The 49,568-nt window shown below is 39.7% G+C and carries 43 protein-coding genes and 8 tRNA genes; 21 read left to right on the top strand and 30 right to left on the bottom strand.

Going from position 1 to position 49,568, the window contains the following annotated elements; all coding sequences use genetic code 11:
* Nucleotides 1-419 precede the first annotated feature (419 nt).
* Nucleotides 420-1,835, top strand: coding sequence for a sodium:alanine symporter family protein (locus tag H5126_RS19370; protein WP_039488519.1), 1,416 nt, complete (start codon nucleotides 420-422; stop codon nucleotides 1,833-1,835).
* A 163-nt stretch (nucleotides 1,836-1,998) separates the two neighbouring features.
* The gene (locus H5126_RS19365; protein WP_182696262.1) at nucleotides 1,999-3,597 is read left to right on the top strand and encodes a BCCT family transporter; all 1,599 of its coding nucleotides are present in this window, start codon (nucleotides 1,999-2,001) and stop codon (nucleotides 3,595-3,597) included.
* 427 nt (nucleotides 3,598-4,024) lie between these two features.
* Here the strand turns inward: H5126_RS19365 and H5126_RS19360 are convergent.
* From H5126_RS19360 to H5126_RS19305, 12 genes are all read right to left on the bottom strand, one after another.
* Nucleotides 4,025-4,111 (bottom strand) — tRNA-Leu (locus tag H5126_RS19360).
* A gap of 38 nt (nucleotides 4,112-4,149) precedes the next feature.
* Nucleotides 4,150-4,223: transfer RNA gene (locus H5126_RS19355), tRNA-Cys, on the bottom strand.
* Nucleotides 4,224-4,242: 19 nt separating this feature from the next.
* Nucleotides 4,243-4,318 (bottom strand) — tRNA-Gly (locus H5126_RS19350).
* 49 nt (nucleotides 4,319-4,367) lie between these two features.
* Nucleotides 4,368-4,454: transfer RNA gene (locus H5126_RS19345), tRNA-Leu, on the bottom strand.
* A gap of 39 nt (nucleotides 4,455-4,493) precedes the next feature.
* Nucleotides 4,494-4,569 (bottom strand) — tRNA-Gly (locus tag H5126_RS19340).
* A 64-nt stretch (nucleotides 4,570-4,633) separates the two neighbouring features.
* Nucleotides 4,634-4,720: transfer RNA gene (locus H5126_RS19335), tRNA-Leu, on the bottom strand.
* A 37-nt stretch (nucleotides 4,721-4,757) separates the two neighbouring features.
* Nucleotides 4,758-4,831: transfer RNA gene (locus H5126_RS19330), tRNA-Cys, on the bottom strand.
* 31 nt (nucleotides 4,832-4,862) lie between these two features.
* Nucleotides 4,863-4,938, bottom strand: a tRNA-Gly gene (locus tag H5126_RS19325).
* A gap of 212 nt (nucleotides 4,939-5,150) precedes the next feature.
* Nucleotides 5,151-5,696 (bottom strand): CDP-diacylglycerol--glycerol-3-phosphate 3-phosphatidyltransferase, encoded by a 546-nt coding sequence (pgsA, locus tag H5126_RS19320; RefSeq protein ID WP_032827134.1) that lies wholly within the window; start codon nucleotides 5,694-5,696, stop codon nucleotides 5,151-5,153.
* Between the two features lie 42 nt (nucleotides 5,697-5,738).
* Entirely contained in the window at nucleotides 5,739-7,562 is a 1,824-nt protein-coding gene (gene uvrC, locus H5126_RS19315; RefSeq protein ID WP_039488521.1) for an excinuclease ABC subunit UvrC, read from the bottom strand.
* A gap of 9 nt (nucleotides 7,563-7,571) precedes the next feature.
* Nucleotides 7,572-8,222, bottom strand: a complete 651-nt coding sequence (gene uvrY, locus H5126_RS19310) for a UvrY/SirA/GacA family response regulator transcription factor (protein ID WP_002963136.1) — start codon at nucleotides 8,220-8,222, stop codon at nucleotides 7,572-7,574.
* A 108-nt stretch (nucleotides 8,223-8,330) separates the two neighbouring features.
* Nucleotides 8,331-9,482 (bottom strand): dicarboxylate/amino acid:cation symporter, encoded by a 1,152-nt coding sequence (locus tag H5126_RS19305; RefSeq protein ID WP_182696260.1) that lies wholly within the window; start codon nucleotides 9,480-9,482, stop codon nucleotides 8,331-8,333.
* 360 nt (nucleotides 9,483-9,842) lie between these two features.
* On the opposite strand from H5126_RS19305, the gene cysK reads away from it, so the two are divergent.
* Both cysK and H5126_RS19295 read left to right on the top strand, forming a co-directional pair.
* Nucleotides 9,843-10,811: a cysteine synthase A gene (gene cysK / locus H5126_RS19300; RefSeq protein ID WP_024599813.1), complete on the top strand. Its 969-nt coding sequence runs from the start codon at nucleotides 9,843-9,845 to the stop codon at nucleotides 10,809-10,811.
* Between the two features lie 141 nt (nucleotides 10,812-10,952).
* Entirely contained in the window at nucleotides 10,953-11,387 is a 435-nt protein-coding gene (locus tag H5126_RS19295; protein WP_024599814.1) for a hypothetical protein, read from the top strand.
* A 341-nt stretch (nucleotides 11,388-11,728) separates the two neighbouring features.
* Here the strand turns inward: H5126_RS19295 and H5126_RS19290 are convergent, their stop codons facing one another.
* Nucleotides 11,729-14,005, bottom strand: a complete 2,277-nt coding sequence (locus H5126_RS19290) for an acyl-CoA dehydrogenase (protein ID WP_182720944.1) — start codon at nucleotides 14,003-14,005, stop codon at nucleotides 11,729-11,731.
* A gap of 167 nt (nucleotides 14,006-14,172) precedes the next feature.
* Between H5126_RS19290 and H5126_RS19285 the strand changes: the two genes are divergently transcribed.
* The gene (locus H5126_RS19285; RefSeq protein WP_182720943.1) at nucleotides 14,173-16,020 is read left to right on the top strand and encodes a M2 family metallopeptidase; all 1,848 of its coding nucleotides are present in this window, start codon (nucleotides 14,173-14,175) and stop codon (nucleotides 16,018-16,020) included.
* Nucleotides 16,021-16,086: 66 nt separating this feature from the next.
* Here the strand turns inward: H5126_RS19285 and H5126_RS19280 are convergent, their stop codons facing one another.
* The 8 genes from H5126_RS19280 to H5126_RS19245 all read right to left on the bottom strand — a co-directional run bounded on the left by H5126_RS19280 (nucleotide 16,087) and on the right by H5126_RS19245 (nucleotide 23,588).
* Nucleotides 16,087-16,890 carry a putative porin gene (locus H5126_RS19280; RefSeq protein WP_182712721.1) on the bottom strand — a complete coding sequence of 268 codons (804 nt, stop codon included), beginning with the start codon at nucleotides 16,888-16,890 and terminating at the stop codon, nucleotides 16,087-16,089.
* 664 nt (nucleotides 16,891-17,554) lie between these two features.
* Nucleotides 17,555-18,349 carry a putative porin gene (locus H5126_RS19275; protein WP_002962833.1) on the bottom strand — a complete coding sequence of 265 codons (795 nt, stop codon included), beginning with the start codon at nucleotides 18,347-18,349 and terminating at the stop codon, nucleotides 17,555-17,557.
* A 199-nt stretch (nucleotides 18,350-18,548) separates the two neighbouring features.
* Nucleotides 18,549-18,923 carry a PH domain-containing protein gene (locus tag H5126_RS19270; RefSeq protein WP_182720942.1) on the bottom strand — a complete coding sequence of 125 codons (375 nt, stop codon included), beginning with the start codon at nucleotides 18,921-18,923 and terminating at the stop codon, nucleotides 18,549-18,551.
* Nucleotides 18,923-19,831 (bottom strand): ABC transporter ATP-binding protein, encoded by a 909-nt coding sequence (locus tag H5126_RS19265; protein ID WP_007377980.1) that lies wholly within the window; start codon nucleotides 19,829-19,831, stop codon nucleotides 18,923-18,925. The genes H5126_RS19270 and H5126_RS19265 overlap by 1 nt, the downstream gene beginning before the upstream one ends.
* A complete protein-coding gene (locus tag H5126_RS19260) occupies nucleotides 19,828-20,655 on the bottom strand; it encodes an ABC transporter permease (protein ID WP_182720941.1) in 828 nt (275 codons plus the stop codon). The genes H5126_RS19265 and H5126_RS19260 overlap by 4 nt, the downstream gene beginning before the upstream one ends.
* Nucleotides 20,656-20,798: 143 nt before the next feature.
* Nucleotides 20,799-21,980: a cystathionine beta-lyase gene (locus H5126_RS19255; RefSeq protein ID WP_182720940.1), complete on the bottom strand. Its 1,182-nt coding sequence runs from the start codon at nucleotides 21,978-21,980 to the stop codon at nucleotides 20,799-20,801.
* A 9-nt stretch (nucleotides 21,981-21,989) separates the two neighbouring features.
* Nucleotides 21,990-22,910, bottom strand: a complete 921-nt coding sequence (gene nudC, locus H5126_RS19250; protein ID WP_002962842.1) for an NAD(+) diphosphatase — start codon at nucleotides 22,908-22,910, stop codon at nucleotides 21,990-21,992.
* A gap of 174 nt (nucleotides 22,911-23,084) precedes the next feature.
* Nucleotides 23,085-23,588, bottom strand: a complete 504-nt coding sequence (locus H5126_RS19245) for an NYN domain-containing protein (RefSeq protein ID WP_002962844.1) — start codon at nucleotides 23,586-23,588, stop codon at nucleotides 23,085-23,087.
* Between the two features lie 150 nt (nucleotides 23,589-23,738).
* Here H5126_RS19245 and H5126_RS19240 point away from each other — a divergent pair, with 150 nt between their 5' ends.
* On the top strand, nucleotides 23,739-24,362 hold the full coding sequence (locus H5126_RS19240) for a hypothetical protein (RefSeq protein ID WP_182720939.1): 624 nt from the start codon (nucleotides 23,739-23,741) through the stop codon (nucleotides 24,360-24,362).
* Nucleotides 24,362-25,117 (top strand): DUF3307 domain-containing protein, encoded by a 756-nt coding sequence (locus H5126_RS19235; RefSeq protein WP_182720938.1) that lies wholly within the window; start codon nucleotides 24,362-24,364, stop codon nucleotides 25,115-25,117. The genes H5126_RS19240 and H5126_RS19235 overlap by 1 nt, the downstream gene beginning before the upstream one ends.
* 124 nt (nucleotides 25,118-25,241) lie before the next feature.
* Here the strand turns inward: H5126_RS19235 and H5126_RS19230 are convergent, their stop codons facing one another.
* Both H5126_RS19230 and H5126_RS19225 read right to left on the bottom strand, forming a co-directional pair.
* On the bottom strand, nucleotides 25,242-26,636 hold the full coding sequence (locus H5126_RS19230; RefSeq protein WP_024595752.1) for a DEAD/DEAH box helicase: 1,395 nt from the start codon (nucleotides 26,634-26,636) through the stop codon (nucleotides 25,242-25,244).
* Nucleotides 26,637-26,836: 200 nt separating this feature from the next.
* A complete protein-coding gene (locus H5126_RS19225; RefSeq protein ID WP_008172584.1) occupies nucleotides 26,837-27,676 on the bottom strand; it encodes an isopenicillin N synthase family oxygenase in 840 nt (279 codons plus the stop codon).
* A 267-nt stretch (nucleotides 27,677-27,943) separates the two neighbouring features.
* On the opposite strand from H5126_RS19225, the gene H5126_RS19220 reads away from it, so the two are divergent.
* A complete protein-coding gene (locus H5126_RS19220) occupies nucleotides 27,944-29,146 on the top strand; it encodes a bifunctional alpha/beta hydrolase/OsmC family protein (RefSeq protein ID WP_033040721.1) in 1,203 nt (400 codons plus the stop codon).
* Between the two features lie 58 nt (nucleotides 29,147-29,204).
* On the opposite strand, the gene H5126_RS19215 is transcribed toward H5126_RS19220, so the two are convergent.
* Nucleotides 29,205-29,972, bottom strand: coding sequence for an alpha/beta hydrolase (locus H5126_RS19215; protein WP_182720937.1), 768 nt, complete (start codon nucleotides 29,970-29,972; stop codon nucleotides 29,205-29,207).
* 129 nt (nucleotides 29,973-30,101) lie between these two features.
* Between H5126_RS19215 and H5126_RS19210 the strand changes: the two genes are divergently transcribed.
* A complete protein-coding gene (locus H5126_RS19210) occupies nucleotides 30,102-30,425 on the top strand; it encodes a hypothetical protein (RefSeq protein WP_002959968.1) in 324 nt (107 codons plus the stop codon).
* A 71-nt stretch (nucleotides 30,426-30,496) separates the two neighbouring features.
* Here the strand turns inward: H5126_RS19210 and H5126_RS19205 are convergent, their stop codons facing one another.
* The 3 genes from H5126_RS19205 to aspS form a co-directional block, all read right to left on the bottom strand.
* A complete protein-coding gene (locus H5126_RS19205) occupies nucleotides 30,497-31,093 on the bottom strand; it encodes a pentapeptide repeat-containing protein (protein WP_182720936.1) in 597 nt (198 codons plus the stop codon).
* 14 nt (nucleotides 31,094-31,107) lie between these two features.
* Nucleotides 31,108-31,338, bottom strand: coding sequence for a hypothetical protein (locus tag H5126_RS19200; RefSeq protein ID WP_033028287.1), 231 nt, complete (start codon nucleotides 31,336-31,338; stop codon nucleotides 31,108-31,110).
* 119 nt (nucleotides 31,339-31,457) lie between these two features.
* Complete coding sequence (gene aspS, locus H5126_RS19195) at nucleotides 31,458-33,236, bottom strand: aspartate--tRNA ligase (protein WP_182675658.1); 1,779 nt, start codon at nucleotides 33,234-33,236, stop codon at nucleotides 31,458-31,460.
* A gap of 247 nt (nucleotides 33,237-33,483) precedes the next feature.
* Between aspS and H5126_RS19190 the strand changes: the two genes are divergently transcribed.
* The 6 genes from H5126_RS19190 (at nucleotide 33,484) to H5126_RS19165 (ending at nucleotide 40,020) form a co-directional block, all read left to right on the top strand.
* Nucleotides 33,484-34,332, top strand: coding sequence for a DUF72 domain-containing protein (locus H5126_RS19190; protein WP_182720935.1), 849 nt, complete (start codon nucleotides 33,484-33,486; stop codon nucleotides 34,330-34,332).
* A gap of 24 nt (nucleotides 34,333-34,356) precedes the next feature.
* On the top strand, nucleotides 34,357-34,857 hold the full coding sequence (locus tag H5126_RS19185) for a M48 family metallopeptidase (protein ID WP_165724193.1): 501 nt from the start codon (nucleotides 34,357-34,359) through the stop codon (nucleotides 34,855-34,857).
* A gap of 198 nt (nucleotides 34,858-35,055) precedes the next feature.
* Nucleotides 35,056-37,239 carry a YHYH protein gene (locus H5126_RS19180; RefSeq protein ID WP_182720934.1) on the top strand — a complete coding sequence of 728 codons (2,184 nt, stop codon included), beginning with the start codon at nucleotides 35,056-35,058 and terminating at the stop codon, nucleotides 37,237-37,239.
* Between the two features lie 12 nt (nucleotides 37,240-37,251).
* Nucleotides 37,252-37,758 (top strand): hypothetical protein, encoded by a 507-nt coding sequence (locus tag H5126_RS19175; RefSeq protein WP_182720933.1) that lies wholly within the window; start codon nucleotides 37,252-37,254, stop codon nucleotides 37,756-37,758.
* 221 nt (nucleotides 37,759-37,979) lie between these two features.
* A complete protein-coding gene (locus H5126_RS19170) occupies nucleotides 37,980-39,338 on the top strand; it encodes an ATP-binding protein (RefSeq protein ID WP_259413636.1) in 1,359 nt (452 codons plus the stop codon).
* 4 nt (nucleotides 39,339-39,342) lie between these two features.
* Nucleotides 39,343-40,020: a response regulator gene (locus H5126_RS19165; RefSeq protein WP_182712735.1), complete on the top strand. Its 678-nt coding sequence runs from the start codon at nucleotides 39,343-39,345 to the stop codon at nucleotides 40,018-40,020.
* A 152-nt stretch (nucleotides 40,021-40,172) separates the two neighbouring features.
* Here the strand turns inward: H5126_RS19165 and H5126_RS19160 are convergent, their stop codons facing one another.
* The gene (locus H5126_RS19160) at nucleotides 40,173-40,859 is read right to left on the bottom strand and encodes a DUF3334 family protein (protein ID WP_182696245.1); all 687 of its coding nucleotides are present in this window, start codon (nucleotides 40,857-40,859) and stop codon (nucleotides 40,173-40,175) included.
* Between the two features lie 116 nt (nucleotides 40,860-40,975).
* On the opposite strand from H5126_RS19160, the gene cmoA reads away from it, so the two are divergent.
* The 5 genes from cmoA to H5126_RS19135 all read left to right on the top strand — a co-directional run bounded on the left by cmoA (nucleotide 40,976) and on the right by H5126_RS19135 (nucleotide 45,324).
* Nucleotides 40,976-41,701: a carboxy-S-adenosyl-L-methionine synthase CmoA gene (gene cmoA / locus H5126_RS19155; protein ID WP_165735693.1), complete on the top strand. Its 726-nt coding sequence runs from the start codon at nucleotides 40,976-40,978 to the stop codon at nucleotides 41,699-41,701.
* Nucleotides 41,702-41,713: 12 nt separating this feature from the next.
* Complete coding sequence (cmoB, locus tag H5126_RS19150; protein WP_182720931.1) at nucleotides 41,714-42,682, top strand: tRNA 5-methoxyuridine(34)/uridine 5-oxyacetic acid(34) synthase CmoB; 969 nt, start codon at nucleotides 41,714-41,716, stop codon at nucleotides 42,680-42,682.
* Nucleotides 42,683-42,873: 191 nt separating this feature from the next.
* Nucleotides 42,874-43,926, top strand: coding sequence for a phosphoribosylformylglycinamidine cyclo-ligase (gene purM / locus H5126_RS19145; protein WP_002959993.1), 1,053 nt, complete (start codon nucleotides 42,874-42,876; stop codon nucleotides 43,924-43,926).
* On the top strand, nucleotides 43,926-44,573 hold the full coding sequence (gene purN, locus H5126_RS19140; protein WP_002959994.1) for a phosphoribosylglycinamide formyltransferase: 648 nt from the start codon (nucleotides 43,926-43,928) through the stop codon (nucleotides 44,571-44,573). The genes purM and purN overlap by 1 nt, the downstream gene beginning before the upstream one ends.
* A 16-nt stretch (nucleotides 44,574-44,589) precedes the next feature.
* Entirely contained in the window at nucleotides 44,590-45,324 is a 735-nt protein-coding gene (locus tag H5126_RS19135) for a DUF3108 domain-containing protein (RefSeq protein WP_182720945.1), read from the top strand.
* 48 nt (nucleotides 45,325-45,372) lie between these two features.
* On the opposite strand, the gene H5126_RS19130 is transcribed toward H5126_RS19135, so the two are convergent.
* Nucleotides 45,373-46,137 (bottom strand): class II glutamine amidotransferase, encoded by a 765-nt coding sequence (locus tag H5126_RS19130; protein WP_165724201.1) that lies wholly within the window; start codon nucleotides 46,135-46,137, stop codon nucleotides 45,373-45,375.
* Nucleotides 46,138-46,460: 323 nt separating this feature from the next.
* On the opposite strand from H5126_RS19130, the gene fadE reads away from it, so the two are divergent.
* Nucleotides 46,461-48,917, top strand: coding sequence for an acyl-CoA dehydrogenase FadE (fadE, locus tag H5126_RS19125; protein ID WP_002960075.1), 2,457 nt, complete (start codon nucleotides 46,461-46,463; stop codon nucleotides 48,915-48,917).
* A gap of 431 nt (nucleotides 48,918-49,348) precedes the next feature.
* Here the strand turns inward: fadE and H5126_RS19120 are convergent.
* The coding region (locus tag H5126_RS19120) for a hypothetical protein (protein WP_182758553.1) at nucleotides 49,349-49,568 on the bottom strand (220 nt) is incomplete at its 5' end.

The raw sequence follows: 49,568 nt of genomic DNA, 5'->3' as shown, positions 1-49,568 counted from the left end.
GAGTGCCCACACAGATGATTGCTTTATATTGTTAAAGAACGTTTTGAGTCGCTTTAGCGTCTCAAGGGATGCGAATAATACACCCTTTATTTTTCGAGTCAACACTTTGTTTTAAACTTTCTTTTTAGAAGATTTAAAACCGAAGTTTTATTTAACTCTCTGAGCATTTCGTGCCTCGCTATGCTTCGGCGTTTCCCGTTTCAGTGGGGTCGAATTATAGGGAGCGGCGGATTTTACGCAAGCGTTATTTGCATAAAATAGTAATTAAAATTAAGCCCCAAACAAGCACACACGATAAACACAAGTTACCCACAAAACCCTGTTGATAACTCTGTTTTTGAACTTTAAAACTAAACACTTTTATCCTGATGTGATAAGTTGCGGTCACTTTTTTTAACTCATGTATTTAGGCAGTATCCATGACAGACATAATAAATAGTATAAGTGCCCTTCTATGGGGGCAAGTTCTCGTCTACTTATTAATAGCAGCGGGCCTCTTCTTTACTTTTCGACTAGGCTTTATTCAATTTGTGCAATTCCCACATATGTTCAAAGTTATGTTTGGTTCTCGTAAATGTGCCGATAACGAAATTTCATCCTTTCAGGCTTTTTGTACTTCATTAGCAGCTCGTGTCGGTACTGGTAATATGGCAGGTGTTGCTGTTGCCTTATATCTAGGTGGCCCAGGTGCTATTTTCTGGATGTGGCTTATTGCATTAATAGGTATGGCTACAAGTTTTGCCGAGAGTACTTTAGCTCAGGCTTATAAAACAAAAGATGCAGATGGTAATTTTAGAGGTGGCCCTGCTTATTATATGCAAAACGGTTTAGGCAAACGTTGGATGGGAACTTTATTCTCGTTATGTTTAATTTTAGCCTTTGGTTTAGTATTTAACGCAGTACAGTCAAACTCTATTGCTGCAGCATTTGAAGTAGCGTTTGATGTACCTAAGTATATAGTAGGCATTTGCTTGGTTATTGGTTCTGGCATTATTATTTTTGGTGGCCTAAAAACAATTTCTCGCTTTGCTGAAATGGTTGTGCCATTTATGGCATTAGCTTACCTGCTGGTTGCTCTTTATGTATGCGCAATTAACTTTACTGCACTACCTGATGTGCTAGTGCTTATTATAAAAAGTGCTTTTGGCATTGAACAAGCTGGTGCTGGTGCTATTGGATACGGTGTCACACAAGCGATGATCCAAGGTATAAAGCGTGGTTTATTCTCAAACGAAGCTGGTATGGGTAGTGCAGCTAATGCCGCGGCTACTGCGACGCCTTACCCTCCTCACCCAGCATCACAAGGTTATGTGCAAATGTTAGGCGTATTTATTGATACTATTGTTATTTGTACAGCGACTGCTTCTCTTATTTTACTATCGCAGCAATTAGTACCTGAATCTGGTGTTATGGGGATTGAACTTACACAAGCAGCATTACAAGAACATGTCGGCGACTGGGGTACTTACTTTATTGCTATTGCCATATTGTTTTTTGCTTTTACTTCTATTGTGGCTAATTACTCTTACGCTGAAACAAATTTAATGTTTTTAGAGCACAACTCTAATAAAGGTATGTTTATCTTTAGACTTGTTGTTTTAGGTATGGTGATGTTTGGTGCTGTTGGTGAGCTTGGTTTAATTTGGACGCTGGCAGATATATCAATGGGTTTAATGGCCATTGTAAACGTTATAGCGCTATTTATGCTTTCAGGTGTTGTTGTATGGCTTTCAAAAGACTATAACGAACAACGCAAAAAGGGCTTAATACCCACCTTTGACAAAAGTAAGCATCCTAAACTTGCTAAAGAGGTTGACCCAGCGGCCTGGGAATAGAAAATAATCAGCGAGCTACGGCTCGCTTTTTTAGTTCTAAAATAACAAATACTACGCTTAATCATCTCATTGCTTATAAATAAAAGTTATATTAATTTTAAAACTATTTTATATTTAATTACGTAGGATATATGAATTAAGTTATCTATAAAAAGGAGATCCGATGGATGACATGACAAAAAAATACAGTATAGACACTACTGATTACCAAGTTGGGCAAGATAATGTACAAAAGTGGGGATTTGATATCCATAACCCAGTATTTGGTATAAGCGCCTTCTTAGTTGTTTTATTTGTAATACTTACCCTAGTTTTTGACCCTACCGTTACCCGTGATGCACTAACCTCGACTAAAGACGCAATAATTAATCAATTTGATAGTTACTTTATGTTACTAGCCAATGCCTTTGTGATCTTTTGCGTTATTTTAGCATTTTCTCCTTTAGGTAAAATTCGGTTGGGTGGCGTAAAAGCTCGTCCAGAACATGGTTACATGTCATGGCTTTCAATGCTCTTTGCAGCAGGAATGGGGATTGGCTTACTGTTTTGGGGAGTTGCTGAGCCAACTGCATATTATACTGGTTGGTATCATATGCCTATGGGCGTTGAGCCAAACTCACCGCAAGCACACTCTTTAGCTTTGGGTGCAACCATGTACCACTGGGGTTTACATGGATGGGCGATTTACGCTGTTGTTGGATTAAGCTTGGCTTTTTTTGCATTTAATAAAGGCCTTCCTTTATCTATACGTTCGGTTTTTTATCCATTATTTGGTGATCGCGCCTGGGGATGGCTCGGTCATATCATAGATATACTCGCTGTACTGTCTACTTTATTTGGTTTAGCTACATCGCTAGGCCTTGGCGCTCAACAAGCTACCAGCGGGATAAATTATCTGTTAGGCACTGATTACGGGACTGCTTTTCAAATATCTGTTATTGGTTTAGTAACGTGCATTGCAATTTTCTCAGTTATTAGAGGTATTGAGGGGGGTGTTAAAGTACTGAGCAATGTTAATTTAATTTGTGCATTTATTTTATTATTAGCCGTTATTGCCCTTACTTTCTCTGATGCAATTACTGCTATTTGGTTTACCCTTGGGGCGTACGTAGAGCACTTTGTACCTTTGAGCAATCCATTCAATAGACCCGATGAAGATTGGATGCACTCTTGGACTGTGTTTTATTGGGCATGGTGGATATCATGGTCGCCGTTTGTTGGGATGTTTATTGCCCGAGTTTCAAAGGGGCGTACTGTACGCGAGTTTTTACTCGTCGTCATTGGCCTACCCACGCTTCTTAGTTTGGTTTGGATGGGCGTATTCGGAAATATGGCAATTACACAAGTTATAGATAAAGTTGGCCCACTTGGACAAAATGGTTTAACTGATATCTCAGTGACTTTATTTCAAGTATACGAGCAGTTACCTCTTTCTAGTTTTATTTCTATTATTTCTATAGCACTCGTTTTGGTGTTTTTTATAACGTCGTCTGATTCAGGATCGCTTGTAATAGATGGTATAACTGCGGGCGGTAAAATAGATGCACCAGTGCCACAACGTATATTTTGGGCTACAGTCGAAGGCGTGATTGCAGCAGTATTGCTCTGGGTTGGTGGCTCGCAAGCATTGCAAGCGCTTCAGTCGGGCGTAGTTACTACAGCTTTGCCGTTTTCAATAGTACTTATTTTAATGTGTGTTGCGCTTATTCAAGGCTTGTTGAGCGAGTATCCAATTTACAAAGCTCAGAGTAAACTGCAATAACAATTTATCCTTTATAAGCGATCCTCAAGGGTCGCTTATAAAATCTTCGCAATTGGTATAACTAAGTGCTTAACGCATTCCTTATAATCCTACCTTAAATTTATTTTAGACACCGCACTTCTATTACATTCATTAATGCCACCCCTCGTTAAAACTTAGGTGCAGGAGTAATTGCCAAAAAAATTAAATAACCAGCGTTCTGATTTTTTGCTCTGTTATAAACAGGTGCTCTTATACCAATTCGCTTAATTAAGTGATCTATTTTGAGGATGGTGAAACTCTAAGATATTAAAAGGAAATAGATTTTAAAGGTAAGTAGGTATTAAAAATAAGATTAGAGAATTTAAGTAAGAATAATTTTTGAATTTTTTAAAATTAGAAGCAATTTAGAATTTAAGTGAATTTTATCTGAGGATTTTAGTAAAGATGGTGCCCGAGGCCGGACTTGAACCGGCACGACTTGTTAGTCGAGGGATTTTAAATCCCTTGTGTCTACCAATTCCACCACTCGGGCATCGAGTTTGCTAATTAAAGCGTGTGGAGTAAATTATATGGAGGCGGAACCCGGAGTCGAACCGGGGTAAACGGATTTGCAATCCGGTGCATGGCCACTCTGCCATTCCGCCTAAATGTTTCCAAATAATTTGGAGCGGTACACGAGGCTCGAACTCGTGACCTCGACCTTGGCAAGGTCGCGCTCTACCAACTGAGCTAGTACCGCAAAATACTATTTTATCAACTTTAAATTATCTTGGTTAAACAATTTAAAGTGGTGCCCGAGGCCGGACTTGAACCGGCACGACTTGTTAGTCGAGGGATTTTAAATCCCTTGTGTCTACCAATTCCACCACTCGGGCATCGAGTTTGCTACTTAAAGCAAGTGGATAAAACTAATATGGAGCGGTACACGAGGCTCGAACTCGTGACCTCGACCTTGGCAAGGTCGCGCTCTACCAACTGAGCTAGTACCGCATCATATTAATTCTAAATTAACCATTTTATAAATTACACTTGGTAATGCAATTAAACCACAAAGTGGTGCCCGAGGCCGGACTTGAACCGGCACGACTTGTTAGTCGAGGGATTTTAAATCCCTTGTGTCTACCAATTCCACCACTCGGGCATCGAGTTTGCTAATTAAAGCGTGTGGAGTGTTGAAATGGAGGCGGAACCCGGAGTCGAACCGAGGTAGACGGATTTGCAATCCGGTGCATGGCCACTCTGCCATTCCGCCCCAGTACGGGGTATTAACCTTAAGATAAACTTGGAGCGGTACACGAGGCTCGAACTCGTGACCTCGACCTTGGCAAGGTCGCGCTCTACCAACTGAGCTAGTACCGCATTTTATTTATCAGTTATTTGAATTAGCACATGATGATTTATGTGAACATTCAGGTAACTGATTAATTACCGTTTCGTTTATCTCGGGGGCTATGCCCTCTCAACACGGACGCATTCTACAGAGATTATTAAACGCGTCAATACAAAAAATGCTAGTTTTGAACTGTTTGCTTGTTTTTTATCTAAAACGGTGCGTTATTATACATTTAGAGTTAATTTTTAGTCAATTCACCCCATGCTGCACGTAAATATTGCATCATAGAACTCAAGGTTAAAAAGGTCGCAATGTACAGTAGTCCAAAACTTAAATAGTTCATCCATGTATCATATTGCCAAATCAAACCGATAATGGCTAACATTTGTGCAGCCGTCTTAATTTTACCCATGTTTGATACAGCGACATTACCACGCTTACCCTGCTCTGCCATCCATTCACGAAGTGCAGATATTATAATTTCACGGCTTATTATAATAAGAGCAGGTATAGTCATGTACATTGACTGGTACTGATCAGATAACGCTACAAGTGCGGCACATACCATTACTTTATCAGCAACAGGATCTAAAAAAGCACCAAAAGGGGTTGATTGCTCAAGCTTTCTTGCTAAATAACCGTCTAGTATATCGGTGATTGATGCAAGCCAAAAAATAAAGGCGGCAGCAAAAAAAGCCCAGCTATAAGGCAAATAAAATATCACCAAAAAAACGGGGATAAGAAAAAGTCTAAATGTTGTGAGTGTGTTTGGAATATTCCACATAACTACTTGGATATGTCTTTTTTGCTATATTCGCATGTAGGGCTAGCCCTTGTCATGCAAATGGTTAAATATCTTCTCAGCCATGTCAGGGCTGATCCCAGGAACTTTCTTTAACTGTTCTATATTAGCAGCTTTTACTCCCTGCATGCCCCCTAAATATTTTAATAATGTTTGCCGACGCTTAGAGCCGACTCCATTTATTTCTTCTAGTAGTGATTGCGTACGTTGTTTTTGTCGTTTATTACGATGCCCTGCAATTGCAAAACGATGAGATTCATCACGTATATGCTGTATTAAATGTAGCGCAGGTGCATCTGAATCCATAGGAATGGTTTTTCGACCACCGTCAATCAATAGTGTTTCAAGGCCAGGCTTACGGCTAGTACCTTTAGCAACACCTACTAACAAAGGCATTTTTGTATGTGGCCAGTTAGAAAAGTACTGCTCCGCGCGCCCCAGTTGCCCCTTACCACCATCAATAAAGATAACGTCTGGAATTTTGTCTTCATCTACTAATTTGTTGTAACGCTTATTAAGTGCAAACTCCATTGCAGCATAATCATCACCACCGGTTATACCCGTTACATTATAGCGCCTATATTCTTTCGTATTTGGGCCTTGTGAGTCAAATACAACACAACTTGCAACAGTGTTCTCCCCCATGGTGTGGCTTATATCAAAACACTCCATTCGGGTAATATCATCAAGTCGCAATGTTGCTTTTAATTGTGCATAACGTTTATTAATAGAGTCTTGGGTACTTTGCTTAACTGCAATACTGTTTAATGCATTTTTATTAGCCAGTTGTAAGTATTGAGCACGCTCACCACGGGTAACTACTTTAAGTGTTACCTTGCGCTCACTTATTTGTGTGAGTGCTTCACCGAGTGCCCCGCTCTCTTCTATTTCAAACGGTAATATGATTTCTTTTGCAATACGCCCTGTTGCTCCTGGCGCTAAATAGTACTGTCCTAAAAATGAAGTTAATATTTCTTGTTCACTCGAATCTTTAGGTACTTTTGGAAAATACGTTTTACTACCCAATACTTTGTGATCGCGGATCATTAATAAATGAATACCATTTAAACCATTTAAATGAGCAAAACCAACTACGTCCATTTCAGCAAAATTACCTGATATAGACTGTTGCTCCTGCATTTTACGAAGTAGCATTATTTGGTCGCGAACTTTTGCCGCCAGTTCAAAATTTAATTGTAGGCTGGCTGCTTCCATTTTTTTTATTAAATCAGCAATAACTTCGTGAGATTTACCCGTTAAAAACTTACGGACATAGTCAACTTGCTCGCTGTAATCATCATCCGTAACTTTATTCACACACGGAGCTGAACAACGCTTAAGCTGATATTGCAGACACGGGCGACTTCTTGCGCGGTAATAAGCATCTTCACATTGACGAACAGGAAATATTTTTTGCATTAAGCGCAAGCTTTCAGATACCGCTCCCGCACTCGGAAAAGGCCCAAAGTACTCACCTTTAATTTTACGACTGCCACGATGAAACGCTAAACGAGGGTGTTTATGGCTAGTTAATAAAATATAGGGATACGACTTATCGTCGCGTAATAATATGTTGTAGCGAGGCTGGTATTTTTTTATTAGATTATTTTCAAGCAGCAGCGCTTCTGTTTCAGTATTAGTGAGTGTGACTTCGATGTCACAAATATTACTCACTAAAACGCGTGTTTTGCTATCGGTAATGTTACTTCTAAAGTAACTGCTCACACGCTTTTTTAAATGCTTAGCTTTACCAACATAAATAACTTGGTTGTCACTATCAAGCATGCGGTATACACCCGGCTCACTTGATAGCGTTTTGAGAAAATGTACGTGATCAAATTCAGACATAAATTATAGTTAGTACGAAACGTCTATATCAATCATTTTATGACGAATTGCTAAATGGGTAAGCTCAACATCACCACCTACATTTAGCTTTTCAAACATACGGTAGCGATAGCTATTTACTGTTTTTGAACTTAGGTTTAAACGCTCAGCTATATTTTGTGCTTTTTCACCTTTAGTGATCATAAGCATAATTTGCAGTTCGCGTTCAGATAAGCTCTGAAAAGGATTTTCGTCTGTGCGACCTGTCACTTGCGCAAGTGCTATTTGCTGTGCAATTTCAGGGGCAATATAACGCTGACCGGCATGAACACAACGAATGGCACGCACCATTTCGTCAGAGCCAGCACCTTTAGTTAAAAAGCCATGAGCACCAATTTGCATTACTTTACTCGGAAACGGGTCTTCACAGTTAACGGTAAGCACAATAATTTTTACATCAGGGCAGTAACGACAAATCTTTTTAGTCGCTTCTAATCCGCCCATGCCTGGCATATTCATATCCATTAATACTATGTTTGGCGCATGCTGACGACAAAACTGTACAGCCTCTTCGCCAGTTTTAGCTTCACCAATTACTTTAAACCCTCGTACATCATCAAGAATACGCTTTATTCCTGTTCGTACAAGTTCATGGTCATCAACTAAAAGTACATTAATCAATGGAACATCCTCACTTACCTAACAACATGCAATTTAATTAAATTAATTTGCCACAGTAACATACATAAAGCGAAACAATAACTAATATTATTGCCTCGCCCTAATAGTTTAAGATGACGATTTTTCGCTAAATCTGTCAACCCATAACGCAATGATACCATCACCCGTTACATTACACGCAGTACCAAAGCTATCTTGTGCCAAATAAAGTGCAATCATTAATGCAACCGCGCCTTCATTAAACCCAAGCATGCTTGTTAATAGACCAAGCGCCGACATAACTGCGCCACCTGGAGCACCTGGTGCTGCAATCATTACTACACCTAACATCATAATAAACGGTAGCATACCCATTAATGAAGGGACTTCCATGCTTGGCGATAAAAACATAACAGCCATTGCACAGGTTACTATAGTGATAGTTGAGCCAGATAAGTGAATAGTCGCGCAAAGTGGTACGGTAAAGTTTGCTACATCTTCTTTAACGTTATTTGCTTTACTTGATTGAAGCGATACTGGAATCGTTGCTGCACTTGACATAGTACCTAACGCTGTAAAGTAAGCTGGTAGCATATTTTTAACTAATTCGATTGGATTACGTTTCAATAGTACACCTGTCGCTATATATAAAACGCTTAACCATAACCAGTGCATAACAAGCGCTGCAATTAGTACTACGCCAAATGTTCGCAGTGTATCTACCACAGTACCCGCTACCGTCATTTCGGCAAATACACCTGCAATGTAAAATGGTAAAGCAGGGATAATTACTTTTGATAATAATCCGTCAATCACATCACGGCCCTGATCAGACACCTTTTTAAGCGTATCAAGCTCTAATTGGCTCATGCCTATACCAAATACAAAAGCAGTTACTAATGCGGTCATTACCCCCATCAAAGGTGGAATTTCTAAATCAATAAAGCTGCCAATTTCTGTAGCAACTTCTGCCTCGAATGTAATACCACCGCTTAAAAAAGGGATAACAGCACTTACTAATAAAAATGCAAGCGTACCTGCAATAATTGTAGAGCTATAAGCAAACCCGACTGTTTTACCAAGTAAGTGACCAGACCCTTTTGGTAGGCCTGCAATACCTGATGCAATAAAAAATAATATAATAAGTGGAATGGTAAAGGAGATAATTTGACCAATCAGCTCTTTTACTGTGAATAAAAGTTCAACACCAGTTATAGGTACATATAGTCCAACTAGGATACCGGCCACAATACCGGCAATTAATTTTAAGATTAATTTCATTGTGATTGCTTAATTGAATTTAGATACGTGTTTTTATCATGTTTTAGACGCATTGTGTGATAAAACTATTCAAGTTACATTTATATGCACAAATAACGAACAAATACAGCTTAATCTAGAGCTCTTTTGAACATTTTTTGACTAAACGAGTTTTTACTCTTTAAATCTCAAATTAAGCCCGCACCTACAATAACTAAAGCACCGTTAATAATTAATTTTTATTTCGACTGGTTATAAGCCCAATAAATATATGTTATAGCCAAACTTTACTTTAGTTTTTTTAAACTCACAGTAAAGTGTATGTATAGTTAGTAGCAAAGGCTATTAGCACGTTGATCAGATTGTATCCAAAGGAACATTATGTCTACTATTTTTGAAGATAACTCACTAACTATTGGTAATACGCCGCTAGTAAAACTTAATCGTGTTACGGGTGGGAATGTATACGCTAAAGTTGAATCTCGTAATCCAAGCTTTAGTATCAAATGCCGTATTGGTGCATCAATGATTTGGGAAGCTGAAAAGTCAGGTCAGCTTGTTGAAGGTAAAGAACTTATTGAGCCAACATCAGGTAACACTGGTATTGCACTTGCATTTGTTGCAGCTGCTCGTGGTTACAAGTTAACACTTACTATGCCAAACACTATGAGCCTTGAACGTCGCAAGCTATTAAAAGCACTAGGTGCAAACCTAGTACTTACCGACGGTGCTAAAGGTATGAATGGCGCAATTGAAAAAGCAAAAGAAATTCAAGCAACCGCACCTGATAAATATATTTTATTACAACAATTCGAAAACCCTGCAAATCCTAAAATTCACTTTGAAACAACAGGCCCAGAAATTTACGATGCACTTGACGGCAAAGTAGACTTTTTTGTAGCCGGTGTAGGTACGGGTGGTACTATTACAGGTGTTAGCCGTTACCTTAAAACAGAAAAAGGTCTAAACGTTAAATCTATTGCTGTTGAACCAACTAACTCTCCAGTCATTAGCCAAACGCTTGCCGGTGAAGAAATTAAACCAGGCCCTCATAAAATCCAAGGCATTGGTGCAGGCTTTATCCCTGGTAACTTAGATATGGACTTAATTGATGCAGCTGAGCTTGTATCTAACGAAGATGCAATTGCAATGGCGCATCAGTTAATGAAAAAAGAAGGTATTTTAGTCGGTATTTCGTCAGGTGCAGCGGTTGTTGCAGCTAAGCGAATTGCTGAAAAACCTGAAAACGCAGATAAAAATATTGTTGTTATCCTACCTAGTGCAACTGAGCGTTACTTATCAAGCCCAATGTTTGATGAAGAGTTTAGTGAGCAAGAGCTAGTGCAATAAGTAATTCTAAAATTTTAAAAGGATGCTTTAGGCATCCTTTTTTATTATTTATTATCCAATTTTCTATTTATTGCCCGCCATACCTTTACATCTTCATAGATAAACCACACACTTTAAAAAAACTAATTAATAATAGTTAATATGAAAAAAATCACGAGTTTATTAAGTTTGGTTCTCTGTTTATTTTTATCAGCCTGCGGTGACGATACCAAAACACTTGGCGACACTCCTGGCGACACAGCAACCGCTTATTTTGATGCGCTTTATAACCAGCAAGACCTTCAAAAAGCCAGCACCATGGCAACACCCAACCTTACACGCATAATGAAATCCTACGGTACTGCTAAACAGTTTTCCCGTAACTTAGTAAATATGCAATACGATGAAGTAACCATTGAAGTTGATATGACCAATATGAGCGTCCGTGAGCAATACGGTGATAATGCCAAAATAAACCTTATTTTTACCGGCTATTTAAATGGTGATAAAATTGACGAAATGCGCAGCGTAAAAATGCTTCGTAAAAAGGGGAAATGGTACATAGATAAAATTGTTGCCGACCCTTACGCTCGTTAAAAGAAATGAATTACACATAAAAAGGCCTTACATTTGTAAGGCCTTTTTCGCTTTAGCAGGGCGTGTTGATCTTTGTGGATTGGAATTTGTTCAATCTAGGGGCGATTTAATCGCGGCGCGAGGTTTGTAACCTAGTGGGCTAAGTAAAAACCGAGCAACAAAGAGTTAATCGTCCCTAGAAAGAACCCAAAGGGCAGCGCATGTTTGGCATTTATGCTGCGTTATCGCCTATTTATGGGGAATAACCACACTACATAGGCTCTGCCTTGCCTAAAAACCAAACAGCCTGCTGCAAATTCAACCACGAAAGGTCAACACGCCCTAGTATTTAAAGTAGTGCGCTACAGCTCACCTGGTTGAAAATTATCAACTGCAATGGCTTTCTTTCGTAACTTATTAGCGTGATGCATTGCATCAGCATCCGTTTGCTCTAACAACTTATTTTCAAGCGCATAATTTATAGCACCTTCAATATCAAGCGTTGCAGGCACACTGCCCTTACGCTGCCATTGTTTTAAGTCTTTAAACTGCGCTTGCATATCATGCATAGCTAAAAATGCGCTTTCCATGACCCCTGTACCTGCATTTTCATCTACATAACATAAATGCGTTAAGCGGTTTCTAAATACACCAGGTTGAGTCATACGCTCGCAAATACTTTGTGCTATTTCATCACTTGGTCTGTGGTAATGGTTTCCAAGCGGGAACACGATACGTTTAAGGATAAAATTAACAACCGGGTTTGAAAAGTTTTTAAAGAAGCCATTAAACGCTTGGCCAATTTCAAATAATGAGTTCTCAATTGCATATTTTACAAATGGTAAATCCGCTTGTTGGCGCCCTTCATCTTCATAACGTTTTAAAACAGTTGATGCTAAGTACAAATGACTTAATACATCACCCAAACGCGCTGATATCATTTCTTTACGTTTAAGCTCACCGCCAAGCATTAACATTGCAACGTCTGTACAAATAGCTAAGCCTCGGCTCATTCTACTCAGTTGTTTATAATAAATAGCCGTTTCACCACCTACAGGCGCTTTCGCAAAGTAGCTACGTGTTAAGCCATGCACAAATGCCATGCCTGCGTTACTTGCTGCAAATAATATATGGTTCATTAATAAACCATCAAATTGTTCAAGTGCTGCGTCGTCATTTTCCATTGCAGCGGCTTCCATTTCTTTTAAAACAAATGGATGACAGCGTGTTGCACCTTGCCCAAATATCATTAAATTACGCGTTAGAATATTCGCGCCTTCTACTGTAATTGATACTGGAATCCCCATATAGCCATGCGCCAAATAGTTATTAGGCCCTACTTGAATTCCTTTACCTGAATGAATATCCATTGCATCATTCATTACTGTACGACCCATTTCAGTCATATGGTATTTAGCAATCGCTGTTACAACCGATGGACTTAATTTTAAATCAATCGCACCTACGGTCATTAATCTGCACGACTCAAGTGTGTAAGTTAAACCACCAATACGCGCAAGTGCCTCTTGCACGCCTTCAAATTGCCCTATAGATACACCAAACTGCTGGCGTACCATGGCATATGCCGATGTCATTTTTGAAGCTAAATGCCCAGTTGCTGCACTTAATGCTGGTAGTGATATTCCACGCCCTGCACTTAAACACTCAACAAGCATTCTCCAGCCACGCCCTGCACACTCTTGACCACCAATGATCCAGTCCAGTGGTATAAATACATCTTTACCGTAAGTGGTACCATTCATAAAGGCCATATTAAGCGGATAATGACGCTCACCCGTTTCAACACCCGGATGATCGGTTGGTATAAGCGCACACGTTATACCTAGCTCTTTTTTATCACCAAATAAAGCGTCTGGATCATACATTTTAAATGCTAAGCCGAGTACAGTAGCCACTGGTGCAAGCGTAATGTAACGTTTTGACCAATTTAAACGCAGGCCCATTACTTGCTCGCCATTGTGCTCACCCATACACACAACGCCTGAATCAGGAATGCTGCCAGCATCAGAGCCCGCCTCTGGCCCCGTTAATGCAAAACAAGGAACATCTGTACCATTAGCTAAACTTGGCAGCCAACGATCTTGCTGCTCTTTAGTGCCATAGTGAAGAAGTAACTCGCCCGGACCTAAGCTATTAGGCACCATAACAGTGACTGCGGCTGTTAAGCTTTTAGTCGAAATTTTTGACACTATCGTCGAATTAGCAATTGCTGAGAACTCACGACCGCCAAATTTTTCAGGAATGATCAGTGCAAAAAAACCTTCTGTTTTTAGGTAATCCCACACTTCTTTTGGTAAGTCTTTGTCTTTTTGTACAATTTGATAATCATCAAGCATCGCCAATAAGGTTTCTACTTGGTTAGCCATAAATGCGTTTTCTTTATCGCTAAGCTCTGGTTTTGGAAAGTGGTGCAGTTTTTGCCAGTCTGGGTTACCACTAAATAACTCACCATCCCACCAAACATCACCTGCTTCCATTGCCTCTCGCTCTGTTTGCGATAATGGCGGAAGCACCTTTTTGAACATTTTAAACGTAGGACGACTAATCAAGTTTAGGCGAATATCTTTAACCGCAAAAATAACCACCACCACGACCAGCAATATTATAAATATTAACATGCGCACATTCCTTACACATTGAATGAAAATAGTAACTTAATTATGACCCATCTTAATTTAAATACAATCATTGCACGACGAGTCGTGAGCCTTAACGCATTCATTTTATTGTTTTAAACATCACTGCTATTATCAACGTTTTAATAACAATAAATTAAAGGAATAGCATGACCCCCTTTCGATTTAAACTAAGTATGAGCGCCTTAATGGTAGCAAGTACTCTTGCTTTAACGGCCTGCGATGCGCAAGTATCTATCGACACTACCGATTCACCACACACTAAAAAAGCTGTAACAGCTAAAGATGCAAATACATTTATAACAAACACAGAAAAAGAACTAAGTGCACTTTATTTAGAATCGAGCCGTGCAGAGTGGATTTACGCAAACTTTATTACTCACGATACATCTGCTCTATCGGCTGAAGTTAACCGTAAAATGACCGAAACAGTCGTGCGTTTAGCAAATGAAGCTGCAAAATACGACGAACTAGAGCTTGATTACGATGCTCGCCGTAAGCTTGATAAACTAAAACTAGCACTTACACTTCCAGCCCCACAAGACGCTGATAAAACAGCGAAGCTTTCACAAATTGTCGCAGAGCTTGGCGGGCTATATGGTAAAGGTAAATACTGTAAAGAAGATGGCAGCTGTTTAAGCCTTGGCGACATGACCTCAAAAATGGCCACCAGCCGAGATTACAACGAACTACTTGATTTATGGCAAGGCTGGCGTGAAATATCAAAACCCATGCGCCCACTTTACGAGCAACAAGTAGCACTTACCAACGAAGGTGCAAAGGAGCTTGGTTATGCCGATACGGGCGCTATGTGGCGCAGTAAATACGATATGCCTGCTGATGACTTTACCACTGAGCTTGACCGTATTTGGGGCCAAGTTAAACCACTTTATAACTCGCTACATTGCCATGTTCGCGCAAAGTTAGGTGAAAAGTACGGCACCGACAAAGTACCTCAAGATCAGCCAATACCAGCGCACTTACTCGGTAATATGTGGGCGCAAGCATGGGGTAACATTTACGATGTTGTTGCACCAGAAAATGCCGATCCGGGTTACGATGTAACCGAGTTATTAGCTCAAAATAATTACGACGAGCTTAAAATGGTAATAGGGGCTGAAACCTTTTTTACCTCAATGGGATTTGAGCCACTGCCAGAGACCTTTTACGAGCGCTCGTTATTTGTAAAACCAAAAGACAGAGACGTGCAATGTCATGCATCTGCATGGAATATAGATAGCAAAGACGATTTACGTATTAAAATGTGTATTCAGCGCACGGGCGAAGAGTTCTCTGTTATTCACCATGAATTAGGTCATAACTTTTATCAACGCGCATATAACAAGCAGCCTTTATTTTATCAAGAAAGTGCAAACGATGGTTTTCATGAAGCCATTGGAGACACCATTGCCTTATCGGTTACACCGGGTTACTTAAAAGAAATCGGCTTACTTGAACAAGTACCTGACGAATCTAAAGATATCGGTTTGTTGATGAAAATGGCACTTGATAAAGTAGCCTTTGTACCGTTTAGCTTAATGGTTGATCAGTGGCGTTGGCAGGTATTTTCAGGGGAAGTAACCCCAGAAAATTACAATAAAGCATGGTGGGAACTACGTGAAAAATACCAAGGAGTGCAAGCGCCTATCGCACGTAGCGAAAACGACTTTGATCCGGGTGCTAAGTACCACGTTCCGGGTAATACGCCTTATACACGTTACTTTTTAGCGCATATTTTACAATTTGAGTTTCATCGCAGCTTATGTGAAATTGCCGGTAACGATAAAGCCATTCATCGCTGCTCTATTTATAATTCAAAAGAAGCAGGGGATAGGCTAAACGCTATGCTTGAAATGGGTTCATCTCGCCCTTGGCAAGAAGCGCTTGAAACTGTAACAGGTAAGCCGCAAATGGATGCAACAGCAATGCTCGATTACTTTGCACCATTACAAACATATTTAGATAAACAAAACGAAGGCCGCAACTGCGGCTGGTAAATAGCGCTGAATAAAAAGCCCGCTCAAATGAGCGGGCTTTTTATTCATATTCTAATTTTAGTTAAATTAGAACTGTAAGCTTACATTTGCAAAGTAAGCATCATAATCAGAATCATCCCAGTTATTGCCGTAACCTGCTTCTAAACCAACATTGTTGTTGAAGAAGTGTTGAGCACCAAGAGTGTAATCATCATTTTTATTAACTGTAACAAAAACCGATGTTGCTTTGCTGAAATAGTAGTTAGATGCTAATTCCCAGTTACTTGAACCACCATCAACATCTTCAAATTTACCTTCAACAGTCAAGTAGTTACCTTGCTGTAAATCAGCAAAGTACTTAGCTGCTACTGCACGGTAATCAAACTCATCATCTGCTGTTACTGTGAAACCGATATAATCAGTGCTATTTAATTCGTGGTTATATGCTAGGTCAAACACAAACTGATTCTCAGCATCTTCTACATCAACAAACGTTGCTTTTAATAAAAGGTTTGGATTAAAGAAGTAACCTGCAGAAAGTTCAATTACATCCGTGCTTGAGCCAAAATCACTATCGAAATTATTGTACTGTGCACCTAATACAAAATCTTCTACAAAATACTCACCGCCAATGCTAGTAACATCTGCAAAATCATTATCACTGTATGCACCATAAACATTTGTTTGCTTATTGATGTACTCAAATTGATCGTAAGGACCTAACGTCGCTTTTGGAGAAAAATAATAAGTTGAGTCAACACTTAGTGTGTCATCACCATCTACATCCACGTATCCTACATGGCTGATTGATTGGTAAGTATCTGCGGCTATTGCAGTGGTTGCAGCGCTTGATAATAAAATGCTCGAAATGATAACGGCTAATTTTTTCATTTTAAATTCCCTATAAATATTACTTTTATGCCTCAGCTGTCTAGCCAAAGTCGGGGCGCATCCTAACGCCAAAAAAATGAACAAAAACTGAATAAGAGGTTAGATTAAAGCCACTTAAAATGTAAGTAATTACGAGCGAATGTAAATAATAAGTATCAACAAAATCTGCGTAACAATAGTCTGTCATCATTTAAACTTTAAAAGTAACAAATAAGGTACAAGTTGCCGCCAAATTGAGCACAACTTAATTATTCGATAAACCTCATTAATATAACCTCCCCTCACTAAATTTTTCTAATTTCTCAAAATAATGACTATATTTAATTCACTATTTCTGTATTTATAATGAAAAATAGGTTTGTATCAGTGCATATTTTTATCTGTTTTTTCCCAATAACCATTGTTTACTAGCAAAAACAACTCCAATACTTACTATTTTATAGCTATTATCATCGACTGCATTTAATGACTTTAATAACAATTTAGCCATTCATGGCGACTCTATTTATAATTTAAAAGAAGTATTTAGATGAGCAAAATAAAGGGCGTAATTGCGACTGGTAATAATTTACAGTTAAAAACTCAAACGTTTAAAAACGACAAAGCCCGCTAAATTTAGCGGGCTTTTGATATTACTTTTGTATTAACTAAGTACGGGACTTAATTAAAACTGAAAACGCATGTTAGCAAAGTACGCATCGTTATCAGAATCATCAGCGTTGTTTTCGTAACCCACCTTTACACCAATATTTTTATTGATGAAGTGTTGAGCACCAAAGCTGTAAGTGTCTTGCTTGTTGTAGTTAGCAAATACAGATGTTGCTTTTGAGAAGTAATAGTTAGTTTCTGCTACCCATTGGTTTTCTGCGTCATCAATGCTTTCGTATTTACCTTCAAAAGTTAGGTAGTTACCTTGCTGTAAATCAATAAAGTATTTAGCAGCAACTGCACGGTAATCAAAATCGTCGTCTGACGTAAGTGTAACACCTACGTAATCTGTGCTATTTAGCATGTAGTTATAAGCTAAATCAAATAATGCGTAATCGTCGCCGTCTTTGTTTTCAACTAGTGTTACTTTTGCAAGTAAATCAGGGTTGAAAAAGTAACCACCCGTCAGTTTATAAAGCTCACTGTTAGAACCTGAATCTGGGTCTAAGTTTTCGTAAGATGCGCCAACAACAAATTCATTAATAAAGTATTCACCACCAACCGATGTTAAATCGCCAAAGTCGTCATCAGCGTAGCCACCATATACGTTAGTTTGTTTATTGATGTATTCAAACTGATCGTACGGACCTAAAGTTTTTTTAGGAGATAAGTAGTAAATAGAATCTACAGCAACAGTATCGTTGTTATCGCTATTTTTGTAGCTTAGGTTACTAATTGAATTATAGCTGTCTGCAGCAGCCGCAGTGCTAGATAATAAAATGCTCGAAATAATAACTGCTAATTTTTTCATTGTAAGACTTCCCTATGTACATTGCTTTTTATGCTCTAGCTGTATTGCTAAAGTCGAGGCACATGCTAACGTTAGGAAACTGAATGAAAACTTAACTAACCATTTGTATTTATTAAGTTAATTGTAAGGAAGTGTTGTAAACTGTAGAATTAAAGTAGTTGCAACATCTAGTCAACAACTACTTAAAACATGTACCTTATTAAAGCGCGTGTTGGCTAATAATTCGGTAAACATCGTTAATATTGTCGCCAGACTTAAACTCTTTACTAATTGGTGTTGGATCTGAGCCAACCCATATTTTTAGCTCGGCATCTAAGTCAAAATGGCCTGCACTTTCTTTACTAAACTTGGTAATTTTAGAGTAAGCAATACTCACCATTTCCATTTTAGAACCGGTCATACCTTGCTTATCAATTAAGATTAAGCGCTTATTAGTAAAAATAAACATATCACGTACTACTTTATATGCTTTTTCTACTTGCTCGCCGTCAATTAATATATTGGCGAGGATTTTTTCTAAATCAGAATCGTCAACTTCGCTTGCATTACCCATAAGTCCGCTAAGTAAACCCATTATACTTTCTCCTGTTTAAATATTTGATTCTCTAATGTATGACCATTAACTAACTGCCGGTACTGCCAGTGTTGTTGATGACAAAAATTCAGTAGTGCAATATCAAGTGGATCGCTCGTTGGCTGATACTCAACTACATATTCTTTATGTTGGCTCATATACACACGACTCACACCTGCAATTGCTTGAAGCTGTTGCTCAACATTTTGATAAGCCTCGCTTAGCATTAATGTATAAAAGTGTTTATCGGTATTATTAGTTTTTGTTTGATGCTCGCTTAGTACGCCTTTATCTAAATGAAGTACCTGTGAGCATAGCCGCTCAAGCTCAGTTAAATCGTGAGAGCTTAAAATAAATGTAGCCTGTTCACTTAATTCTGATACCAGCTCACGTACTTCTCTGGCATGAATCGGATCAAGCCCTGCAGTTGCTTCATCAAGCATTACAATTTGTGGTGCGCCAATAAGTGCTTGCGCTATCGTAACGCGCTTGCGCATACCGTGCGATAAATCCCCCGCACGCTGCTTTGCAATTTCTTTTAAGCCAACTAAATCAAGTACACGTAGCGCCTCAGTTTGACTTTGCTTAGCACCCATACCTTGCAGCTTGGCATAAAAGGCGAGTTGCTTATCTATATTAAAACGAGGGTCAAGTTGCGCGTCTTGCGGTAATGCACTTACTTTATTAAATAAAGCAGCACTACCAGGTTTATGCCCTAATATTTCAAGGCTGCCTTTACTTGGCGCAATATAGCCGCACAACAAACTAAATAAGGTAGTTTTACCCGCACCATTTGGCCCAACAAGTGCCACTGGCGCGCCTTTGTTAATTTCAAAGTCCACATTATTCAGCGCAAGTTTTGCACCATACGATTTACTCAAACCGCTAGCTGTAATTAATGGTCTCATAGTGAGCTCCTTGCAAAAATACGTTGAGCAACGCTTAGTAGTACCGCAGTTTGCACAAGGGGAATAGCCACAGCGCTCAATAATGGTAAATTTTGCCCCGCTAATAGCTCTATTTGCACACCCGGAAATAAATAATCAAGCAAGCCTAATGCGGGTATTTGCCATTGCAATATACCAACTAAAATACCGCCTGCTGCAAAATATAAAATTGCCAATACAATAGATAAACGCGATGAGCGAGCAAAGGTATTAATTAACGTCATTAGTGCTACAAATGGGCACAAAGTAATCACTAATATTAAAAATATAGAAAGCGCACGGGCAAAACCACCAGCCAGTAAACTTGGCTCTCTAAAACCCAATACCGCGAGTGTAGCCACAAGCGTTATACCCACTAAGCAGGCTAATACTCCTAGCTGCCCTAAAAAACGGCCAAACAGTATTTCAAAGCGAGTGGAGCGCAGTGATAAAAACCTTAGTGTGCCGCGCTCTCTATCGCCTACCGTTTGGTCGCTACAAATAAATAAACCAAAAACGGGAAAGCTATAAAGGGCTATTAACCAGTACATAGCAAATTCCGCCTCAGGCCAATCCAATAATTTACTTAAACCAATAGAACCTGATATATCACGGGCTATTTGCCCAAAATCGGGCGCACTTACAATGCCTACTGCCTGCCCTATTGGGTAGCGCAGTATTATTAGCCACACCAATGCAAAGGCAGCTAATGCAATAAGTCCACGTTTAGTTAAAAACATACGTACAAGCTCAAATCCCGCTATTTGCGTTAATCGCCCTACGTTTATCGGTAATGGTGTTGCCATTGACTATCCTTAATGACTTTTTATTTTCTGTGTATTTATCCACACTAAGTGTAAACACCTTGAATTACCAGCAAAAAAAAGCTCACCTGTGGTGAGCTTTGTAACAATACATTTAAATGTAACAACATAAATTGCGATATAAATTATAAATACTGCTTATAAACCTCAAGTGCTTGGCTTAAATCGCTAATTAAATCTTCTACATCTTCAAGGCCTATGTGCAGGCGAATAACCGGCCCTAAATCCCAACCTGTATTTGAGCGCAGCCCTTTCATAGTTAAATTAGCCGTTACTAAGCTTTCAAAACCGCCCCACGAAAAGCCCATTTTGATATGCTCAAGGCTATCTAAAAATGCATCAATCGCTTTTTGATTGCCGGTTTTCATCACAAATGAAAACAACCCATTACTGCCATCAAAGTCACGTTTAAAGAACTCATGCCCTGGGCAGCTTTCAAATGCAGGGTGTCGAATATGATCAACAAGCTCATGTTGCTCGAGCCATTTAGCTACTTCTATTGCTGCTTTTTCATGTTGATTTAAACGCACACCCATTGTACGCAGGCCTCTAAGTGCTAAATACGCATCATCGGCACTGGTACATTGCCCTAGTAAGTATGAGTTTTCGCGCAAGGTTGGCCAATACTTTTTATTAGCAACAGCCACCCCCATCATCACGTCTGAATGGCCAACAATATACTTTGTTGCAGCTTGAATACTAATATCAACACCGTGCTCTAACGGGCGATAATGCAGACCGTTACCGTAGGTATTATCAAGCATGGTCATTACGTTGTGCTCATTGGCTACTTTTACCATAGCGGGCACATCTTGCACTTCCATCGTAATAGAACCTGGAGATTCTAAAAACAACACTTTAGTATTTGGCTGAATGTAATCTTTAATACCTGCGCCAATGGTTGGCGGGTAATAGGTTGTTGTAATGCCCAGTCCCGCTAAAATTTTATCGCAAAAGTCGCGAGTTGGTTCGTACACGTTATCAACCATTAAAATATGATCACCGGTTTTTAAAAACGATAAAAATACTTGGCTGATCGCCGCAGCGCCACAAGGGTACAATGCACACCCTTCGCCGCCTTCAAGTTCTGTAATCGCTTCTTGTAGCGCAAAGTGTGTTGTTGTTCCTCGGCGCCCATAAAATAACGTTTTATCGCCACGGGTTTTAGCTGCTTCTTTTAAATCGGCTACAGTATCAAATACAATGGTAGATGCACGCTGTACAACAGGGTTTACTACGCCATGTGTATAGGCTTTTTTTCGCCCTGATGATACCAGCTGAGTGTTTTTATTACTTTTACTCGACATTGTTAATCCTTAAGGGTTTGTGCGCCAATGCTCAATTAAATAACGAGAGATAGAATCGGTTCTAGGCAGCTTTAAATGCTCGCCTTCTTCGTGCCAATTACCAAATTGCTCTAAGTCTTCACGACTAAACCATTTTGCATCGTCTAGCTCTTCTTTATCTACGTTAATTTGCTCAGATGTCGCCTGTGCAAAAAAGCCAAGCATAATTGACGATGGGAACGGCCATGGCTGAGATGCAACATAACGTACGTTATCAACTTCTATGCCTGCCTCTTCTTTAACTTCACGCGCAACAGCTTGTTCCAGTGTCTCCCCTGGGTCTACAAATCCAGCAAGCGACGAATACATACCAGTGGGCCACGCAGCTTGGCGACCTAATAAACAGCGTTCTACTCCGTCAGCAAAGACTTTAGTAACGACCATAATTACCGCAGGATCGGTGCGCGGGAATGTAGGATGCTTACAGTTTTCGTTTTCACACACTCTAGAGTGCCCGGCTTCCACTGAACGGTTTTTACTACCGCAGCGCCCACAAAAACGGTGCGTGGCATGCCAATAACATAGCCCTCTCGCAAGGGCTGCTATTGAGGCATATTTAATGGTTACTTGAGGCCCATATTGGCGAATATCAAAAAACTGAGCGCCCTCTATTAAAGGCGAAAGTACGCTTTCATCCAGATCAGAAACATCCAATGCAAACACACCATGTTTAGCATTGTTTAAACCAACAAAAATAGCACTCGTTAAATCTAAATGTGCCACTTGTTGATACGTTAAATAGCTTACTTTAGGGGTATCTTTAATAAATAGGGTTTGATTATTTTTAACTAAAACCCATTTACTTTGCGCCGACATTTGCGCTTTAAGCCACGATGGGTCTTTACGAAAATTTGAGCCTCTATCTAGTGGCATGTTGCTGTAATGAAGCATGTAAGTCCTTGGTAACTCGTTATGCTTTAAAATTACCATAATCATTTAGCAAACCCAATTGATTACAGTAATAAAAAAAGCCTATATAAGGCTTAATTCATCTATTACGGCTTTGTATTAAAATCTCTCATGTTGCAGGCACTTAGCTTGCACTTTTTTAACTATTTTTTACTGTTAAAGTAGCAAAGTATTATCAATTAAATGAAATTGCTCTGCGCTTTGTTTTAATACCTCAGCAGTTAACCGGTCAGCACCGTATACATCGCACGGTACATTATATTGATTTTTTAAATGCCCAAGTAACAAAGCAAAGTCACCATCGCCAGAGAGCAAAATAACTTTATCAAGGTTTTTACCCTGCTCTAACATGTCTATTGTTATGCCTACATCCCAGTCACCTTTTGCACTGCCATCACGGCGTTGAATAAATGGCTTTAGCTTTACCTCAAAACCAATCGCACGCAAAATATTTTGAAACTGATTTTGCTTTTCATCTCCTCGATAAATAGCATACGCAAAAGCACACTCAATATTGTATTGCGCCTCCATCATTCGCCAAAACGCATTGTAGTCAAAATTTTTCCCGTAACTCTCACGGCACGTGTAATAAATATTTTGCACATCAACAAAAATACCGACCCGTGGTTTCGTGCTTTGCTGCTCGTTTTGTAAAGTCATTTAGTGTCCTAGTGAGGATTAATAGCAATAAAAGTAATGTTATAAAATAAGTGTACCTTGCAATTTATATTTAAGTAACCTAAATTAGTTACATACCCTTATGTAACCAATATTGGTTACATATTAAAAAGTAACCATTTTGAGATTTTTATGATTGGTGTGATCAGCGGCGATATTATTAAATCGCAAACAATCCCTAAGCAGCAATACGATGCCATGCTTTATCAACTAGAGCAAAGTTTGCGAAATATTTCGGGTGAGCAAACCCTTTGGAATATATACCGAGGCGATGCCTTTCAGTTACAAGTTAACAATCCTGAGCTCCTTTTTAAAAATGCCATACTTGTATATTTACACCTTAAATCGTCAGGTTATGAACTACGACAAAGCTTGGCGCTTGGGCAAATAGATAACCCACGCAGCGATATAAAAACAGCAACGGGTTCAGCTTTCACTCTTTCGGGACAAGGCCTTGATAAAATAGGCAGTCAACGCTTTGTTTTTAATATTAACGAGCAGCAGCTCGATGAAAGCTTAAATCTTAATTTAGCCTTTGCCGACGTATTGCTCACTAAAATCACACAAAAACAAGCAAATGCCCTGTATGTCTATTTAACATCACCAGACAACAGCCACGCGGCACTGGCTAAAGAGCTTAAAACAAGTCGCGAAAACGTAACCAAACTACTAAATTTAGCGCACTACCAACTTATAGAACGCTTTATTAAACACTCACAACACGTTATAAAAAATATAATTAAAGGAGGTGAATAATGGCGTTTTCACTTTTACTGGTCGCGCTTATTATTGGCCACTTACTCGCTGATTTTTACTGGCAACCTATGAGTTGGGTAAACGACAGAAATACCCGTCACTATAAAGCCAGTAAGCTTTATTTTCATGTACTAGTGCATGGTGTAACAAGTGCACTCATTATTACCGTGTGGGAATACATATTCGGGTGGCAGCAACTAAGCAGTGTTTTAATTGCCACGGCGAGCATTATGTTGAGCCATTACTTTATTGATATAGCTAAATCGTATTCTAATAAAGGCGTGGTGCCTTTTTTACTAGATCAAATAGCGCACATACTCGTTATTATTGCGCTCAGTATTTGGCTAACTGATAACAGTAGCTTTATGGCTGCAATTAAAAATATGCTCACTGATCCCAAAATACTGTGGGTGGTATGCGGTTATTTAATTATTTTAAGCCCCTGCGCCGTATTTATAAGAATGATGTTAGAGCGTTTAACAAGTAACTTTTCAAGTACTGGTAGCTTACCACTTGCAGGGCAAAGCATAGGTATGCTTGAGCGCGTACTTATGCTGAGCTTTATATTGCTTGACCAATTTGCAGGGCTTGGCTTTTTACTTGCCGCAAAGTCGGTATTTAGGTTTGGCGATTTAAGTGCAAGTAAAGATAAAAAACTTACCGAGTACGTCATGCTTGGCACACTACTTAGCGTAAGTGTTACTTTATTTATAGGCTTGGGCATTAACTATTTAATCAGGCAGGCAATACAGTAAGTACAAATTACAGGCAATAAAAAACGCGCTACTTCTATTTAATTAAAGAAGGGAGCGCGTTTTTTGTATCTGCCTTTAACTAAATTCTAAATTAATTAAACGCTAGTGCAATCACTAATAATGATTAATCGTTATTGGTGCGACGACGGCGTTGGCCATTACCGCCAACAGATTCACGCTTTGCCCATGGGTTTTGCGCGCTGTCATCTGTTTTAGCTGCTGGCTTTTTAGAACCACCACGGCGTGGGCCGGTACCATTACCACCATTGTTCGGCTTTTTGCTGTTAGGCTTGCTGCTATCAGATTTAGGCTTATTAAAAGGCTGCTTTTTCTTAGGCTTTTTAGCCGGCAGTGGGCGAGCATCTAATGCGCGTTCAGCTACTGGGTTAATAGGCTCAAAACCGTCTTCCTCAGCACGTGGAATAAGCTCACCAATAAAGCGTTCAATACCGTATAAATCAACAGCATCATCAACCGTTACAAACGAAATCGCATGACCCGACGCACCAGCACGGCCTGTACGGCCAATACGATGAACATAATCTTCATATACGTTTGGTAAGTCGTAGTTAACAACATGCGGTAATTCAACAATGTCTAAACCACGTGCAACAATGTCTGTTGCTACTAATACGCGTACTTCACCACTTTTAAAACCATCAAGTGCTTTAACACGTGCGCCTTGTGATTTATTACCATGGATAGCCGCGCCTACAATGTCATCGCGTTCAAGTTGTTTAACTAAGCGGTTAGCACCGTGCTTTGTACGGCTAAACACTAATACTTGTTGCCAATCGTTAGTGCGAATTAAGTGGCTTAGCAATGCTGTTTTACGTGTTTTATCTACCGCGTAAACGCACTGAGTAACACTTTTTGCAGTGGTATTTTTTGCAGCAACTGAAATTTCAACTGGGTCATTAATTAACCCTTTAGCTAATGCTCGAATTTCATCTGAAAATGTAGCCGAAAACATCAAGTTTTGACGTTTAGCAGGCATTTTAGCAATTAAGCGTTTAATGTCGTGAATAAAGCCCATGTCTAACATGCGGTCAGCTTCATCGAGTACAAGCACTTCAACGCTATCAAATTTAACTGCATTTTGATTATGTAAGTCGATTAAACGACCCGGCGTTGCTACTAAAATATCAACACCTTTACGAAGACGCTGCATTTGTGGGTTAATTTTAACGCCACCGTAAACTACAAATGAGCTCACATCAGAATGCTTAGCGTACTCTTCAACGTTTTCGCTTACTTGCAAAGCAAGTTCACGTGTAGGCGTTAAAATAAGCGCACGTACGTGATTGCTTTTAGCTTTAGGACCCGACGACAAGCGCTCAATAAGTGGTAATGTAAAACCCGCTGTTTTACCTGTACCTGTTTGCGCTGCTGCCATAACGTCACGGCGTTCAATAATTGCAGGAATTGCTTGAGCCTGAATCGGCGTTGGCGTTTCATAGCCCTTTTCTAAAACCGCATTAACCAAAGACTGTGATAAACCTAAACCTTCAAAACTCATATAAACTCTCTTTTAAATAAGGCTACATTAGCCAGTTGCGCGCATTATACCTGTAGTAGCTAAGAATGCATGCCATTATTTACGTTGCAGGCAATTGAGCATAGTTTATTAAAATTAAACCTGTGATCAAGTTGCTTAAAAATGCAAAAAACGGCCATAGGCCGTTTTTTGTTTATACTTAATTACTCTAAGTATTAGAGTTACTTAACACCTAACTCACGCAAACGTTCTTGCAAGTAGCTATCTGCCGTGTAGCGCTCTGAAAGCACAACATCTGGATGCGGGTGTAAAAATAACGGTAATGAAATACGCGATTTAGTAGATGCTTTACCCGTTGGGTTAATTACACGGTGAATTGTCGATGGGAAATACCCGCCCGACGCTTCTTGTAGCATGTCGCCGATATTAATAATTAAGCTGCCAAAATCACATGGCACGTCTAACCAACCGCCATCTGTTTTTTGAACTTGTAAACCTGGCTCATTAGAAGCAGGTAATACAGTCAATAAATTAATATCGCCATGGGCTGCTGCGCGAATAGCACCAGGCTCTTCATCACCCGTCATAGGTGGATAATGTAGGATACGTAACAATGTTTGCTCAGAATCGGCAATCATGTCTTTTAAATCAATTGAAAACTTAGCACGCACATCAGCTGGTGCTTCAGCCTGAACCCAGCTTAATAATGTGCCAGCAAATTCACTTGCTAAACGGTAGTATTCACGTACATCAGCCTCAAGCTGGGCAGGAACGCGACCTTTAGGGTACACATGAAAGTACTCTTTAATGTCTTTTATTGTAAAGCCTTTCGCTACTTCTGATACTGAAGGCGGAAAGTAACCGTCTTGAGTTTCTTTAGAGAATAAAAAGTCGTGCTTTTGCTCTGAGTTAAAAAAGTCTTGCCAATTTTTGTAAATAGACTCAACTAAAGACTGTGGGATTGGGTGGTTTTTTAAAACGCCAAATCCAGTATTTCTTAACGATTCAACAAATTGTGCAGCCGCATCGGGAGCTTTATAATCAACAGTAGGTAATTGCATTGTACGTTCCAGTGAATAGGTTGTGTGAAGTGAGTTGCTTTTAATAGTGCTAAATTACTTATATAAAGTAGCAAAGACTTCATTATAGCGCTATGTGAGGATAGACAAATGACCTCAAAAACATAAGGACATATGTCCGCAAAACATAGTCACCGTCACTTTGCTTGATCAAGATCAACTTATAAAAAAACGTTGAATTTGCAAGGTTTAGTAACTATCTCTGGTCTATTATTAGAATATATTTTATTTGTGTAAATAAGGCTCCCCATGCGACAAAAAGTATCTTTTAAAAGCGGCGATTTAGAACTTGCCGGCCAACTTGAACTTCCCTCTGGTGACGTTAAGTTTTACGCGCTATTTGCACACTGCTTTACATGCGGTAAAGACATTGCAGCAGCTACACGGATTAGCCGTGCACTCACACAACAAGGTATCGCCGTACTACGTTTCGACTTTACCGGTTTAGGTAATAGTGATGGCGACTTTGCTAACAGTAACTTTTCATCAAACATTCAAGATTTAGTATCTGCGGCAAATCATTTACGTGAGCATTTTGCTCCGCCGCAACTACTCATTGGCCACAGTTTAGGCGGGGCTGCGGTACTTGCTGCTGCTGAGCATATTCCTGAAGTATCGGCTATTACAACCATTGGCGCACCGTCAGATGCGCAGCACGTAGCGCATAACTTTGAAGCACACCTTGATGAAATTAACGCAGCAGGTGAAGCTAAAGTTAACTTAGCTGGTCGTGAATTTACCATTAAAAAGCAATTTATTGACGATATAGCCAAGTACGATAAAAGCCACATAAGTAAACTTAAGCGCGCATTATTAGTAATGCACTCCCCTATTGATGCGACTGTAAATATTAGTGAAGCTGAAAAAATTTATGCATCAGCTAAGCATCCTAAAAGCTTTATTAGCCTAGATAACGCCGATCACCTTTTAACAAATAAAAATGATGCCGACTACGCTGCACAAATAATTGCAACGTGGGCAAACCGTTATGTTAAGTACGACAAAACTAAATACACGGCAAGTTTAACGGGTGGTAATGTACTTGTTGAAGAAAAAGACCATGTATTTACTCAGCACGTAAGTACAAAAGATCATACTTGGCTTGCAGATGAGCCAATAAAAGTAGGCGGTAAAAACTTAGGCCCCGATCCGTATCATCACTTATTAGCGGGGCTTGGTGCCTGTACGGCCATGACACTACGTATGTACGCTACACGTAAAAACTTACCACTGGAGCATGTTAAAGTAGAACTTGATCACACTCGCGATTACAACAAAGATTGCGACGATTGTGAGCAAACCGGTAACCTTGAAGCCATTACCCGTAAAATCACCTTACGTGGCGACTTAACAGAGCCTGAGCGTCAGCGTTTACTCGAAATAGCCGACAAATGCCCAGTGCATAAAACACTACACAATAACCCAGTTATTGTAAGTGAACTGGTAGAATAACTGCCGTGAAATTAATATAGCGCAGGTAACACTGCGCTGTGATTTAACTTTTATAAACCTAATTTTTACTATCTAAAAATCCCTCTACTTCTTTACTCATTCTATCCACCAGCCATTTTGGCCCGCCATCGTACATATCGTTATGACGCGATTTTTCTATCATTATTTGCGTAACGGGAAACTTATCCAGCTCTGAATCGTTTAACAGCACATTCGCATCAGCTGGGTAATCACTACCGCGTACAGTAAGTACGTGAATGTTTTTATTGCGCGGGATCAACATGCGGCGATGATCGAGCGTAATAATAGTGCTAACTTCGTTTGGATAAATAGAGCCATATAATGCGGAAATATCCCCGCCGTTTGAGTGCCCAAATAAGGTGAGTTTTGTAAAGTCGTACGCTGGGTATTTACTCGATAGCTCATTAACTAAAAACTTAAGCGTTACTACGCCACGATGCCAGTTTTCCATGCGAGTTGTAAAGTAAGGCTGCTCACGGTTTAAGTAAGGGTCACTTTTTAGCTCATGTGCAACGGCTATTGTTAAATATCCACGCTGATTAAACGCATTACTGGCAAACGTATACCCGTTATGGCTAATCCCGTAACCTGCGTTAATAAACGCTACAGGGCATTTTACTTGCGCTGTACACTTAGCATTGTTACTTGGCAATGTAATATTGATAGGAATAGTGCGATTGCGGCTTTCATCAGTCATAACGCCATCGTTTGCATAGCTTGTTGCGCTTATTGCTGATGTGCTTATATCTGATGCACTTAGAGCTAGTGCGCTTAACATAAAAAGCTTTTTAAGTGTTTTTTGCATATTTAAACTTATATAAATTATTGTTTTTAATTAAAAATAACTTTTACTTTATAGGTTTGCATTCTCTATTGACAAACTATGCGATAATAGCCGCCATTGTTTAAATATATTTAGTAAAAGATCCAATAAATGAAATCATACAATAGCATTCAAGAACGTATAGAAATTTTAGAAGACAAACTAACGGCAATACATGACGAAATCGAAACACTAAAAACCCCTGCTAAAAACAACAATGAACGTATTATTTTTAAGTTTATTGAAACAGGCAGCACAGGTAAAACGAAGGATTTTGTTCGTGAGTTAGGTATTAAATCACCACGTGACGGTTTGTTTTCATCAGGAGACGTTACAAAACTAATTAAAGATGGCGCTGAAGATATTTCACCAGCGTTATTAGAAATCGCAAGACAGCTTGCCAGTGCACGTAATAAAAATGGCCCTAGCCGTTAATTACGCAGTTACGCAGTATCTAGAAGCCCAGCTAAGCTGTCGCTTCTAGTTAGTAATCATATTAAACTAAATTAATCACAAAGCTCTATATTAAGGCTGGTAAGCAAATTAAGTGCTTCGAAGCGATCAAACTTAGCATTCGCTAACATATTATTATTCAAATCTATATTAAATGCTGTCGCACCTACAAAATCACATTTTGTTAGGTTAGTTTGAAAAAACTCACTATCGCGAAAATCTGTTCCTGTAAATTCACTACCGCTTAAATCAGCATGTCTAAAATCAACATTTTTGGCAAAGCAGTGTGTTAGTTTGAGGGCTTTGAGGGTTAATTCAAAAAAAGAACTATTACTGAGCTCGCAATAATTAAAGCTCACCGGTGCGTTAATACTAAGCGCTGGCCAATCCACGTCAGTCCATTGCAGACTATTTAATTTACAGTGGCTAAAACTTACATCTTCAAGCGAGCTGTAGTTCCATTTTAGTGACGATAAATTACAGTTTTTAAAGTTGCACTGTATAAATCGGCAATTATTAAACTGCCCGCCTGAAAAGTCGCAATCGGTAAATGTGCACTCTTCAAACTCAGAATTTTCAGTTAGTTGCTCTTCGTGCTGCAAAGCATTAAATTGCTCGTCGAAGTAGTGATTATTATTTGAAATTGACACTATTAACCTAGTTTTTAATGGGCATAGACGCTATTTTTAGGTAAATCTTTTTTAAGCGCAAGCACTGCAATAAAAATCAAAGCAAATAGTGGAAATAGCGCTAAACAGCCACCCACAAAAGCTAAAACCCCCGGCATAGTACTTTTACGCTTACCTATTTTATAGCTAATTACAGCAAAAATAGGAATACTCAGCACAATAAAAAAAACTAAAAATTCACCAAGTAAGGTGGCATTGATCGACATAATAATTCCTTTTTCGTCTATTCGATTAAAATACATGTTGCTGTAAATTTAACCACAAAAAAACCCTTAAGCATATAACTTAAGGGTTTTTAAATTTAGCTCAATAAGCTAAACAAAAATTACTCTTCGCTAGGTATCGCTTTTTCAACAACACTGATTGCAAGCTCAGCTAACGAATCCATATTAGGCTTACTAGGCGCGTTAGTTAATAAACACGACGCTTGTGTTGTTTTAGGGAAAGCAATAACGTCACGAATGTTATCGGTACCACATAAAAGCATTGCTAAACGGTCAAGACCAAATGCTAAACCAGCATGTGGTGGTGTGCCGTATTTAAGTGCATCAAGTAAAAAGCCAAACTTGTCTTGTTGCTCTTGCTCGTTAATACCTAAAATTCTAAATGCAGTTTCTTGCATATCTGCATTATGAATACGTACCGAACCGCCACCCACTTCGTAGCCGTTTAATACCATGTCGTAGGCATCTGAAATAGCCGCAGCTGGATTTGCTTCAAGCTCACTTGCAGTAATATCTTTTGGTGCAGTGAATGGATGATGCACAGCATGTAATGTGCCTTCGTCATCTTCTTCAAACATTGGGAAGTCTACAACCCAAAGTGGTGCCCAACTATTAAGGTTAGTGATTTCTAAGTCAACACCAATCTTAACGCGCAGTGCGCCCATTGCTTCATTTACCGTATTGCGCTTATCGGCACCGAATAAAATAATATCGCCAGACTGTGCATTAGTACGCTCAAGTAATTTTGTGATTACGTCTTCGCTTAAAAACTTAGCCACTGGTGATTGAACACCCTCAGCGCCTGCAGTGTGGTCATTTACTTTCATCCACGCCATGCCTTTAGCGCCGTAAATACCAATAAACTTAGTGTAATCGTCAAGCTGTTTACGAGAAAGCTTAGCGCCACCCGGTACAGTTAATACAGCAACACGACCTTTTTCGTCGTTAGCTGGACCTGAGAAAACATTAAACTCTACATCTTTAACTAAATCTGCAACATCAACTAACTTCATTGGGTTACGTAAATCAGGCTTATCAGAACCGTAAAGGCTCATTGCCTCGCTGTAAGGCATGATTGGAAAATCGCCTAAATCAACGTTTAACAATGTTTGCCACATCTCGCGGATCATTTTTTCAGTCATACCACGTACTTGATCAGAACTCATGAACGAGGTTTCTATATCTATTTGGGTAAATTCTGGTTGACGATCGGCACGTAAATCTTCATCACGGAAACATTTAACAATTTGGTAGTAACGGTCAAAACCCGACATCATCAACAATTGCTTAAATAACTGTGGAGACTGTGGTAAAGCGTAAAAACTACCTTTATGAACGCGGCTTGGCACTAAGTAATCGCGTGCGCCTTCTGGCGTTGCTTTAGTAAGTACAGGTGTTTCGATGTCTAAAAAGCCATTTTCATCTAAAAAGCGACGAACAAAGCTGCTTGCTTTAGCACGTAATTTAATACGGTCACTCATTTCTAGACGACGTAGGTCTAAGTAACGGTATTTTAAACGACGCTCTTCTGAGTTTACTTGGTTAAAATCAAGTGGAAGCGGTTCAGAGCGGTTAATAATTGTAAGCTCAGTACCTAAAACTTCAATTTCACCTGTTGCCATATCTTTATTTACTTGGCTATCAGGGCGTGCACGTACAGTACCTTTTAGCTGAACACAAAATTCTTGGCGAAGTGTGTTAGCTGAACTCATTAACTCTTCAATGTCAGAGTCGAATACAACTTGTACTAAACCTTCTCTATCGCGTAAATCGACAAAGATAAGTCCACCAAGGTCACGTCGTTTGTTGATCCAGCCACATAGTTCAACTTCTTGATCTACGTGAGTTTTATTTAGCTGTCCGCAATATATAGAGCGCATAGTTTTCCTGTCAGATAAAAGGCTTAAACGGTTATATTTATTTGTTTTAAGGCGTGTGATTTAAAAAACAGGTCACCACAATACAAATAAAGCCGCTAGCAATCTAAAAATAATCAAATTAAGCCCTGCATTATACTCAACTAACATTAAGATGCTAGGGCGTGTGCCGCTTTTGCCCCTGAATTTACAGCAGCTCGTTTTGTTATTTGCTACACTATCGCCACTTTATAATAAGGCGCTAGTTTGTATGTTATATATTGGATGCCCGCAGTGGTCGAGTAATGCATGGAAAGGCAATTTATTTTCAAGCCAATGTAAAAACGCCGATATGCTTAGCCAATACGCCCAACACTTTAACTCTGTTGAAGGTAATACCAGCTTTTACGCTGACCCATCGCCAAGTACCGTATTGCGCTGGGCAAACAGCGTACCCGATGATTTTAAATTTACGTTTAAGTTTAATCGTCGCTTTAGCCACGAGCTGCACCTAACTAATGTTCAAACCGAGCTCACTGATTGGCTTAACTTGTTCTCCCCTATTTTAGAAAAAACCGGGCAAATCATGCTGCAATTACCTAAAGCATTTGGCCCTGGTGACTTACCCAAGCTAGCCCAATTTATTAGCCTGTTACCAAAAGAGGTTAATTACGGTGTAGAGGTACGTCATACTGCGTTTTTTCAAAAGGGTGAAGCCGAAATTGCGCTTAACCAATTATTAATGGCAAATAACATAAATCGTATATCGATGGATACTCGCGCCCTATTTGCGGTAAAACCAACAACCGAAGCGCTAATAGATGCACAGCAAAAAAAGCCCCACTTACCGGTACATGCAATAGCTACTGGCTCAGAGCCTATGGCGCGCTTTGTAATAGCCAATTTACAAAACGACTATAAACCCTTTTATAAACCGTGGCTAAGTAAAGTAAAACAATGGCTTGATGAAGGAAAAACGCCCTATGTGTTTTTTCATACGGCAGATAACCGAGAAGCGCCATTATTAGCAAGGCAGTTTTGCAAAGACCTTGGTTATGATCACAAAGCATTAAACCCATTTACTGGCGAAAAAGAAGCCCACCAGCCAGCACTTTTTTAAAAGTAAAACGACAGAGAAATAATAATGAGTAAATACGCACATTACTTTACCGGCTACCCAGCTAACATTGTTGAGCAAGTATTAAGCCTTATAAATAACAACAAGGTATGTGACTACTTACTTAAAAAGTATCCGCAAGCACACACTATTACCAGCGATAAACTACTTTATAGCTATGCAACCGAGCTTAAAAAACAATATTTAAAAAATGCGCCACCATTTGGTCGTGCGGCGTTTAAAAAACAAGGCGACATGGTGACCAATGCACTCGGTACACATACGTATCGAATGCAAGGTAAAACCCGTAAACACGATTTAGCGATAAACAGCGACTTGCTCCGCGCTCCCGAGCCGTTATTAAAAGCGTTAGTGGTACATGAGCTCGCCCACTTTAAAGAAAAAGACCACAACAAAGGTTTTTATCAACTTTGCTGCCATATGGAGCCGAGTTACCACCAGCTAGAGTTAGATTTAAGAATTTTTTGTGTGGTAGTCGCAATGGGAGAAAATCCTTATTTAAAATAAGGATTTTAGCGTTATTTAACTGAGTGAAAATAAAGCTCATGCTTAAGTTTATGTTTCCTTCCATACCCAGTCTTTTATCTCCGTAAGCAGCTCACAACTTAACGCCAGCCCTTAATAAAAAAAAGTTTAAAACTACATAATTGCCCTACATTTGAGAACTACACTCTTAAAAGTTAATTTAATCTTTGGAGTTTTGAAATGATGAAAAATACCCATGCCATTTTACTCAGTGCACTGTGCTGCTTAACCTTAAGTGCCTGCAACGAGCAAAACAGCCAATCACTTGAACAATCAAACCTCAATGATTTTACTCTAACCAGCTCAAAAGTAAGTGATGGCGGTAATTTGCCTATTACTTATACGTGCGATGGGCAAAGCATTAGCCCCCCACTTAACTGGAGTGGTGCACCTAAGGCAACCAAATATTATGCATTAATTATGGATCATAAAGCGCCAGAGGGAATGCATTGGTATTGGACCATGTACAACATTTCCGCCGATAAAACACAAATTAAAGCGGGCGAAACCCTCGGTGAAGTAGGCTCTAATAGCGTAAACGATTTAAACCAATACGCGCCGCCTTGCTCTAAAGGCCCAGGTGAAAAAAGCTATACTTATACTGTATACGCGTTATCTGCACCGGTTACCTTTAATAGCGATACAAAAGTAGATCGCTCAGCATTACTCGCTGCTGTAAAAGATATTACGCTCGATACTGCAAGTATGACGGTTAAATACTCGCGAAGCGCCAGTAGCGCCGAACACAAACCTAATACAAGACCAAAACCAAATGAGCAACCAAAGCCTGATAAATCATATTTAACCGCTAACGTAAAATCACCTCGTTGCGATGCTATTACACAATCAGTAAGTAATGCAGGGTTTGATCAAAGCGTATTTGTTACGTGCGATGAACAATATGCTTATATTGCCTCATCTACTTATCCTGATCATGAAGTAATGACTGGTATTACAGGTACTAACGAGCAAATACCTGTTCCAGCTAAAGACTACGTAGCACCTATAAAGCTAAATCCTAAAAAAGCAAAAACAATAACAACAATTGATGCAGCCGTAGGTGTTGCCGTTAACGGCGTACCAATATACGACTATTCTTCGCAAGGTGAGTTGGACGTAAATAGCTACGATGAAAAACACGACACTTTAGCACTCGGACAGTTAGATATTTGTGGCGGACACGCAGGACGAGGTGATGACTACCATTATCATGTATCGCCAACGTGTATGATTGACACAATGAAAAACCAAACAAGCGATGCCATTATTGGTTGGGCTTACGATGGTTACCCGCTTTATGGCAGTAAAAACCCAGACGGCAGTGCAATTGCCAAAGGTGACCTTGATGTATGTAACGGACAAACCGACGACACATTTGGCTATCGCTACCAAACATCAGCTACGCCGCCGTATATTATTCAGTGCTTAGTTGGTGAAGTAGATACCGCAAAATTACCAAGAGTGTCACCACTTAGTGGCGATACTCAAGGTATAAGAGCCGACTTGCGCCCGCCACAAGGAGGCGTTGAAAACCTAACGCACACAATCTCTGAAAACGGCAGCCGTACAATGAGCTACTCATACAAAGGCGAGAACTACTTTACTACCTACAGCCCTGCATCACAGGGAAAATACTGCTATAGCTTTAAACAAAAAACCATCAGTAATGGTGGCAAAGTTCAAACAGGTACATTTTGTAGAGGTCCGCAACCAAATCACCTTACTCCTACAGTCACTAAGCAAAATACAAATCCTGCCATTACAGGCAACCATAACTTAAAACTAGAAGCATGGGCTGATAACTGGTTTACAGCCTACATAGGCGAGCAGTTACTTGTTGAAGATTCTGTACCAATAACCACAGAGCGCTCATTTAATGCCGAAAGTATTACGTTTTCTGCAAACTACCCTATTGAGCTTAATTTAATAATTAAAGACTTTAAGCAAAACGACACTGGGCTTGAATACATCGGTGCTAAAAATCAGCAAATGGGTGATGGCGGTTTTATTATGCAACTTACCGACACCGATACAAATAAAGTAGTTGCCGTAAGCGATAAAAGCTTTAAATGCGAAATACTGCACAAAGCGCCGCTCAACAAATTATGCGAAAGCGAATCAAACCCTGTCGCGGGCGAAGGCGTTTGTACGTTTATGTCAAAAGAAGCACCAACTAACTGGCTGCAAAGTAACTTTGATAACGCAAACTGGGCTAATGCAGTAGAGCACAACTTTGCCGATGTAGGACCAAAAGACGGTTACGACGATATTAACTGGGATGAAAATGCAAAATTCATATGGGGCGAAGACTTAGAAACCGACAACACCCTTATTTGTAAAGCAATTATTGAGCAACCTCAATAAAGGGTAGTAATTATGTATTTTTTAAAAAAATTAAAATGGCTAATGCTCGCGTGTATTTTAACAAGTATGAGCGCTCAAGTGAGCGCCCATGTATTAAAAAACACAACAGCCCAAGTAATTTTAAGAGATGGGCAAGTTGAAGTAAAAGTATTAACTAATGCTGAGCATTTAATCTCAGCGCTGCAAAGCGAGCAAGCATGGCTTATGGGCGATATTGATAAGCTTATGCCTACAAACTTAAGTGCAGAGCAACAAGAAGAGTTTGTAAAAAATGCACTTAAACAAAAAACGAGCTTACGTGTAAATCAGCAAGTTATCGTGTTTGAACGCGTCGTTTTTACCACCAGCAACAACGAAGCGCACGACCTAGAAATTGTTTTTCAAGCAAAGCACTCATTTGCAACAGTAGATGAGCTTGCCATATCGTTCCCTAAAAGTTTAGGTGCAGTACACGCAAGCTTTGTAAAACCACAATATAAGTTACTGGGTGCTGGCGATACCGCAAAAATAAAGTTCTAGCCCAAGAATCAACATACCTAAAAGCTTACTTAAAAAGGATTTTAGTAAGCAACTCCCTAAATACGCTAATTGTAGGCACATAATCAATATGCAATACTGCTTGGTACGTTAACGTCATGATCTTTACTATTTGCCAATCAGTGAAATTAATACATAAATTCTTTTTAGCTTTTTTTATCACTAATATCGCCCTTGTTGGGCTTATGTTTGTGTTTATATACATGACCTTTTCGTCAGGTTTTAACGACTTTGTTGAACAAGAAGAAACAAAACATGTAGCAATGGTTAAGCATCAACTTATTGAGCTTTATAGCGGATTAGGCAGTTGGCAACCCATTACACAAAGCACGCAATTATGGCGCTCTATTGTAGAGCCGCAAAAAAAGCCAGGCGAGCCCAAAGCGAATAAACACACAAGCCCCCCACCCAAACCAAATAACAGCAATGCAACGCCTTCTTTATTGTGGGTACATTTACCTGCAGGTTCCCTTAAAACAGGGCAACGTATAAGTTTATATGATCAAAATAAAAAGGTTGTTATTGGTAGGGCTAATTTAAACGACAACCCACATATAGAACCTATTTTATTAAACAATAACGTTATAGGCTGGATAGGTTTAGTACCTTCAAAACTTGTGCAAAGTAGCCCAGTAAAAGCATTTTTAGCAGCGCAATTTCATAACTACTTTATGATCACATTACTCGTTATTGTGCTCGCATTTATTATGGCTATTGTGTTATCTCGCCATTTAATAAAACCAATAAAGCAAATAGTGACTGGCACCGATGAGTTAACAAAAGGAAATTTTGCCAGCAGAATAATTCCCTCTAGTAAAGATGAGCTAGGTACCCTATCCAACAACTTTAATGCCTTAGCCCACACGCTTGAGCAAAACCAACAAATGCGGTTTCAATGGGTGTCAGACACATCCCACGAATTAAGAACCCCACTTACCGTACTACGCTCGCATTTACTAGCCGTTCAAGATGGCGTATTTACAGCCGACACAAAGCGCATTAATTTACTCATAAACCAAGTAGATAACTTAAGCCACATTGTTGACGACCTAGCCCAACTAGCACAAACAGATAGCGTTAATTTAACCTATAACAATGCGCGCATTGATTTAATCACTGTTTTTGAGCAATCAATTGAAAACTACACCGCTCGCTTTAAAGAGCATGAATTAAATGTAGATAGCAAAAGCTTAACCAAAGCCGGCAAATGTATAATAAATGGTGATAAAGAACGCCTTATACAATTATTTTCAAACCTGTTAGAAAATACCTGCAGATACACGCATAAAGGTGGGCAAGTAATAATACTTGCCCACAAAAGACCCAATAACATTGAGCTTATTTTACAAGATTCAGCCCCAAGTGTTTTACCAAACGACTTACAAAAATTGTTTGAGCGTTTTTATCGCGTTGAAAAATCTCGAAGCCGAGAGCACGGCGGCTCGGGCTTAGGACTTGCACTTTGCAAACAAATAGTAGAGGCACATGGCGGTCAAATATCGTTGCACAACTCACCACTCGGTGGGCTAGAGGTAAAAATAACGCTGACACTTTTAGGTTAAAATAATGGCATCACAAAAAATACTTATCGTTGAAGACGAAGAAAACATTGCCGAGGTACTTATTGCCTACGCTAAGCAACAAAATTACGAAACTGAGCACTTTAATAGTGGCAAAGGTGTAGTTAGTTTTGTAAAACAAAACGCAGTAGATTTAATACTTCTTGATTTAATGCTGCCAGATGTTGATGGCATAGAGCTATGTAAGCAAATAAGAGCCTTTTCAAGTCTGCCTATTATTATGCTTACCGCAAAAAGTGAGGAAATAGACCGCTTGCAGGGTTTAGAGATCGGCGCCGATGACTACATATGCAAACCCTTCAGCCCCAAAGAAGTTGTAGCACGCATAAAAGCCGTACTAAGAAGGACCAGCCAGCCTAAAACCAACATCATTAATCATAATAATTTCCAATTACACAAAGACGATTACGAAGCACGCCTAAACGACAAAAGTATTGGCTTTACCGCCATCGAGTTTAAAATATTTTTATTATTTATAAGCCACGTAGGGCGTGTTTTTACCCGCGAAGATATTATTAATAACGTATACAGCGACACAACCGACATATCCGATCGCAACATAGATACACATATTAAAAATATACGAAAAAAGATTAACGACATTCAAGCAGGGCTAAACCCAATAGCAGCGGTTTATAGTGTGGGCTATAAATTTAAAGAGTAGGTTTACTTATTCAAATAAAGCTAACATGACGCAAAAGCGCGATATAAATCGCGCTTTTATTTTAATCACTAACCTGAACACTTATAACTAAAGATTAATAGCTGAGCAGTCGTTGGGTTTCGTTTCACTCAACCCAACCTACGTAAATAGACTTAAAGCCCTAGGCCTGCCATAAAATCATCATCGCCATCATCTTGTTCTACTGCGGTAGATGCTTTTTCTTTGTCCGCTTTTTTACGTGCTTCGTTTTCAATTATGTCATCTGGGTCGAGTGCTTCTGCAATATCAAAGTCGTGTAATTTAATGAACTCTGTTTTATCCATCGCTAATTCCAAGTAAAAGATATTTTGTTTACTTGTGGTGAATGTTACGCGGCGGGCTTGCGGGCGATCCATCGTGGTATCTACCGATATTTGCACTTGCTTGTTTATTGCCATCATTTTTGGCTGGTTTTGCGTAATCGAGGTATGTAATTGCTCGCGTACTTTAGACGTAAAGTCGCCAACAATTTGATTCATCAACTCGCCTAATACGTTTGATACGTCGTCTGATAAATGGCTATGCGCTATTTCATCTTCTGGCATCCCCATGTTGCGCATGTAATCGCCATAAATTTCCATCGCCGCTTGCGAAGTAAAGTTGGTAATTACGAGCCCGGTAAAACCGCCGTCAAATAAAACAAAGCAGCCAATATCTGGTCGCATGCATGTACGCGTTATTTTTTGCACCATGGCTGAGTAGCTAATACCATTACCGCTGGCTGATGTGAGTACGCCTGTCACTGAATGACAAAGGGTTGCTAATATATCGTCTGTGCTGATGACCTTACTTTTGCTCATTTAATCTTCTCTTTTATACTTATTATTCATAATTCTAGTCAAGCTACTGAATTTATCACTGACTATCCAGTATAAAATGTTAAAATAGCGCCATTATTTACAAAGAGACTGCCTTCGTGACCATAAAAGACAGTATTTATGCCTCTGAGCAACAAGTAAAAGATTTTAGCTTTGACCAAAATGTAGTCGAAGTTTTTCCAGATATGATCCAGCGCTCTGTGCCTGGGTATGCCACCATTGTAAGTACAATGGGTAAACTTGCGGGTGAATACGCGCAAAGTAACTCAAATCTTTATGATTTAGGCTGCTCTTTGGGCGCAGTAACACTTAGCATGCGACGAAATATTCGCACCGATAACTGCCATATAATAGCGGTAGATAACTCTCAAGCTATGGTTGAGCGTTGTAAGGTACATTTACAAGGTTTTAAATCAGATGTACCTGTTACTGTTACTTTAGGCGATATTAACGAGCTTGAGATTCAAAACGCCTCAGTAGTAGCAATGAACTTTACTTTGCAGTTTATTCCGCATGCTCAGCGCCAAGCCGTGCTTGAAAAAATATACGCTAATTTAAAACCGGGTGGTGTATTGCTGCTAAGCGAAAAAATTAAAGCTGAAAACGAGCAATGCGACAATTTATTGATTGATTTGCACCACGACTTTAAACGACACAATGGTTACTCTGAGCTTGAAATAAGCCAAAAGCGTACCGCCATCGAAAACGTTATGCGCCCAGATACACTAAGCGCTCACTTTACTCGCTTAAAAGATATTGGTTTTAGCCAAACTCAAGTGTGGTATCAATGTTTTAATTTTTGCTCAATGGTAGCAATTAAATAAAGAGAGTCATCCATGTCTCAATGGTTTAACCAATTTTACGCATCTATCGCACAAAGCCCACTTAGTCACTGGCTAGAAACCCTCCCTGCACAATTAAAACATTGGCAGTTAGAGGCAAGCCATGGCGATTTACCTAAATGGCAAAAAGTACTTAAAAACTTGCCTGAGGTGGCTACAACACACGTTGATATTTCTACTAAGGTAGAAATTGGCGCCCCAGGGGAGATGAGTGATGGCGAGCAAAAGCAAGCCATGCATTTATTAAAACGCATGATGCCATGGCGCAAAGGCCCATTTAGTGTGCACGGTATTGAAATAGACACAGAGTGGCGCAGTGATTGGAAGTGGGACCGCCTGCTGCCTCATATTGAGCCATTAAAAGGCCGCACCGTTTTAGATATTGGTTGTGGCTCAGGGTATCATTTATGGCGTATGCGTGGTGAAAGCGCAGAGTTTGTGGTGGGTATTGATCCATCAGATTTATTTTTATGTCAGTTTCAGGCAATTAAACACTACAACCCAGACGAAAACGTGCATTTACTGCCACTAGGCGTTGAAGCATTACCCGAGCTTAAAGCATTTGATACGGTTTTTTCGATGGGCGTACTTTATCATCGTCGCTCACCTATCGACTTTTTAGCGCAGTTAAAAGCGCAGCTTCGCCCAGGCGGCGAACTCGTACTTGAAACGCTAGTAATTGAAGGTGACGAAAACACAGTATTAGTCCCTACTGATCGCTACGCTAAAATGCGCAACGTGTGGTTTATTCCAAGTACTGCAGCATTAAAGCTTTGGATGGAACGCGTTGGCTTTAAAGATGTGCAAATAAAAGATTGCGCTATAACCACGCTTGAAGAACAACGCAAAACCGACTGGATGGAAAACGAATCGTTAATCGACTTTTTAGATCCAAACGATACAAGTAAAACAATTGAAGGCTACCCTGCTCCACTTCGAGCCATATTAACTGCAAAAGTATAGCTGTTAATTTACCGCCTTTAATTACTAAAAAAACGCCTATGGGCGTTTTTTTGTTTATTTAAACAACAGACAGCGGACAAGTGTCCTTGTTAATTATTTCAAAATTACATTTGAGCTAGCCGCGACCCTGCAATTGTTGTAAAATACGCGCGTTTCTAAGCAACCCAAAACAACTATTTTGAGGAAAACCTGTGAGCGAACAAAAACAGTCTCTAAGCTATAAAGACGCGGGCGTAGATATCGACGCTGGTAATGCACTTGTTGAGCGTATTAAAGGCGTAGTTAAAAAAACTCGTCGTCCTGAAGTAATGGGCGGAATTGGTGGTTTTGGCGCACTTTGCGAAATTCCTGAAGGCTACAAGCAACCAGTATTAGTTGCAGGCACAGATGGCGTTGGTACTAAACTACGTTTAGCAATCGACTTAAAAAAACACGATACTGTTGGTATTGATTTAGTTGCAATGTGTGTAAACGACTTAATTGTTCAAGGTGCTGAACCCCTGTTTTTCCTAGATTACTATGCAACTGGTAAGCTAGATGTAGACACAGCAGCTGACGTAGTGACAGGTATTGGCAAAGGTTGTGAAATTTCAGGTTGTGCCCTAATTGGTGGCGAAACAGCTGAAATGCCAGGTATGTATGATGGTGAAGACTACGACATGGCAGGCTTTTGTACAGGCGTTGTAGAAAAATCAAAAATTATTGATGGCACAAAAGTAGCAGCAGGCGATCAGCTTATTGCACTTGCTTCAAGCGGTCCTCATTCAAATGGCTTCTCTTTAATTCGTAAAGTACTTGAAGTGTCAAAAGCTGATACCAGCGCTGACTTTGAAGGTAAAACATTAGGCGAAACTCTACTTGAGCCTACGCGTATTTACGTAAAACCTTTACTTGAGTTATTCAAAAACGTTGACGTACATGCGCTTTCGCATATTACTGGCGGCGGTTTTTGGGAAAACATTCCACGCGTATTACCCGCTTCAGCAAAAGCTGTAGTTAAAGGTGATAGCTGGCAGTGGCCACCAATTTTTAATTGGTTACAAGAAAACGGCAACATTACTACACACGAAATGTACCGTACATTTAACTGTGGTGTAGGCATGGTTTTAGTAGTCCCTGCTGACAAACTTGAGCAAAGCTTAACAATGCTAAAAGACTTGGGCGAAAATGCATGGCACCTTGGTGAAATTCAAGATGCAGCAGCAGGCGAAGAGCAAGTTGAAATTGTAGGTGGTGCTAAGTAATGGCACCGACTCGTCTGGTAGTTTTAATCTCAGGTAGTGGCTCTAATTTACAAGCCATCATAGATGCCTGTGAACGTGGCGAGATAAACGGACATATAGCGGCTGTTATTAGTAATAAAGCAGACGCTTATGGCTTAGAGCGTGCAAAACAAGCAGGTATTGCTACAAAAGTGCTCAGTCATAAAGATTTTGACTCGCGCGAAGCGTACGATGCGCAATTAATGAACGTTATCGACTCTTTTATGCCAAATCTAGTTGTATTAGCTGGGTTTATGCGTATTCTTACTCCTGGCTTAGTGCAAAAATATGTTGGAAAAATGTTGAACATTCATCCATCTTTGTTGCCTAAGTATCAGGGGCTGAATACCCACCAAAGAGCAATTGATGCAAAAGACGATGTTCATGGCGTAAGTGTTCACTTTGTTACTGAAGAATTAGACGGCGGTCCCGTTATCCTTCAGGCGCAAATACCTGTACTCAAGGATGATACAGCAGAAACATTAGCAAAACGCGTGCATGAGCAAGAGCATATAATTTATCCTTTGGTGGTCAAGTGGTTCAGTGAACACAGACTTACTATGGAAGCAGATTATGCAGTTCTTGACAAAAAACAACTTCCTGCACACGGCGCGCACTACCCACAATAAAAAAATAAGTGCCCTGTTGTTATGTGCGGGCGCTTTACTTCCAACTAGCCTAATTGCAGGCGAATTGACCCAGTATCAAGCTAATTACGATATTTTACGCAAAGGTAAAAATCATGGTGAGGCTGTTCGTGAGCTCAAAAAAACGGGCGATGATACTTATGAACTAACATACCACAGCAATATTGAGTGGATGATCTTTTCTGATTCTCGTGAAGAAACATCAGAGTTTACCTTTAAAGATGGTAAGGTTACCCCGCATCATTACAATATGATCCGCACCGGTACAGGCCCAGATAAAGATTATAAGATTGATTTTGATACGACAAATAAGGTAGTGACTAGCAGCGCTAGCGAATACCCACTAAAATGCGAATGGACTGATGAATTTCAGGATGCTATTTCGTACCAAGTGCAAGTGCGCGAAGGATTGAAAAAAGGTGAAACGAGCTTTTCATTTCCGCTTATAGACAAAAAAGGTAATCGCCGCGACTACAACTTTGAAGTATCTGGCACCGAGATGATTTCGTTGCCTATTGGTAATGTAGAAGCCATTAAAGTAAAACGTTTATACGATAACGATAAACGCCAAGCGATTGCGTGGTTTGCGCCAGAAATGGATTACATGCTGGTACGTATGTGGAAAGGCGAAAAAGGTATGGAGCAGTTTGAAGTTCAAATAAATTCATTTACTGTTACTGCGCCTACAGCTGTTGCGCCTGCTACAGCACAACAACCTCAAGAAGCTAACTAAATTTAATTAAACCAAAGTTAAGTTAAGTTAGTATTTAAAATAGGTGGGCTAAATTAGCTCACCCATTTTAAACAATGCAAATTCCCCAGGCTCCATTTTTTGCCAGCGCTCATCATTCGTCAAAGGCCTTGTAGCTATAACTGTTACTACATCGTTTGGTGTGGTCTCTTGTTGAAAATCAACCACCATGTCGGCATCAATCAACGTTGCTTTACCAAATGGCGCACGGCGCGTTATGTAGTGTAAGTTATTAGTGCAATACGCTAAAACAAACACCCCATCGGTCAATAACATATTAAACACGCCTTTTTCACGTAGCGTATGCGAAAGCTTAGCCGCATATCTAAAAACCGACGCCATATTACTTGGTCGCTGCGGGTACTTTTCACGAATTTTGTCAAGCAACCAGCAAAATGCCAACTCGCTATCGGTATTACCCACAGGTCGATAATATTCAGGTTTTAAATCATGATAATTTGAAAGCTGCCCGTTATGAGCATAGGTTATTTCACGCCCCCACAACTCACGAGTAAACGGATGAGTATTTTCAAGACATACCCGACCTCGATTACCTTGGCGAATGTGGCTAATAACCGAGACACTTTTAATGGGGTATGCTTTAACCAGCTTTGCAATTTCAGATTGATAACTCGGCTCAGGATCTTTAAAGGTTCTACAGCCTTTACCTTCGTAAAATGTAATACCCCAACCATCTTTATGAGGACCTGTATTACCACCACGCTCTAAAAGGCCTGAAAAACTAAAACAAATATCGGTAGGCACATTGGCTGACATGCCAAGTAATTCACACATTAATAAAATAACCCTTAAAAACCATACATTAAAATAAATAGCGAATATTTGTGTATTAAGCGTACACTAAATTGCAGCCCGCTATAACGGCTATACTTACTTAAAAAGTGTCATTTTGCTATTAGATTTATTTATTTTTACGTTAACACTACTTACGGCTAATGCTTTGACTATACGATAGTTATTGAGTGTTCCTCTGTCGGGTAATTAAATATCGTATTTAAGTTACTTTCTACTACAATTTAACATCGTTATGTACTTGAAAATTACTGTTACTAGCGCTACTCTAAGTGAGGTGGTCTGACCTCTATTAAGGAATAAAAATGACACTCATATTTACACTGGTTCTAATCGCGTTGCTTTGCACTGCGGTTTACCACAGAGCAAGTTGGAACACAGCACTTGGTGTTTCGGCTATTACTTTATTAATTGGTACCTTTGCGGGTGCTTTTGGTTTAATTAGCTGGTTGATCTTTTTGATCATCGCGGTTCCTCTTTCTGTTACTGGCCTTCGTCAGCAATATATCATCAAGCCTATTTTTGCTACGTTTAAAAAAGTAACGCCAAGCATGTCTGATACTGAAAAATCAGCTATTGATGCCGGTACGACGTGGTGGGAAGCTGACTTATTTTGCGGTAACCCAGATTGGAAAAAACTTCACCAATACCCAGTTCCTAAACTTACTATTGAAGAGCAAGCCTTTGTTGATGGCCCTGTTGAAGTAGTTTGTAGCATGTTGGACGATTGGGAAGCAACGCACGAACTAACCGACCTTCCTCAAGATGTGTGGCAGTATCTAAAAGATAATAAATTTTTTGCCATGATCATCAAAAAAGAATACGGCGGTTTAGAATTTTCTGCATTTGCACAGTCTTGTGTACTTCAAAAACTAACAAGTAAATCAACATTACTTTCGTCAATTGTTGGTGTACCGAACTCTTTAGGCCCAGGTGAATTATTACAACACTATGGTACAAAAGAGCAAAAAGATCATTACTTACCGCGCCTAGCGAGCGGTCAAGAAATTCCATGTTTTGCATTAACTTCGCCAGAAGCGGGTTCTGATGCAAGCTCAATTCCAGACTACGGTGTGGTATGTAAAGGGCAATGGAATGGTGAGGAAGTTGTGGGTGTTAGTTTAACGTGGAATAAGCGTTACATTACACTTGCCCCAGTGGCTACCGTACTTGGTCTTGCGTTTAAGTTACAAGATCCAGATGGGCTAATTGGCGACAATAAAGAGCCAGGCATTACCTGTGCACTTATTCCAACGGACACTCCTGGAGTTGAAATTGGTCGTCGACATTTCCCGCTTAACGTACCATTTCAAAATGGTCCTACTCGCGGTAAAGATATTTTCGTACCACTTGATTATATTATTGGTGGTCCAGATATGGCTGGTCAAGGCTGGCGCATGCTGGTTGAGTGTTTATCGGTTGGTCGTGCAATTACATTGCCGTCAAATTCTGCCGGTGGCATTAAAATGATTGCCGTTGCAACGGGTGCGTATAGCCGCATTCGTCGTCAGTTCCGTTTACCTATTGGTAAAATGGAAGGTGTTGAAGAGTCACTAGCAAAACTTGCTGGTTACGCTTACAGCTCTGATGCTGCGGTTAGTATGTCTACGGGTGCGGTTGATTTAGGCGAAAAGCCATCGGTAGTTTCTGCCATTATTAAATACCACCTGACAGAGCAAATGCGTGATGCAACTATTCATGCAATGGATGTACTTGGCGGTAAGGGCATCATGCTTGGGCCAAATAACTATTTAGGTCGTGGCTACCAAGGTGCACCTATTGCCATTACCGTTGAAGGTGCAAACATCTTGACCCGTAATATGATTATTTATGGTCAAGGTGCAATTCGCTGTCATCCATTTGTACTTACCGAACTAGGTGCGTGCGAAATTGAAGACCGCGAAGAAGCGCTTAACGTATTTGATAAAGCGCTAATGGGTCATATTGGTTTTACTATGTCGAACCTTGTACGTACTAAGTGGCTTGCACTTACCGGCGCACGTTTTACAAGTGTGCCGTACAACGACGAAACTGCTGAATTTTACCGTATAGCGTCACGCTTTAGTGCATCACTTGCTCTTATGTCAGACATTAGCATGGCAGTATTTGGTGGCTCACTAAAACGTAAAGAACGTATTTCAGCACGTTTAGGTGACTTACTTAGTTACTTATACTTAGTGTCTGCAACGCTTAAGCGTTACAACGACGAAGGCCGTAAAAAAGAAGATTTTGCTCTAGTAAAATGGAGTTGCCAAGATCACCTTTATCATTGCCAACGTGCACTTGCTGATTTAATTAATAACATGCCTTCGGCTCCACTACGTGCCGTGTTAAAAGTATTGTTATTCCCGTTTGGTCGCCCGGTTCGTAAACCAACTGACCAACTTGAGCATAAACTTGCGCAACTACTACAAGTACCTAGCGAAACGCGTAACCGTTTAGCAAGCTACGTATACTTAAAAAATGAGCCGCTTAACCTTGTGGGTCGTCAAGAGCAAACGCTTAAAGACATCCTAGACGTTGAGCCATTATTTGAAAGAGTATGTAAAGAGAAAGGTCTTAAACTGCCATTCTTCCAGCTTGATAAAGTAGCACAAATGGGGCTTGAAGCAGGCATTTTAAGCCAAGCAGAAGCTGATAAACTAGCTGCTGTTGAGCAATCTCGTTTAGATGTTATTAACGTTGATGACTTCGACCCTGCTGACTTACTTGCAGGCAAAGCCGCACGTAATAGCGTTAAAAAAGAAGCTGATGCTGCTTAAGTAAGCTAAGCATTTACAGACCAAAAGCCAGCATATAACGTGCTGGCTTTTTTGTGCACAATAAAAATTTTAACAACGTGATGGAGTAGTTTAATTCGTTAGATTGTTTAAATAATTATACAGCTTGGTATAACAGGCAGCTCTGACATCTAACCAACCCTAAAAGCTCTGTATTGATTAAATACCCTTAATTCATCTCTATATTCCTGTAAAAACTTAAACCCTCTCAAGAGCTCTACAAGTACAACACTATAAAGTTAATGACTATACCAATTAGCAATAATACTTAGAGCCTGCCTAGCAGTGTTAAAAGTCTCTGATATACGACTGCATAAATGCAGGAGATAGAGCAATGCAGGATCATTTGCCGAAAACAACTAAATAACGAATTATTCCTTATTATCGACATGCTTTTCTTACATCAAAATAGATTACTTAATTAAGCGAATTGGGGTTAAACCTGGCGTTAAGCTAACTGCGGTAAAAGTTTCAAAGTTACGAGAAGAGAGATACAGCGCAATGCAGAAGCACTTACCCAGAGCATCGGCAGATTGATATAGGTATTGATACGGATAATAAGGAATATCAGCAGGTTTGTGCAAGGAATGTGTTTGATAGCTGATAGCTGATAGCTGATAGCTGATAGCTGAT

Source organism: Pseudoalteromonas sp. SG45-3 (assembly GCF_014164075.1).
Taxonomy (GTDB): domain Bacteria; phylum Pseudomonadota; class Gammaproteobacteria; order Enterobacterales; family Alteromonadaceae; genus Pseudoalteromonas; species Pseudoalteromonas distincta.
The sequence above is the reverse complement of the archived record's forward strand: the minus strand, read 5'-3'. Positions and strand labels throughout refer to the sequence as shown.

Bases quoted from the DNA above. Each gene is read 5' to 3' on its own strand.
- fadE (WP_002960075.1), top strand. From the start codon at position 46,461: ATGACACTCATATTTACACTGGTTCTAATCGCGTTGCTTTGCACTGCG.
- H5126_RS19240 (WP_182720939.1), top strand. From the start codon at position 23,739: ATGATTGGTGTGATCAGCGGCGATATTATTAAATCGCAAACAATCCCT.
- H5126_RS19235 (WP_182720938.1), top strand. From the start codon at position 24,362: ATGGCGTTTTCACTTTTACTGGTCGCGCTTATTATTGGCCACTTACTC.
- H5126_RS19215 (WP_182720937.1), bottom strand. From the start codon at position 29,972: ATGCAAAAAACACTTAAAAAGCTTTTTATGTTAAGCGCACTAGCTCTA.
- H5126_RS19220 (WP_033040721.1), top strand. From the start codon at position 27,944: ATGCGACAAAAAGTATCTTTTAAAAGCGGCGATTTAGAACTTGCCGGC.
- H5126_RS19225 (WP_008172584.1), bottom strand. From the start codon at position 27,676: ATGCAATTACCTACTGTTGATTATAAAGCTCCCGATGCGGCTGCACAA.
- H5126_RS19185 (WP_165724193.1), top strand. From the start codon at position 34,357: ATGAGTAAATACGCACATTACTTTACCGGCTACCCAGCTAACATTGTT.
- H5126_RS19265 (WP_007377980.1), bottom strand. From the start codon at position 19,831: ATGAGACCATTAATTACAGCTAGCGGTTTGAGTAAATCGTATGGTGCA.
- H5126_RS19180 (WP_182720934.1), top strand. From the start codon at position 35,056: ATGATGAAAAATACCCATGCCATTTTACTCAGTGCACTGTGCTGCTTA.
- H5126_RS19230 (WP_024595752.1), bottom strand. From the start codon at position 26,636: ATGAGTTTTGAAGGTTTAGGTTTATCACAGTCTTTGGTTAATGCGGTT.
- cmoB (WP_182720931.1), top strand. From the start codon at position 41,714: ATGTCTCAATGGTTTAACCAATTTTACGCATCTATCGCACAAAGCCCA.
- pgsA (WP_032827134.1), bottom strand. From the start codon at position 5,696: ATGTGGAATATTCCAAACACACTCACAACATTTAGACTTTTTCTTATC.
- purN (WP_002959994.1), top strand. From the start codon at position 43,926: ATGGCACCGACTCGTCTGGTAGTTTTAATCTCAGGTAGTGGCTCTAAT.
- H5126_RS19165 (WP_182712735.1), top strand. From the start codon at position 39,343: ATGGCATCACAAAAAATACTTATCGTTGAAGACGAAGAAAACATTGCC.
- H5126_RS19175 (WP_182720933.1), top strand. From the start codon at position 37,252: ATGTATTTTTTAAAAAAATTAAAATGGCTAATGCTCGCGTGTATTTTA.
- H5126_RS19160 (WP_182696245.1), bottom strand. From the start codon at position 40,859: ATGAGCAAAAGTAAGGTCATCAGCACAGACGATATATTAGCAACCCTT.
- H5126_RS19190 (WP_182720935.1), top strand. From the start codon at position 33,484: ATGTTATATATTGGATGCCCGCAGTGGTCGAGTAATGCATGGAAAGGC.
- H5126_RS19280 (WP_182712721.1), bottom strand. From the start codon at position 16,890: ATGAAAAAATTAGCCGTTATCATTTCGAGCATTTTATTATCAAGCGCT.
- aspS (WP_182675658.1), bottom strand. From the start codon at position 33,236: ATGCGCTCTATATATTGCGGACAGCTAAATAAAACTCACGTAGATCAA.
- H5126_RS19275 (WP_002962833.1), bottom strand. From the start codon at position 18,349: ATGAAAAAATTAGCAGTTATTATTTCGAGCATTTTATTATCTAGCACT.
- H5126_RS19365 (WP_182696262.1), top strand. From the start codon at position 1,999: ATGGATGACATGACAAAAAAATACAGTATAGACACTACTGATTACCAA.
- H5126_RS19285 (WP_182720943.1), top strand. From the start codon at position 14,173: ATGACCCCCTTTCGATTTAAACTAAGTATGAGCGCCTTAATGGTAGCA.
- H5126_RS19200 (WP_033028287.1), bottom strand. From the start codon at position 31,338: ATGTCGATCAATGCCACCTTACTTGGTGAATTTTTAGTTTTTTTTATT.
- H5126_RS19270 (WP_182720942.1), bottom strand. From the start codon at position 18,923: ATGGGTTTACTTAGCGGACTTATGGGTAATGCAAGCGAAGTTGACGAT.
- H5126_RS19130 (WP_165724201.1), bottom strand. From the start codon at position 46,137: ATGTGTGAATTACTTGGCATGTCAGCCAATGTGCCTACCGATATTTGT.
- H5126_RS19170 (WP_259413636.1), top strand. From the start codon at position 37,980: ATGACCTTTTCGTCAGGTTTTAACGACTTTGTTGAACAAGAAGAAACA.
- H5126_RS19290 (WP_182720944.1), bottom strand. From the start codon at position 14,005: ATGTTAATATTTATAATATTGCTGGTCGTGGTGGTGGTTATTTTTGCG.
- H5126_RS19245 (WP_002962844.1), bottom strand. From the start codon at position 23,588: ATGACTTTACAAAACGAGCAGCAAAGCACGAAACCACGGGTCGGTATT.
- H5126_RS19305 (WP_182696260.1), bottom strand. From the start codon at position 9,482: ATGAAATTAATCTTAAAATTAATTGCCGGTATTGTGGCCGGTATCCTA.
- H5126_RS19370 (WP_039488519.1), top strand. From the start codon at position 420: ATGACAGACATAATAAATAGTATAAGTGCCCTTCTATGGGGGCAAGTT.
- H5126_RS19210 (WP_002959968.1), top strand. From the start codon at position 30,102: ATGAAATCATACAATAGCATTCAAGAACGTATAGAAATTTTAGAAGAC.
- cysK (WP_024599813.1), top strand. From the start codon at position 9,843: ATGTCTACTATTTTTGAAGATAACTCACTAACTATTGGTAATACGCCG.
- uvrC (WP_039488521.1), bottom strand. From the start codon at position 7,562: ATGTCTGAATTTGATCACGTACATTTTCTCAAAACGCTATCAAGTGAG.
- H5126_RS19255 (WP_182720940.1), bottom strand. From the start codon at position 21,980: ATGTCGAGTAAAAGTAATAAAAACACTCAGCTGGTATCATCAGGGCGA.
- H5126_RS19295 (WP_024599814.1), top strand. From the start codon at position 10,953: ATGAAAAAAATCACGAGTTTATTAAGTTTGGTTCTCTGTTTATTTTTA.
- H5126_RS19260 (WP_182720941.1), bottom strand. From the start codon at position 20,655: ATGGCAACACCATTACCGATAAACGTAGGGCGATTAACGCAAATAGCG.
- nudC (WP_002962842.1), bottom strand. From the start codon at position 22,910: ATGCTTCATTACAGCAACATGCCACTAGATAGAGGCTCAAATTTTCGT.